A 57,671-nucleotide genomic window follows, 5' to 3' on the forward strand; every position below is an offset into this window, starting at 1 on the left:
GAGCGCAAAGGAATAACCCTGCGGCAGCTCCAGGTCATCAACACGTACGGAGAGCCTGCCGGTGGAGGTTTCTATATAATACCGCTCATGATGACGGCTGTTATAACCTACTTTCCATACGGGCAGGCGTTTGTCGGCAAAGTTGTATTCGTCGTTGAATTGGGTAACGTAGGATGTATCAGTGATAGCTGCTGCAGGGTTGTTGCTGAACTGCGTAGCCAGGTATTGTGCATACTGCGCATCGCCGTGTGGCAATACCACACCCGTGCCTGCTGCTACATATTGAATACCGTTTTTCGTATATACCTGCCAGTAATTACCATTCTGCAGGTGTACCATGCTTACATTATTAACAGGAGCTTTTACAGCCTGCGCTAATATACCAAAGGGAATGGTTACATCCGTGGCTGCAAAATGGCCGGTTACAAAATAGCGGTCGCGGGTATCTGTTTGCAGCTTGCTGAAAGCGTAATAGCTGCCGCTGAAGGTCCACATAAGGGTAAAGAGGGATGCTATTACGGCGGTGTAGCGGTGATAACGCCGGGCTTTTACCAGGCTGTTGCCGTTTGAGCTTTTACTTTTTGTGGTAAAGAAAATGTAGAGGCCCAGGATGGAGGTAATGAATGCCATTGCTGCAATACAGGCCAGCACAAAGTGTTTGGCTTTGCCTAAGAGGTTCAGCCAGTCCCAGGTATGCAGGTAGCGGAAAATGCGGTCAAATACGGCGCGGCGGTTATCCATGGCAAAGGCAAAGCGGTCGCGGGTAGTTTCCACGTAGATGCGGATACCATCCATCCGTTCAAAGGATACTTTGTACACCGGCAGTAAACGGTTGATCTCCTTGTATTCAGGATCGAAGGCGGTGAGCATGGAAGCGTCATGCACTTTAGCGCCTTTTACGTTGTTTAATACGCAGGAGGTAGCGGCATCGCAACAGTCGTGGGCGGTGCTGCCTGCTGCCGTTGGGGGTGGCGGGGCAGCAGCGCTGTCTGTTTTATCCGGGCCTTCCAGGAACTGGCGGGCCAGGTACTGTGCATAGAGCCAGTCGCCCGCAGTGAGGATCTTGCCGTTGATGGTGCTGAAATATAAGGGCTCTGTTTTGCCAGGCGCCTGCACCTGGTAAAACCAGGTAGTATCAATATGCACCAGGCGAAAGCTGCTGATGCTGTCAATATGGTGTTTTTGCAAGGCAGCCGTGAGCGTGGTTTGTATATGTGCGCTATCAATGGTGTGTGCCGGCAATACCTGCGTAGCTATCTGCGGGCGGATATTGGTCATTAACGGGTGCATGAAACCACTAATGGCCCATAACAGCACCGGCAGCGCTATGATAAGCGATAGTGTACGATGCAGCTTGTATATATTCTTCTTCATGACATCTTATTTTTTACCCATCCTGAAAGCCATACCTACATTCCACTCCCGTGGATCGCCCAGGTTGTAGCTGTAACCGTAAGCCGACTTACTGGCAAAGGTGGAGTAATACTTATTAAACAGGTTCAGGGCATTCACCCATACTTCGCAGCGGCCTACCGTATAACCGGTGCGCAGGTTCACCAGGTCGAAACCGCTGTAGGATTGCGTATTGGCATTATCCATCCAGTACTTACCCAGGTGCTGCCATTCCATGCCTATACGAAAACCTTTAATGAAAGCAGGATGGTACATCACTTCTGCATTGCTGATAAAATGCGGGGCGGCGCTCATTTCATTGCCGCTCACATCTGCGCCTTTTTCCACGTAATCTGTAAAGGTATGTTTGGCATTAGTGGCGCTTACCCGGAACATCCATTGCCGGGAGGGGCGGTACGTAATGCCATACTCCACGCCCCGGTGGCGGGTTTTGCCGGCATTCCGGTTCTGGAAAGTACCATCATCTTCACGTACGGAAATAATCTCGTTGGTGCCATTCATGAGGTACAGACTCCAGTCTGCATACAGCTTGTGCTCCAATAAAGAGAACCACCCTCCTGCTTCATAGTTGAAAAAAGTTTGCGGCTGCAGGTAAGGCACCTTTACACTGTTAAACAGCTCAGATACCTGTGGCGGCACATATCCCTGGCTGTAGTTGGCATATATGCCAATGCCTTTGTAGTTGTAGGTAAAACCTGCTTTGGGTGTAAAACGGGTAAAGTCCTGTTTGGTAGATGGCGCGCCGGTGGAGGCGGATGCGGGCAAATGATTATCAAAATCAAAGTGGTAAAAGTCATAGCGCAAAGCAGCTACCAGCTTTAATCCACGCAGCGGACTCATTTCATAATGTATATAAGATGCCAGGTTGCTGATGCCGGTGTTGTAGTTGCTGAGCGTAGAATCTGTTTGCTGGTAATTGGTGTAATTACCCTTACCATCCCGGTTAATTTGTATGTAACGGGCTATGTAGGTGCTGGGGCTCAGGTCTGCGCTGATGCCGCCGATCACTTTACTGCCCAGCCATTTGAATTGCTGCTGGTGCTGCGCTACCAGTAGGTAGCTGTTAAAGGAGCTGTTGTTCAGCTGCCCGTTGGCCAGCAAAACATTTGTGCGGTTATTAGTAATGTAATAGGATGGGTTCTGCTTTACGGAATTATCCCGGAACATAGCGGTTACCTGCGTTTGGCTGTTATCGTTCCATTGCTGGGTAATACCGCTGCGGATGCGTAAGGCCGTGGTTTTACGGTAGGTAAAGGAGTATGGCGTGGTATAATTCTTTTGCGCAAAATGGGCGCTGTCCAGGGAGCCGGTCATATCGCTGTAGTAGTCAATAAAGGTAATGCTGTTGCTCCAGGTGGTTTTATCGCTGGCTTTATAATCGGCCCGGAAGGTAAGGGCTGTTTTGTGAAAGTCGCTGTAGTCCACCGGCCCGTCGTGGCGGTTGGCGTAGTAACCGCTTACTACCAGGCCCCATTTACCATAGGTGCCGCCGGCCTGCAGATCTACCCGTTTGTAACCGTTGTTATTAGCCTGCAAACTCACCATTCCCGTGTTTACGGGTGGCGGCGTAAGCGTAATAATATTTACGGCACCGCCTACAGCTTCTGCACCGTATAAGGATGATGCCGGCCCGCGGATAATCTCAATCTGTTTGGCGGCGGCCATATTCATTTCCAGCAGTGCATTATGGTTGTATAAGCCGGTAGTGCGGATGGGAATCCCATCTTCCAGGTACAGGAACAGGCTTTTAGTGGTCATGGGCTGGCGGATGCTCATTTCATGCTGCTCATTGGAAAGACTTACCATAAATACTCCGCTTACTTTATTCAGCAGCTGGTCTAAGCGGTTGGCCTTTGTATCCTGTATGGTTTTAGTACTAATGGTGCTGATGGCAATAGGCGCATCGCTCCTTTTTTGCTGCGTGCGGCTGGCAGTTACAATCACCTGCTGCAGCTCTTTTATGTTAGTAGTATCCTGTGCAATAGCCATCACTACTATGCACATTAGTATAATAGACAATAATCCCTTTTTCATTACAATAAGTTCGGGTGAGGAAAAGCTTAAAGCTCAAAGCAGAAGGCATAAAGCATAAAGCATAAAGCTTAATGCCGCGGATGTGGAAAGCGGAAAGCAGAAGACGAAAAGCTAAGTGCATAGCACTAAAGACTAAAGTTAACGGCACGCACTAACAGCCGGTAAAAGCCGGATGCAGGGCATATCATCAAATGCAGCAATAATCAACAGTTAACGGTGCATGGCCAAACAATATCAGGCATTAAGCCTTCATCGTTAAGTATGCAGTGCGTAGTATTAAGCTTTGTGCCTTCTGCTTTCAGCTTTATGCTTTAAGCCTGTGGTGGATGGAAAGGGGCGGCAACAAACACAGTACAGGTATTTACCTGCAAATTGGGATATTGTATAGTACTAACAATCAAAGAGTGGTTCAGATGTGCGGGACTAAAAGCAGCGCAAATGATCTCCAGCTTATTCTCTGCACGGCGCTCGGGGTTTTCCTGCTCGCTTTTTTCTTCCTGCTTCATCTTACGCATCATATGGCATTTACCATTACAATGCATTTTAGGCTTGTTGCGGTTCACGCAAAGGTTTTTGGCAATGTAGTCCCTGTTCAGCTCATACTCCGCCACTATCAGCATTTTGCTGAAGGTTTGGCTTAGTACGCCTATCAGTAACAATATTGCGGCAACTTGTTTCAAGCTGCCGCAAAGATAGTAGTGAAAGCTGAATTTCCCAGTTAGTTCAGCAATTTTATTTCGTGTTCCAGCGGAACCATTTAATACCCAGTAAGGAGAACACAAAGGCGTATCCGATGGTTGCCAGCAGGGCCTGCGTACTTTGTATGGTCCAGTGCGCCGGCTGCAGGCTATCAGACACTATTCGTTTTACACTGCCAAAAGGGGACCATCTTACAATAGCTTGTACTTCTGTACCCAGCATGCCCAGCTCGCCAAACATACCGATCATAATAAAGGCAAAGTATACCAAACGGGTGGTAGCGCTTACAGTTTCCGGGTTCTTAATAAGGCCGGCTATCATCTGCCCCAAACCCAGGTACACGGCGCTGCCTACTAATCCCATGGTAAATCCGAACACATAACCTGCCGGGGTCAGAGATATTTTATCTACATAAAAACCTACAATAAATACGGCAATGATAAGCGCCAGGATCATTACTATCTGCACGGTTAAGCGGCTTACCATAATGGTCCAGGTGGAAAGGGGCGCTACACGCAGGCGCTGGAAAATACCTTTATCGCGGTCGCGGGCAATGGAATTGGTGTAGCCCATTAAGCCAATGGCGGTAAGGCCAATGGTGATACAGATGGATAATACAAAGGCGCCGCCTAATTTATCTACCAATCCTTTCCAGGACATCAGTATGATCAATGGCACCAGGAACACCAGCACAACGGAGCGGCGGTTGCGCCATTGCGTGGTAAAATCGGCGCGGAGCAATGCATTTAAAACAGTAGATGTTGCAGGAATGTTATTTCTCATAGCTCGTAATAGTTAAAGATTATGAACGGATGGCGCGGCCGGTAAGACCAATAAAAACATCTTCCAGTGTGATCTTTCCTTTGCGGGAAACGCTGATCACTTCCGGGTCGTGGCGGTAATGGTCTACCAATGCCTCCGGTGTATCAATGGCTACTACCCTGCCATGGTCAATGATGGCTATACGGTCGCACACAGCTTCTGCCTCTTCCATGGAGTGTGTAGTGAGTAATACGCCATGTCCTTTTTCACGGATGGCTTCCATACGTTCCCATAACTGCCGGCGCGATTGCGGATCCAGGCCCGTGGTTGGCTCATCCAGCAATACCAGGTGCGGATCGTGAATGGTGGCTATTACCAGTGATACGCGCTGCTGCTGGCCACCGGAGAGCTGCCCGAAACGCTTGCCCGCAGCATCTTCCAGCTTAATATCCCGCAGAATGGAAAGGATCTGCTCATGATTGATGGCAGCGCCGTAAATACCGGCATACAGGCCAATGATCTCTGAAATGGTAAGCTCCGGCTGAAAGCTGGTGGCCTGCAGCTGTACGCCCATGTTAGCGCGGGCATGTAAAGGCTGTTTGTGAATATCAAACCCTGCTACGGAAATATTGCCGGAGCGGGGTTTCAGCAGGCCTTCCACAGCGCTGAGCGTACTGGTTTTACCGGCGCCGTTAGGGCCCAGGAAACCAAAGATCTCACCGGCATTCACCGTAAAGGATACATCATTTACAGCGTGAAAGTTACCGTAGTACACATGCAGGCCGCTTACCTCAAGGATGGGCGTATGTGATTGATGGTTCATTAAAAAAGGATTTTGGTGTGGCAGATAACGCTGCAAACATACATTACCTGCAATGCCGCCATATGATAAAAAGGCGAAAACCTGCGTTCTGCCGGTAAAAAGCCCTGGAATGGCGGTGAAGTTTCCGTGTTTTACGGTTTAACCGTTTCCTGCACCGGTCATCCAGATAGGCATTGGGCCGATGCAAATTATTTATATCTTCATTGCTGTTAATTACTCAAAGCAAATCGTTCATGTTCCGTTACACGCTATTGTTGATGCTGGCCGTTGCCGGCTCTTTTTATGTGAATGCCCAAAGCCTTTATATGCCCCGGGATATTACACAGGCTTTTAAAAAAGGCACCCGCACTATGGATGGGCAGCCTGGTAAGAACTATTGGCAAAACCATGCCCGTTATAATATCAACGTTACAGCCCTTCCGCCCGACCGTACCATACGGGGCAAGGAAGAGATCACGTATGTGAACAACAGCCCTGACACGCTGGAGCATATGGTGATAAAGCTGCTGCTGAACATTCATAAACCCGGCGCGCCCCGCCTGGGCGGCGTTCCTGCTGATTACCTTACAGAGGGCGTGAAGATAGATGGCTTTAGTGTGAACGGGCAGGCCCGCAGGTGGAGGGAAAGCAATGCCTTCTTTACCTGGCAGCCCATACGGCTGCAGGAGCCCCTGCTGCCGCATGATTCCGTAAAACTTACATTCGACTGGCATTACCAGGTATCCAAGGTAAGCAACCGGGAAGGTATGATAGATTCCACCACTTATTTCCTGGCTTACTTTTATCCGCGTGTAGCCGTGTACGATGATTATAACGGCTGGGACCAGATGACCTTTAACGATGCTCTTGAATTTTACAACGACTTTAATGATTATACCGTTACCATCAATGTGCCCAAAAACTATATTGTAGGCGGCACCGGCACCTTACAGCAGCCGGAAAAGCTGCTGCAGCCTGCCTTTGCACAAAAGCTGCAGGCGTCCCAAACATCTGATGAGGTGATACATATTGCTACCCTGCAGGACCTGCAGGCGAAGAACGTAACTACTCAGAACGAGATGAACAGCTGGCAGTTCAAGGCCACCAACATACCGGATATGGCCTTTGGCATCAGCGATCATTTTGTGTGGGATGCTGCCAGCGTGGTGGTGGACGAAACTACCAAACGCCGCGCCAGCGTGCAGGCCATGTATAATGATACAGCGGCTGATTTTCATCACATGGTATCTTTTGAACAGCATGCGCTCAGCTGGTTATCACGCAAATGGCCGGGCATACCTTACCCATATGAAAAGATGACCGTGTTCCAGGGTTATGCGGATATGGAATACCCCATGATGGCCAACGACGGCGCTACCAACGACACTGCTTTTACCAAGTTTGTAGCAGAGCATGAGATTGCACATACCTATATGCCTTTTTATATGGGCATTAATGAAACCCGCTATGGTTTTATGGATGAAGGCTGGGCCACTACCTTTGAGCTGCTGATAGGGCGTGAGGACCAGGGCGTGGAAAAAGCAGAAGCACTGTACAAACAGTTCCGCGTTGATAACTGGATCCATGATGCCAGCTCAGAACAGGACCTGCCCATCATTACGCCCGGTGATATATTGGGTGGTGCAGGCTTAGGCAATAATGAATACGGCAAGCCCTCTCTTGGTTACCTTGCCATGAAGGATATGCTGGGCGATGACCTGTTTAAAAAATGCCTGCATGCCTTTATGGAGCGCTGGCATGGCAAACATCCCCTGCCATGGGACCTTTTTAACACGTTCAACAATGTATCCGGCAAAAACCTGAACTGGTTCTGGGCTAACTGGTTCTTCTCCAATTATTATATAGATCTGGCTGTAAAACAGCTGGCGGCTAACGCACAGGGTTACACGCTGCACATTAAGAATATTGGCGGTATGGCCACACCTTTTGATGTGAACATTACCTATACCGATGGCAGCACGGAAACCCTGCACCAAACGCCGCTGGTATGGGAGGCCAGCCAAAAGGAAACGCAGGTACGCATATCCACTAAAAAGAAGATCCAATCCCTGGTGCTGGACGGTGGCATTTTTATGGATGCCGATACGGACAACAATGTATGGCCCCTGCCTAAAGATTAGTGATAGTATACTGTTTATACAGGATGGTGGATTCATCTTCCGCCAGCCCTTCCTCATACACCTTTTTACCCAGCGTATGCGGGTCCAGCTGGTGAGAGGGGCGATTGGTGAACTGGAATTCATCCATCACGAACAGCTTGCCCTGGCAGCGTTTAATAAGCTCCTGCAGCAGCAGCTTGTTTGGCATAGTGGTTTTCCACTTTTCTGCAATGCGGTGGCGGTCCAGCGTGGCCATGGCAGCCAGCTCCTCGCTTTCCATCATGAGGATGCCTTTTTCCAGTGCAGTGCCGTTGTAGCTGAGGTGATGCCCTACCTTGTAGAACACAGTACGGTTCAGCAAACATTCCGTAAGATGTTTGCCATCTTTCCCCTTCTTGTCCCATTTCCTGATCTGGTGCCAGCTTTCCCAGCTGCCATACTCCGCATCACCGGGGAATAGTAATACCTTGCCGGTTTTTTCAAACTCAATGGCCATAGCCAGGCTGGTATTATTGATATGGCTATTGAGCCGCAGGGCCAGTGAGCCTGCGCTGGAAAGCCAGTCGTCGTTGATCTTGCGCCACTGGTTCCCGGAAGCATTATAAATGGCTTCCGGCGCTTCATCTGAGGCAATGTAATCGCTGATGAAAGGCACATCATTGCGCTCTGTATTATTAAGGGAAAGAAACGCGTTAACAGACAGGGCGCTGTCATTTAATGTAAGGTTCTTCTGGAAAACATCTTTCCCGCCTTTACCATCTTTAAAAATAAAGTCGCGGTTAGTGGGGGGCCCCAGTATATTGAACTTTATACCAGGGGCATTGGGCAGGCTCACAATATCGCCGGGGTTCAGGTAACGGATCTTTACCTTTTTTTCCGCCAGTATTTCTTTGATGATGCGCATACCGGGCAGGGGTTTGCCGCCGGTATCCTCTTCTCCGTCCAGGTTAATGGTGGCCAGGGTATCCAGCCCATTAATAAAGGCTGTGCTGTTATCCAGCATAATGCGGTTAAACTCGCTGTTATCCTCATCTCCCCCGGCGCCTATCTTCATATTCTCATGGCGGTCTTTAAAGGCCGTGATGGCGTTTTGCAAGGCAGCGCGCATTTTGGTGCGTTTGGTTAACAGCTCCTGTGCGTGGCCGTTGGGGTCTTTAGGATTCTCTGTCCAGGCAAACCAGGCTTCTTTAATTTCCAGCTCCCGGAAAATGGCAGGGTCTTTTGCAAAACCAGCTACATGGTCATTGTGCTCATGCGTTATCACCAGCAGGTCTACAGAATGGTTTACATACTCCAGCAGCTCCTGCAGGTAAGGTTTAAATTCTGCGGGAGTGCCTCTGCAGCTGCCGCAATCTATCATCATGGTAAAGCGGGTGGTTTTGCGGCTAAAGAACTTGATCACAAAACAATCACCGGTACCCAGGCAGTACATGCGGATGGAGACGCGGTCCAGCTTACCGGTAAGCGTTGCGCCGGGGCTGCGTTTGGTGCGGGCGGTTACTTTTTTAGGGACTTTTTTTATTTGGGTGGTCATGGGGTTTCAGTTAATGCTGGTGAAGAAATGCAAAAGGCTCTGTCATATGGTGGAAACCGTTGCCGAAGAACTGGAAATAATCATTAATGCAAAAATCTGCTTCGCCGTTCTGGTACATGTACTGCGCCCGGATCCTTTTCAGGTTCAGCGCAGGTATCTGTCCTGCATCCAGGCTGTGAAGGTCAACGATCGGTTTGGAGATGGCATACTTCAGCTCCTGGGTATCCAGGTCAAAGATGAGGGTGCAGCCGCCGCGGAACTCAAAACCACCTTCAGGAATAGGATCCCCGCTTTCCGTGGTGTTGGCCAGTGCGCTGGCATTGGGCCTGAAGTACCCGGTTATTTCTCCATCTTTATATATTACGCCGCTGCGCTGGGTAAGGGAAAAGATCACATTATTGACCTGCGTGCCATTGGGGCCTACGCGTGTTACCAGCCTTAGTTTTAAGATCTGGAAAGAGGCGCCCGGGTACTGGCTGGACTGGCGCAGGCCCAGGTCGGCAAAGTTATCCACGAAGGCCAGGCCGGTGAGCCGTGCAAAGTCGGCCGATTCTGCAAACTTTTCATTCAGCCGCCGGTGCAGGCCGGGTATATGCGGGCGGCCTTCCTCATACAAACCGGTAATGTACTCGCGTGTTTTATAATAGATCTTCCTGCGGTCGTTCACATACTTGATCTCATCCCCATAATCCCGTAAAAAGCCGTTCACTATGGCCAGCAGCTCTTTGGTGGTATCGTTCAGGCTATGATCATTTTTCTCATCATGCTTCTTCATCATAGTGCCATGCTTATCGGCCATGTAACCAATGTTCTGCAGGGGAAAACGCAGGCTTTCCACGCTCAGTGTTTTAATACCATCGGGGTAAATGCCCCGGCGGCGGAAGGCATCAATAAAAGCCAGGCGGTAGTCGCGGTTATCATCGGCCACAATATCCATATCTGCTGTGATGATGGCGCGCAGGTAATCGCCAAACGTGATATCAATGGGCGGGCAATAGTCAATAGCGCGTATGCACATGGTGAGCACATGGCCGGCTGCTTTGGCGGCTTCATTGGCCAGTCGGTCCACCAGGTCCGGTGGAATATCGCCCTGGCGCAGGATGCCGGTACCATTGGAGGCAATGCGCAGCAGGTCGGCAATACGGCTTTTGTAAATGCTCAGGAAAGCTTCAAACACGGCGGCTACCAGTATGCTGCCGCGTGCGTGGGGCTCCATTTCTGTGCGGTAGTCTTCCGGGTTAGGCTCTTTAGGCCTCCATTGTTTGGTTTCCTCATCTACCTCGCCAATGGCATCGCGCAGGCTGCCATAATCGCCTACGGCAGTACCAAATTCCTGGGCCAGCTGGCCTAAGAGGTTCTGTGCGCCCAGGTCGCCCCGGGTTTTACAGATCTGATGTTTCAGCACATCCGGGAAGCTAAAGTGCTGGAACAGGGCTACAATATCTGCAAAGGCTTCATGAAAGGCCAGCACATCGGGGTTGGTAGCCTCGTTATAAAAATTATGCACCCCATCCAGGATGGCGTGGGTAATTTCGTGCGCAATAATATCATGGCTCAGGGCTGTAAATACAACAGAGTTGGGCATGTGCAGCGTTTCATCTGCCGGGGTGGATGCAAAGTAACCGAACAGCAGCGATTTTTTTACCGGGCTGTAATAGGCATTGGCCTCGCGCATGGCATGGGGGTAAATGCGCAGGCGCTGTACATATTCATCCTCTACGGCTACATTCAGGCCGCGGCGCGATTCCCAGAGGACCTTGCGGCCCAGCGCCCTTTCAAAGTTTTTGATGGTGGTCATGGCTACTGCATATACCATTTGCTGGTGGAACTGCGGATCGCTTTCGCTGGGATCCAGGCCGTCCTGCGCCAGTATGTAATCATCATCCAGGTCTACGGCGCGGTAGAACTTACCTACGGTGGGGTCAAAGTCTATCACTTCCACGTATTCACCTACAGGACCGGGTTCCAGGGTTTCCCAGGCCACTTTGTATACGATATTATTAATGGCTACGGTATCTAATTTTAATGATAAGCTGGGATCAAAAGCATAACCGCGTAGTTTGCGGAACGGTGGTTTTTTCCCGATGTAGCTCTTGGGATTAATGGGGGACATATGTTCACTGTTTTAGTGAAAGTTATTTGGGGTACCTTAAATATTTCCGTGCTGATGTTTGGGGTAGTGGTGTCTTATCCGCTCAAAGGAACAGTTATCTGTTGCAAGGTGAGGTTTTTTTTTGAAATAATAAAGCGTAAAAATACCTGATTAGCAGGAGGCTGTGTCCGTTTATTCATCGGTGCTTTTGCCCTGCTCAACGGTACATCCCCTATTTCGTACATTTACTATTCGTTCCTTTATATATGTTCCGTAGCAATGTGTCCATCATTATTACCCATATAACAGGCTGGCTCATTTTCCTGAGCCTGCCTTTACTTTTTATAAACGGGCAGCCCCATTCGGATGCCAACTGGTGGGAGCTGCTGCTTTCCCGCCCCTACTGGCTGTTTGTGCTGGTGTACATGATGCTGTTCTACTGTAACACTACCTACCTGATACCGCAGCTGTTCTTTCAGAAAAAGTGGCTGGCCTATTTTGGTATTTTGCTGGCGGCGCTGGTGCTGGTGTATTACCTGCAGCCTTTTGACCGGCTGCTGGGGCATGGGGCGCAGCATGGTTTTAACCAGGGAGCTTTGAAGCCGCCGCCGGGAGGGCCATATGGTATGCCGCCGCCGGGTGGCAATGGGTTTCCACCACCAGGGGACGGCGGGGGGCCAGGCGGCAGAGGGCCGGGAGGCAATGGCGGGCATACGGATATGGTAAGCATATTCCTGTTCCTGGTAGTGGTAACGCTGGCCATTGCCGTGGAGCTTACCAAACGCTGGCGGCTTACAGAGCAACGCGCCATGCGCGCGGAGGCCGACCGTGCGCATGCAGAACTCTCTTTCCTGAAAGCGCAGATCATCCCGCACTTTTTGTTCAATACCCTTAACAACATTTATACGCTGGCCCTTACCGGCAATGAACATACGGCCAACAGCATCATGAAGCTGTCTAACATTATGCGGTATGTGACGGATGATGCTGCGGAGAATTTTGTATCACTGGAAAGCGAGGTGGATTGCATACGTGATTATATTGACCTGCAACGCCTGCGCCTGGGTAAAAAAACAAAGCTGGATTTTTCTGTGAGCGGCGACCTTTCCCGCAAAGAAATTGCACCGTTAATACTAATGACGTTCATTGAGAACGTGTTCAAATACGGGTTAAGCAATCATGCGGAATCTACGCTGATTATAAGGATATTTGCAGAAGTACGTACCATTACTTTTTTTAGCCAGAATCCTTTATTCAGCGACCGGCCGGCACAGGAGCGCACCGGCATCGGAATTATAAACACCAGGCAACGTTTAGACCATTTATACCGTAATAAGTATTTACTGAATATTACAGACAGTGACGGCCTATATACAGTTGAGCTAACATTACAGGTTTAATGGGGGACTATCTATACTTAATAAGTATAACTGAATATTACAGACAGTGACCGCCTGTATACCGTGAGCTAACATTACAGGTTTTATGAAAAAACAAGCTTTATGCAAATGAGATGTATTGCTATAGATGATGAACCGCTTTCCCTGGCGCTGATACAACAATATGTCTCTAAATTCCCCGCTCTGCGGCTGGTACAAACGTTTGACGACGCAATCTCCGCTGCGGAATTTCTCCGTAACAATCCTGTGGACCTGCTTTTTGTGGATATTAACATGCCGGACATTAACGGTATAGACCTGGTGCGTTCCCTGGCAGAAAAACCGGTGGTGATCTTTATTACCGCGCACCGCAAATTTGCCGTGGAAGGGTTTGAGCTGGAGGCGCTGGATTACCTGTTAAAGCCTATTGACTTTGACCGTTTCTCCCGCGCAGTGCAAAGGGCGCTGGACTATCACCAATACCGTAAACAGGGCCTGCCTGCACAGGAGGAAAGCATTTTTGTAAGGGCAGAGTACAAGCTGATCAAAATAACCTTACTTGAGATCCTGTACATTGAAGGGTTGCAGGATTATATTAAGATACACCTTACCCAGGGCAAACCAATAATGACGCTGATGACGCTGAAAGCCATGCAGGAAAAGCTGCCTGCCGACCGGTTCCGGCGTATACACCGCAGCTATATAGTGCCGGTAAATAAGATCACTGCTATTGTGAATAAAAAAGTGCGTATAGGTACCGGCCCGGAGCTGCCGATCGGGGATAGTTATGCCAGCTTTATAGAAGAATGGACCAGACAATGATAATTAATGGGGACAGTGAACAATGAGAGGAAAGAATGTAAAATGACAAATGTAAAATCTTAAATGTAAAAGGGCAATGCAGGGGATGTTGAGTGCTGCCGCCAACTTTTACATTTTACATTTAGCATTTTAGATTTTACATTCTTTCATCCTTGCCTAATAAACATGTATAAATGAGAAGGAGGAGATGATGAACTCCCCGCTCCCTTTGGCCACCAGGTACAGGTCGTGCGTACCATAGTGTTTTCCTACACTGGCCGGTACCTTCAGGGCATACGTCGTATCTCCTGTATACGGTATTTTAAGTGTGCCTATCACTTTTCCCTTAGGTTTATCTATACGGAACTCCAGCGTGGGTTCGCTTTTCTTGTCATTGGTCACTTCTACGCGGAAACCTATCTCGCCCATGCCCAGGTATACCTGTCCAAAGCCCAGGTAACTGCCGCGCTGCATCTTAAATTCTGTTTCATGTTTGGTCTTGGTAACGGGAGGTGCGGAGGGGGCGGTTGCCGGCTGAGTTGGAGGTGTAGCAGTCTGACCCTGTACCAGCATTGGTATCAGGAAGACAATTATACATTGCAACAACATCAGCATCAACCTCATAGGCATAGGATAGGCTTCACATCGCTCACTATTTGGCTGCCAGGCAGGTACATCCTACAAGCATCCGACAGGCAAAATAATAATATTTTTTATAATATTTAACACGGAGCGAAAAATAAAGCCTATCCTAACACTTTTTTCATCAGGGTCTAAGGAGGTTTACGGTGCCTTTCCGAACGGTTTCTTTGCCATCGGCCAGCTTTAACCGTATCGCATATACGTACACACCCATGGGCTGGCGCTTACCGTTGGAGGTACCGTCCCAGCCCCTGGAAAGCTCACTGGTGGCGAAGATCAGCTCTCCCCACTGGTTAAAGATCTTCATTTCCTGCCCGGTAATAATGTTGCCCTGCGCCCGGAAAACATCATTATGTCCATCGTTATTAGGTGTGAATGCATTGGGGATAAAAATATCCTGGTTCAGCAGCTTGGCGGTGGTATTTCCCGGTGCGCTGTTCTGGCAAATTTCCCCTCCCAAGGCAATAACGTTAATGGTAACCCCTTCTGCCAAGGATACGCCCGTTACCTGGTGCGTGGTGCCCGCAAGGCCGGAAGCAGGTGCTACATAAGCGGTTCCATTTACCGATACCTGGTAACCGGTGGCGCCGGCAACAGGCTGCCATACAAAAATTACGCTGTTTGGCGTGATCTGCGTTGCGGTTACCACGGGAACAGCCACCTGTGTAAGCCGGCTTACGGCTACGGATATACGCGGGCTGATGCAGCTGCCGTTTGCTGCCTCCACATAATATGTGGCATCCGTAGCAGCGCCGGGGGCCGTAAAAGTGTTGCCCGTGCCGGCCACAGTGCCGCCGGTAGCGGTGGTATACCAGTGGTAGGTATAGGGGACGGTAGCGTTTTGTACCGCTAAAATGGCGGTGCTGTCTGCACAGGCGGTAACAGCCCCTGCTTGCGGGGCTGCCGGAACAGGCGTTACCGTTACCTTAACGGTATCGGCTATAGTACAACCCAGGGTATCTACCGCGCTTACAATGTAGCTGGTAGTAACACCGGGCGATACGGTTACCGTATTGGCATTGCCACTACCCGGCTGCCAGCTGTAATTGCTTACCGGGCCGGTGGCGCTGGCGGTAAGTGTGGCGCTGCCGCCTGCGCACAGGGAATCCTTACTGGCCGTGGCGGTAAGCACTGCGGCTGTTTTCTTAGGCACCGTGCCCCGGTAGGTAGTAGCGCAGCCATAAACATCCAGGATGGTGCAGGAATAATTACCCGGTGCCAGGCCGGTGGCGGTATCTTTTACCTGTACCGGTGAGGAGGTCCATGCGTAGGATAAAGGCGGTGTGCCGCCCGTTACGCTCAGGGCAATGCTGCCGTTGGCATTGTTGCAGATGGCGGGCGTAATATCTGCGGTTATGCTTACCGGTACATAACTTACGCCGGCAACAGCCAGTATCACTGCGCGGGAGCTGGTATCGCCCCCGGATATATAATTCAGGCGGATGGAGTCCAGCAGCTTGGGCTGGTTCTTGCAGGCCATGGGTACATCAAACCGGTAAAAGCGGGGATTGTTGCCGCTCATACCATCTACCAGGTAAGGCGGGGCAGCTTTACGGGCTATACGCCCTACCCCGCTGACGATGGCATTAGCGCCATTAAACCAGTCGTCTACATGCACATTTCCGGCATCTGACCAGGTGCCGTCTGTAAAGTGCAGGGTAGCCCCAACCACGCTGCTGCCTTCTGTAGAGAACAGCAGCAGGCTTAATTTGCTGAAAGCCGCCGGGGTGGTTAATGCCAACGTGCCGGATGCCGTGGTATTGGGCACATGCCCTGCATCGGAAAGGTAAAGCCCATTCGGCGCATCATAAGGCGCCAGCTGGTAACTGCGGTTCCCGTTGGTAAGGAGGCCGTTATCCGGTATACCGCCGGAAATGCTGTTGGCGGTGGCAAAATTCACGGAATATAAAAGGTAAAAGCTGAGGTCCAGCGGGGTGGTGGTTACTGCCAGGCTGCTGGTGCCCGATTCCGCTACTATATCATTATTAAAGCCGGTAACGGCAACCGGGGTATAGGTTTGCGCTGCCAGCTGCTGTACGCCCGTGCATAACAGCAACAGGAGCAGAAGTTTGAGTACGTGTTGTTTCATCTGTTCGTTTTTAATTTTCAAGGGTCAGATGGAACCTCGCCTGTACATGTCCCGTGTGAGAAATGTTTACCGTGCTCGGTTTCATTTTTATTCTGGTTGATGTGATATGACGTGAATCAGCGGAGTAAAACTACCCACCCCGCATAGGGCTTGTCTTTCGGCTTTGCTTTGATCACATAGTAATACGTGGCCACGGGCATTTGCTGCCCATGCCAGGTGCCATCCCAGGGTTGCCGGTACCCGGTGCTCTCGAAAATGCGTTGCCCCCAGCGGTTGAAGATCTCCACATGGCAACCGGGAATACCGGCCAGGCCGGGTATTTCCCAAAAGTCATTTACACCGTCGCGGTTAGGACTAAAGGCATTGGGTATACGTAATACGGCATCCGGGATAACTTTCAGCCAGGCCTGGCTGGTACTGTCCATACAGCCAATGCTGTTGCTTACCAGCAGCGTTACCCGGTACTCGCCCGGAAGGGCGTACTGGTGGCTGGCTGTGGCTGTGGCAGCAGTAGTGCCGTCGCCAAAGTCCCAGGCGTAGGAGGTAGCATCTGTGGATTGATTGGTGAAGCTGAAAAGCGCTTCACTAAATTCCAGCGGCACATTTACACCGGGCAGCGTGGTGAACTTAGCTACCGGCGACGGTACTACGTTAATGAGCGCGGTTTGCACCAGCGTATCAAAACACTGCTGCTGCGCGCCGGCAATTAAGGTGACGGTATAAGTACCGGGTGTAGTAAAATTATGTACCGGGCTGGCTGCTGATGATACACCGCCATCCCCAAAGCGCCATAACCAGGTATCTGCATTTTGCGATTGTTCGGTAAAGGTAACCGGCAGGTCCGGGCAGCCGGTAATAACATCCTGGCTAAAAGCCGCTACAGGCAGCGGTACTACCGTTATCTGCCGCGGGCTGGCATTTACCGTACAGGCGCCGTTAGTAACGGTAAGGGATATACTGCCGCTGGAGCTGTACTTAACCTTGTATGGCCCAAACCCGCTGCCGCTTTGCACTGCGCCCCCACCCCAGCCCCAGGCAGGTACCGCGCCTGCACCTGCACTGCCGGTAAATGTAATGGTGGCAACATCACCTGCGCAGGGTGTAAGATCACTCACATCAAAGCTCACTACCGGCGCAGCGGTTACAGTAACCGGCTGTGTGGCGGGGGCCGATGTGCAGCCATTATCTGTTACCCGCAGCTGCAGCGTATAATTACCGGCTGTATTAAAAGCAATAGTATAAGGCCCTGCCCCGCTCCCACTCTGTATGCTGGCGCCGGAAAAATTGTTCCAGTTATAGGCAGCCGTAGCTGCTGCTGTGCCGGTGAACTGAATAGTTTGCGAAGTACCCAAACATACGGTAGCCGGCGTTACGGTAAAAGCGGCGGCAGGCATGGGTTTTATGGCTACCTCCACAGAGTCCGTCAGGCTGCAGCCAAATGCATCCTGTGCGGTTACCACGTACATGGTAGTAGCTGCCGGTGTTACGGTTATACTTTGTCCTGCAGCATTATTGGGCTGCCACTGGTAATTGCTTACTGTGCCGCCGCTGGCGCTGGCATTTAACGTTACTGCCGTACCGTTGCAAACCGTATCTGCGCTGGCCGTAACACTAAGTGTGGAAGCAGATTGCTGCGGAATGGTATCCTGGAAAAGAGTGGTGCAGCCATTGGCATCCAGGATGGTGCAGGTATAAGGGCCGCCCGGCTGGTTGGTGATACTGGCCTGCGACTGCGCCGGCACCGTGTTCCAGCTGTAGGATAAAGGCTGTGCGCCGCCTGTTACGGCCAGCTCAATACCACCGTTAGCAGTACCGCAAATAGCCGGTGTAATGGTGGGTGTTATGCTGAGCGGTGTGATGGACATGCCCGAAAGTGCCAGTATTACGGCCCTTGAAGGGAATGTGGTACCGCCGCCTAAAAAGTTAATGGTTATGGATTGCAGCTGTTTTACCTGGTTGGCGCAGGCCAGCGGAACATCGTACTTATAAAAGCGTGGGTTATTGGTGGCAATGCCATCTGCAACATACGGCGGCGCTGCAATGCGTGTAGTACGGCCAAAACCGGAGTACACAGCATTACCACCATCAAACCAGTCCAGCACCGTGGCGGTGCCGGCTACTGCGGTAGTGCCGTCTGCAAAATTCAGTGTAACGCGCAGCGTGCTGGAGCCTTCTGTTGAAAACAGCAGCAGGCTTATTTTACTAAAGGCCGCAGGTGTTACCAATGTAAGCGTACCGGCAGCAGCGCTGTTGGCCACTGCTCCGTTAAGCGACAGGAACAAACCATTACTGGTATCATAAGGCGCCAGCTGGTAAGTACGCACGCCGCTTACAATAGTGCCGGTATTAGGCAGGCCGCCGGGAAAAACGTTCTTTACGCCAAAGGCCGCGCTGTAAAGCACATTAAAGCTCAGGTCCAGCGGCGTAGTGGTAACAGCAACAGCGCTGGTGCCTGTATCTGCAACAACATCATTATTAAACCCCGTAATAGCTACGGGCGTGTATGTTTGTGCATATAACTTTCCCATGCCGGGGCATACCGCCAGCGTTAGCACAATAATAAATATGGTCTTCATGTTGTTAGCTCATCATTTTGGTTGGCGCCAAGGCAACTCGACGGAACGGCTATAGGGTTACCGTAGTTGTGTTACTGTTAATGGTTTAATGAATAAAGGGCTTTCAGGTTCATTCTAAATACAATCACTCCCGTTAAGCGGGGGGGTGGATGGAGAAAGTTTTTTTTAGCTGTTAGCTTTTAGCTGCCTGGTATTGCAGACATCATATAACATTATAAACTTGCAATACAGATGATTGTATATAGGAAGGCAGTTTTATACAAGTATTACACTAAGCGTAATAGTATTGTTCACCAATACATTGTGGGCATAATGTGGACTTGATGTGGACTTGATATGGACTTCAGGCAGGGAAAACCTGGAAAAGAGGTGAAATGGATCCCTTTCTATGCAATCGACTATCCAGCTTTTCCTTGCACTCCCCGTCACCGCGCTCCATGCAATGGACCATGGACTATGGACTATGGACCCCTAGCGTATATACCTCTCCGTTACCCGGCAGGCGTGCGCGGCACATGATCTTATCTTTATCATTTTCCGGACGATTTGCTAAAAAACACGGATGCATTTATCTTTGCCGCAAAGAGCTACACGGAAATATGCGCCTGCCAAAAACAGTGATCATCATATTAATATGCATTATTGCAGCCTTCCTGTTCATTCCTTTCCTGGGCCGTGTACATTTATTTGACTGGGATGAGATCAATTTTGCGGAATGCTCCCGGGAAATGATCAAACTGGATGATTACTCCCGCATTTACGTGAATTTTAAACCTTTCTGGGAAAAGCCGCCCATGTTCTTCTGGATGCAAACGGTGGCTATGAAATGTTTTGGCTACACAGAATTTGCAGCGCGCCTGCCCAATGCCATTTGCGGTATAGTTACGCTGGTGGTATTGTTCCTGTGCGGGCAGCAGGTGTACGACCGCAAATTTGGTACCTACTGGGCGCTGGCCTATGCGGGCTCCCTGTTCCCGAATATGTACTTTAAATCCGGGTTAATAGATCCCTGGTTTAACCTGTTTATTTTTCTTTCCCTATACTATTTCATTTTATACCATTGGAAAAGAAATGGCTTTGATCATGTACGCCTGGCCAAAGACCCGGTAACCTATGCTGCATGGGCAGGCATTTTCATGGGCCTGGCTGTTTTAACCAAAGGACAGGTAGCGCTGATGATCTTTTTACTGGTACTGGGAGTGTACTTTATTTACAACCGGTTTAAGCAATACTTTAACTGGTGGCATGCGCTGCTGTTCCTGGTGGTGGCTGCGCTCATCACCTGCTCCTGGTACGGGTATGAGACTATGAAGAACGGGCCCTGGTTTATTACAGAGTTCCTGAAATACCAGTACCGCCTGTTTTCCACGCACGATGCGGGGCAGAAAGGCTTTTTCGGTTATCACTACATCGTGATACTGATCGGCTGTTTTCCGGCTTCGGTATTTGCCATCCCGGCATTTTTCCGGATGCGTTACAGCAGCCGGTATGATAAGGACTTTAAGATGTGGATGGTAATGCTGTTCTGGGTAGTGACCGTGCTCTTTACCATTGTGCAATCGCGCATTATCCACTACTCTTCCATGGCTTGGTTCCCGGTAACTTTCCTGGCTGCCTATACTTTTTATAAATGGGAAAATAAAGAGGCTGCGTATAAAAAGTATGCCGGGGTAATAGCCGCCATACTGGGCATTTTAATTTCTATAGTGCTGATCTCCGTAACGGTGATTGCGCTGAACATTAAAAAGCTGATCCCCTATGTGCACGACCGGTTTGCGCAGGGCAATATGGAAGCAGATGTGCACTGGAACGGCTGGGAAGGTACTGCCGGCGTGCTTATGCTGGTAACCGTAATACTGGGGCTGTGGTGGCTGAAAAAGCGCGCTTTCAGCCGCGCTGCTTGGACCTTTTTTGGCGGCACTGCGCTGGTGATATTTTTTGCAGCAGCGCTTATTGTGCCTAAGGTAGAACGTTACTCCCAGGGCGCGGCCATTGACTTTTTAATACAACGGCGGGGCGAAGATTGTTATGTAACTACGTTGGGGTATTGGAGTTATGCGCCCTTCTTTTATGCACAGAAAGTAAAACCCACTAATCCCAACTCATATAATGAATGGTGGCTGCAAAGAGGCGATATTGATAAACCCGTTTATTTCATCAGTAAGGTAGACCGGGTGGAGGAATACACCAAAGATAATCCCAGCCTGAAAGAGTTATACCGGAAGAACGGGTTTGTGTTCCTGAAGCGGATGCCTGCCAAATAATCCTGTACTATTTCCTCGATGAGGATCCCCTGATAATAAGGGTTGTTTCCAGCGACTGCAGCACCGGCGAATAAGCACCGCCTTCTGTGATGGCATCCAGCAGTATATGCATGGCTGAACGGCCTATATCTGCCACCGGCTGCTGTACGGTTGTAAGGGCAGGCTCAATTACTTCCGAAATAGGATCATTGCTGAAACCCACAATGCCCATTTCTGAAGGGATCTTTATTTTCATTTTTTTGGCAGCCAGCATCAGCTGAATGGCTACGGGATCGTTCACACAAAAAACAGCATCGGGCCGGTGCTTTAGGTTCAGCAGCTTTTCAGCGCAATGAACGGCGTCTTTTTTTGAGAGGTTGCAATGCACCACCAGCTCTTTTTTAAAAGGCAGGCCGTGTTTTTCCAATGCATCCCGGTAGCCCTTTAAGCGGTTATGCGTGATGCGTAATGCCGGCGGGCCGCCGATATGCGCAATATTGCGGTAGCCGTTCTCAATCAAATGCTCCACCGCCTTAAGCGCGCCTTCATAATCATTTACCAGCACCTTTGAGGTATCCATTTCATCGCAGATGCGGTTAAAGAACACCACGGGAATGCCATGCCGTTCAAATGCCTTAAAGTGCTCAAACTTTTTAGTTTCCCTGGTCATGGAGATCAGAACACCATCCACCCGGTTGGCCAGTAATACACTGGCATTGGCCACTTCTGTTTTAAAGGATTCCTGCGACTGGCAGATGATCACATTATAGCCAGCCTGCTCTGCTACCTGCTGCGCGCCCATAATAATGGTAGGAAAAAAATAGGTCAGGAACTCCGGTACAATAATGCCAATGGTGTTGCTTTTACTTTTTACCAGGCTTTTGGCCAGCAGGTTAGGCTGATAGTCCAGCTGCCGGGCCATTTCCAGCACCGCGGCTCTTGTCTGCGGGTTAATATCACTATGTTCATGTAATGCCCTGGATACGGTAGACTTGGAGATGTTCAGCGCTTTTGCAATATCCACAATGGTGGCCATATGCTTTTTTTGCTGCCGCACCTCCACTGCTGCCTCCCCCGGCCGGGTGAAATGAATGTTACAATCCTTACAATAATAGCGTTGTTTCCCCCTTACAATACCTGATTTTGTGATCGCGTGCACATGACTGCACCGGATACATTTTATCATCTAAAACAAAAAGATTTTGATTGCTAATGCTAAAATAAAGCACGTTTTGTTAACGTGCGGCAATAAGATTTTTTCCTCCTGCTGCTATCGGTATCGTTTGCGGTTACGTTCCCGGTAGATTCTGTTTTCCAAAAGGCCGTGAATTTTTCCATTGTTTAACATTCTTCTATAACATTGCGGAACCACTTTATGACTAACTTTTTTAAAAGCTAAAGATGCTTTCGTTATGAAAAAAACAAGTCCCTTGTTTCAATTACCGGGCTGTGTCAGTATCCTGCTGCTTATGCTTTTTTCCTTCTTTGCGCTGCCGGCAAATGCACAATCCCTTTTACCATCTGTTACCGGGAAGGTGCTGGATGAGAACGGGCTGGCCTTGCCGGGCGCCACTGTTGCGGTAAAAGGTACATCAAAAGGAACTGTTACCAGCAGCACCGGCGTGTTTACATTGAAGGATGTAGCCTCCAATGCTACCATCACCATTACCTTCCAGGGTTATGAAAGCAGCGCGGTGGAAGTCCGTGGCCAATCGTCCCTCACCGTGTCCCTAAAGCCTGATATCAGTAAGCTGAACGATGTAGTGGTTGTTGGTTATGGTACGCAACGCAAAGCGGCATCTACCGGCTCCATAGCATCCGTTAAATCGGCGGATATTACGCAAACGCCTGTTACGAACGTGGCCCAGGGCCTTGCTGCCAGGGTGCCGGGCGTACAAATTACGCAAAATAATGCTGCCCCGGGAGGTAACATCAGCGTACGGATCCGCGGTACCAACTCCATCAACGGCTCTTCTGAACCGCTTTACATTATTGACGGGATCCAGATCTCCAACAGCGGCGGTGTGAGTGATGTAAGCCCTTTATCCACCATCAATCCAAATGATATTGAATCCGTGGAAATATTAAAGGATGCATCTTCTACTGCCATTTATGGTGCAAGAGGCGCCAACGGTGTTGTACTGATCAGCACCAAACGCGGAAAGAGCGGCGCTACACGGGTACAGCTGGACATGTACCGGGGCATACAAAACATTACCAAAGAACTATCCATGATGAACGCTGCGGACTTTGGAAAGCTGGAAAATGATATCTATAATTCGCAGATCTATCCTGATCCGGCATCCCTTGGACAGGGAACCAACTGGCAGGATATTGTGTACCGCCAGGCCAGTATACAAAACTACCAGGCCTCTGTAAGCGGTGGTTCTGATAAAACCCAGTTCTCCTTATCCGGCAACTTCTTCAATCAGGAAGGTATTATTATTTCTTCGGATTTCAAGCGCTATTCTTTAAGGGCCACACTGGATCACAACATCAGCAGCCGCTTTAAAGTGGGCACCAGTATTGTTAGCAGCTACACCATCAATAACAATATACCTACGGGCGTTAGCTCCATTGACGGCCCGCTGGTAACTCAAAGCATTGTGGGCGCCACGCTGGGCGCACCTCCTACCCTGGTGCCTTATAAGGATGATGGCAGTGTTTATCCTTTTGCGGACCAGTTTAACGGCCGTTACCGGGAAATTTCCAACCCGGTTGGGCTGGCCGATATTACTAACCGCAACACCATCAGACGTACGCTGGCCAATGTATATGCTGAAGCAAAGATCATTACCGGCTTAAGCTACCGCGCTTCTTTTAATGCGGATGTAAGCAACACGCTGAATGATTATTATTCGCCCATTTACATTCTTGGCAAGGCGGAAGTGAACGCCAACTCCGGCTCTGCATCCAAAGGGAATGTGAACACTACTTCCTGGCTGCATGAAAGCATTCTTACCTACGATCATGCTTTTGGCGACCATACCATTAAGTTCACAGGGGTGTATGCCATTCAAAGCAATTTGTATAATGATAATACCATCAATGCAAACGGTTTTCCGAATGATGCTACTACCAATGAAGCCGTGCAGCTGGCGGTGAACAGGACCGTGAGCAGCAATCGCAACAAAGACGCGCTTAACTCCTACATGGGCCGTATTAACTATGGTTATGCCAATAAATATTTCCTGGATATTACTGCCCGTTATGACGGCGCTTCCAAGTTCGGAGAAAATCACAAATGGGGTTTCTTCCCGGCTATAGCCGGCGCCTGGCGCATTATTGAAGAACCTTTTCTTCAAAACAGCAAAGTGTTCAGCGATCTGAAATTAAGGGCCAGCTACGGCCAAACCGGGAATGCAGGCGCTATTGCGCCGTACCAGTCACTGGCGCTGGAAGGTTCCGGCAGTAATTACCAGTTCAACCATATTTATACAGTGGGCATCAGCCCTACGGGTATTCCCAATGCAGACCTGCGCTGGGAGAAATCGACCCAGGCCAACGTTGGCCTTGATATAGGGCTGCTGCAGGACCGCCTGAACATTGTGGTGGATTATTATAATAAGAAAACAAAGGACCTGCTGTTTGTGAAGAACCTGCCGCTTTCTTCCGGTTATGCTTCTGTAACGGGCAACTTTGCCAGCATCCGGAACAAAGGCATAGAGGTGGCTGCAGATGCCAGGCTGCTTACCGGTAAATTCAAATGGAACGTGAACGCAAATATTTCCGTGAACCGCAACCAGCTTTTAAGCCTGGAGGGCGGCACCAATGAATATGTACTGAACCCCTACAGTGTGCTTAGGGTTGGGCAGCCGCTGGGCATTTTCAAAACTTATGTATTTAACGGTATTTACCAAACCGGCGAAACCGTGCTGGCAGGCAGCGGCAGCAGAACAGGCGGTGTAAAGGTGGCAGACCTGAATAAGGACAACCAGATCACCGGGGATGATCAAACGATCAGCGGCAATGCAAACCCCTCTTATATTTTTGGGTTCTCCTCCAACTTCAGCTATGGCCGTTTTGATCTTTCCTTCTTTCTTTCCGGTGTGCAGGGCAATAAGATCTTTAACCTGAGCCGCTACACTTTTGAAAATGGTTTAGGAGGCAGGAATGTGGTTTCCGGCGTGGTTAACCGCTGGTCGGCAACGAACCCTAATAATGAGTATGCCAGCGGGTTCCAGGGAGGCAGGATCCCGGTATCAGATCGTTTTGTAGAAGATGGCTCCTATATCAGGATGAAGAATATTACCCTTGGTTATAAGCTGCCTTCTATAAAATATATCACCAATGCAAGGCTTTATATCAGCAGCAACAATCTTTTCACCATCACCAAATACAGCGGCTACGATCCGGAAGTAAATTCCTTTGGCGGCTCAAACACACTGATCGGGGTTGATAACCTCGTATATCCCATGGCAAGGTCTTTCCTCGTTGGCTTACAGGTTGGACTCTAAAAAATGATGTATATGCAAACAAAGAAGAACATACAATACCTGCTGGGTGGTTTACTACTGCTGCTGCTTGTGCATACATCCTGCAACAAGCTCACAGAAAGCCCCTACTCTTCCATTTTCACGGACAATTTCTATAAAACTGCATCAGATGCAGAAGCGGCGCTAACAGCTGTTTACGGGCCTATGGTTAATGTATACTTTACCGCCGGCACCTTTGCATCTGACTTCAGCGCAGACCAGATCTATCCCCGCCCCGTAGTTGGCAGGGATACCTACACCTTATTCAGCTATGACCCTAACTACACTACGCAAAAAAGTTTTAGCAGGCAGAATGAATCACCGCAGCAAATATGGCAAGCCTGCTATCAGGGTATTGAAAAAGCAAACTGGGTTTTGCTGCGCGTACCGGCAACCAATATGGATACTGTCAGAAGAAGTGTTATTCTTGGAGAAGCGTATTATATGCGGGCCTTTTATTTTTGGATCCTTACCAAGAACTTCCGGGATATAGTGGTTAAAACTACTCCCAGCACCAGCATTGATACCGCCATCATTGGCAAAACCCTGCAGCCGGATGTTTTTAAACAGATCTTCCAGGACCTGGACCAGGCCATTGGCAAACTGCCTTCTTATTCGGCTAATATCCAGAAAGGCCGGCCTTCAAAAGAAGTAGCCATGGCGCTGTATGCAAAAACAGCATTGTATGCACAGGACTGGGCAACGGCGCTGGACAAAGCAAAACAGGTGCTAAGCTCCGGCAAATACAGCCTGATGCCGGATGTGCTGGATGTGTTTAATGTGGCTAAAGAAGATGCAGCAAGGCAGGAAAACATGTGGGCTTTTGAATGTGAAAGCACTTCGCCGGGCTTTTCTACACAGATCATTAGCTTATATGGCCCTAAGAACAGCGACGGGCCGAAATATGCAGCCACCTCTTTTGGCTCTGCATTTGCCTACCAGTCGTTCTTTAATTCATTTAACCCGGCAGACCGCAGGCGGATGCTGCTGGACACATTTTACATCAACAAGCTGGGGCAGATAGTGGCCCAGAAAGATATTACGCCTATTACGAAGCAGGGCGTGCTGGTAAAAAAATATATGGACCCTAATTCTGTTGGCGGAAGCGGAGCCATTAACATCCCCATCCTTCGCCTGGCAGATGTTTACCTGATTGCCGCAGAAGCTTCTGCACAGCAAAACGGCCCTTCAGCTGAAGCATATGACTATATTAATACAGTAAGGAACAGGGCAGGCCTTTCCGGCTTAACCGCCGGACTTGCAAAAGGCCCATTTGTTGATTCCGTATTACAGGAACGCAGCTGGGAATTTTTTGCAGAAGGCGGCCGCTGGTATGACCTTACCAGGACCAATACCTTTTTACAGGTAATTCCGAAAGCGGTGAATGATGTATTTCCTACCCGTGCGCCACAGCCAAAGAACCGCTACTTCCCTATTCCGCTGGATGAGATCAATGCTAACACGAAGCTGGAACAAAACCCTGAATGGAAATGAGGTGGATGTTATTGCTTACTTGCCTGCTTACTTTACAAAATACAATGGCGCAACATAAAACGCTGTTCCTGGCAGCCGGCCAAAGTAATGCCGTTGGCATGGGCGACAGTACTGCCGCTGTACATTGTATTGTGGGAACCGCCCTTGAATACAGATATTCAGGGGATACGCTGGTTCCTTTAAAAGACCCTGTTGGCTATTCTGAGCTGCAGTTTCAAAAGGCAAACAGCGGCAGCGCATGGCCGGCTTTTGCAAAAGCGTACCATGACCTTACGGGGAGCCAGGTAGTGATTGCAGCAGCAGCAAGAGGCGGCAGCTCCTGCCACTATAAAGCGGAATTAAGCAACTACGGCACCTGGGATAACAGGGGCAGGCTGCCTTTGTTTGACAGCGCTGTGATAAAGGCCAGGGCTGCTGCCCGCAAAACGGGCTTACGGGTTGCCGGCATTTTATGGAGCCAGGGAGAACGGGATGCCAATGCAGTGAATGCGCAACAGCTCACTGCAGAAGAATATGAACAGCAGCTAACATTGCTGATCGATCAATTCAGGGCAGCGCTGGGCAGCGAGGTGAATTTTTATATTATACAAACCGGCTATTACCTGAACCATGCCACCCAGGGTTTTGATGCCATCCGCAAAGCACAGGAAAATGTTGCCGGGAAAATGAAACATGTTTTCATTGTGTACCGGGAAACAGGCAGCTTTAAGGAAAAGGGATGGATGAAAGATGAGATACACTATAACCAAACTGCATTGAACGATATTGGATCAGCCGTTGCAAAACAGGTTGTACTTAAAGAAAAAAAGTAAACATGAAGAGAACATTATTCTGTTTGTTATTCAACATTCCACTCTTAGTCTTTGGACAGCGCCACACTGATAACAGCTTAAACAGTGAATGGACGTTTGCCACAGACCCGGTAAAGGTAGGAGAACAAGAACACTGGAACGACACATCATTTGCAAGCGGCAATTTTGATAAAGTAAAAGTGCCGCATTGTTTTTCCACAGATGCCCGGTACTTTTTTTATACCGGCACAGCATGGTACTTCAAACAATTTGAGGCTGCTACGCCCGGCGATGATCATGTGTTCCTGAAATTTGATGCTGTTTTCTATAAATCAAAAATTTGGCTGAACGGCGTATTAGTAGGCACCCACGAAGGCGGCTACACGCCGTTTGAATTTGACGTTACCGCCTTGCTTAAAAGCAAAAATACGTTGGCGCTGGAAGTGGATAATTCCTGGGATACCACTACCATACCCGGCGCTAAAACCAAGGTTCCTTATTCAGGCGCCAATCAGCGCCAGGTATACCCATGGATCAATTATGGAGGTATTACCCGGCAGGTACATCTTATTACCCGGCCCGCAGCATATATCAGCAACAGTAAGATCATTGCCATGCCTGATCTGAAAAAGGGAGATGCAAGTATCAGCATAAAAGCATTTATCCGGAACAGTGGCACAACAGCTATTACATCCACTGTTAACACAGGTATTTACCGCAATGGCGTAAAGAGCAGCATCCGTTTTAAGCCCCAACCCGTGAAGGTAGAACCGGGCGGTGTTGTGCCTGTGGAGCTGACCGCTACCATGCCTGCATCTGAAGTAAGCTTATGGCACCCGGATGCGCCTGCATTGTATAGCGCAGCCATTACCTGCGGCAGGGATACTATTGAAACCACCTTTGGCATCCGGAAAGTTGAAGTAAGCGGCACCCGGCTTTTGCTGAACGGGGAACCCATAAAAATGGGCGGCTGCAACCGGCCGCTGGACTATCCCGGTTATGGTTCCATGGACCCGGAGGAAGTATTGGAAAAAGACCTTACGCTGATCAAAAGCGGTGGCATGGAGCTTTCCCGCATTAACCATTACCCGGTAGCGGAAGGCCTGCTTGACTGGGCGGATAAACACGGCCTGCTGATCATTGAGGAAGCGGGCAACTGGCAAATGACCGGCAAACAAATGAGTGATAGCGGGATGCGTGATAAATTCCGCTCACAGATGCGGGAAATGATGGAGCGCGACTGGAACCACCCCTGCGTGATCGCTTACAGTGTGGGCAACGAATTTCAGTCGCAAACAGAAGAAGGCAAAGCCTGGGTACGTGATATGAGCAGCTATGTAAGATCGCTGGACAACTCACGCCTGATCACCTTTGCCAGCATGATCCTATCGCATAACAGCATCAAAAAACCGGAAGATGAAGCTTCCCGGTACGTTGACTTTGTAAGCGCCAATATTTACGGGAATCACCTAAAGACCCTGCAGCATATTCATGAGCTGTATCCTTCAAAACCTGTTTATGTAAGTGAATTTGGCATCAGAACAGATGCAGTTAAGTCTGAAGAAGAGCGGATAGCCTATCTTAAAAAAGCTATGCAGGATTTCAGGCAATGCGATTTCGTGGTAGGCGCTTCTGTGTGGACCTTCAATGATTATTTCAGCCGCTTCCCCGGCACCAATGCAAACGGCTACCGGCCCTGGGGCCTGGTAGAACCTGACCGGAGCCCAAGGGGCATGTACATCGCATGGCAGGAGGAATTTGCACCTGCCACCATTGAGCTGGTGAATAAAACTGCGGGCCATGCAAGCATCCGCATTACTGCAAGAAAAGATTTTCCGTCGTATACCCTGAAGGGTTACCAGTTAAAATACAACGGCGCCTATATGCCTGTAAAAACATTACACCCCGGTGAAAGCGTGCTGCTGGATATTGCCCTGGCCGGGGGCGCAGCGGATATTGCGCTGATAAAACCAGGCGGTTTTACCATCATCCAAAAAACCCTTAAATAGCCATGATAAGATCAGAAAGCATAGAAAAACGTTCGTTCCCGCTGGTAAAACTGGAGGCTGACCTGGTTGTAACAGGCGGCGGGCTCTCAGGCATCTGCTGTGCGGTCACTGCTGCCAGGCATGGCCTGAAAGTAGTGCTGGTGCAGGACCGGAGCGTGCTGGGAGGCAATGCAAGCAGCGAGATACGTTTATGGATACTGGGCGCTACTTCCCACATGGGCAATAACAACCGCTGGGCAAGAGAAGGCGGCCTTGTAGATGAGATACTGGTAGAGAACATGTACCGGAACCCGGAAGGCAACCCGGTGATACTGGATACGATATTGCTTGACAAGGTAGTAGGCGAGCCTAATATCACCTTATTGCTGAACACCACTGTTTACCATGCAGAGAAGCAGGACAGCACCACCATTGCATCTTTAAAAGCATACTGCAGCCAGAACCAGACCGAATACGAATTAAAGGCGCCGCTGTTCTGTGACGCCTCCGGCGATGGTGTGGTAGGCTTTCTTTCTGGTGCAGCATTCAGGATGGGCGCAGAAAGCATGGAAGAATTCAACGAGCTGTTTGCGCCCACAGAAACCTATGGCGAGCTGCTGGGCCATTCCCTTTACTTTTACTCAAAAGATACGGGCAGGCCTGTACGTTTTACGCCTCCCTCCTTTGCGCTCACGGATATTACACAGATACCGAAGTTCCGCAGCTTTAACTCCCAGGAATACGGCTGTAAGCTTTGGTGGATAGAATACGGCGGCCGTATGGATACCGTACATGATACAGAGAAAATAAAATGGGAGCTGTGGAAAATAGTATATGGCGTATGGAACTATATTAAGAACTCCGGTAATTTTCCTGAAGCAGAAACCCTGACCCTTGAATGGGTAGGCATGATACCCGGCAAAAGGGAAAGCCGCCGGTTTGAAGGCGACTATATGTTAAAGCAGCAGGATGTTGTTGAACAACGCCTGCATGATGATGCCGTAGCCTTTGGCGGCTGGAGCCTTGACCTGCACCCTTCAGATGGTATTTATGCCTCCGGGCCGGGCTGCACCCAGTGGCACAGCAAGGGCATTTATCAAATACCTTTCCGCAGCCTGTATTCCAGGAACGTCAATAATCTTTTACTGGCAGGGCGTATTATCAGCGCATCGCATGTGGCATTTGGATCATGCCGCGTAATGGCTACCAGCGCCTATGTTTCGCAGGCATCGGCCATGGCTGCGGTACTTTGTAAAACATTGGGCTGTAACCCCGCAGCGCTTAATAATAACGGCAATATAGCTACGCTGCAGCAATTGCTGCTGCGCAGCGGGCAACATATTCCCGGTGTAGCGGCAAAAGATAACGATGATCTTGTACAGCAGGCAGCTATTACTGCCAGCAGTGAGCTGCTGCTTTCCGGGCTGGAAGAAGACAGCGTACCACAGCCGCTTGATATTGCAGTGGCGCAAATGGTACCCCTAAATGCAGGAAAGCTACCCGCCATTCAGCTGCATGCGTACAGCGAAACGCCCACTACGCTGCGTGCTGAAATAAGAACCAGCTCACGTACCGGCAGCTATACGCCGGATACTACTATTGCCACCTTTGAGTTTGCCATTGAACCCGGCAAAAATTGCGTGCAGCTGGCATCCGATGCTGCTATTGAGCAAATGCAATATGTATTTATTGTGCTGCATAAGAACCCACTGGTAAAGATCAGCCGCTCAGATAAAAGGATCACGGGTATCCTGTCTGTTTTCAGCACTACTAACCCGGCTGTATCCAACTATGGCAAACAGGAGGCCCCTGAAGGCATTGGCATAGACAGCTTTGAGTTCTGGTGCCCCCAGCGCAGGCCGGCAGGACAAAACATTGCCCTGCAGTTTGACACGCCTTTAAAGGCATTTGCAGCCGCTAATATCAGCAACGGCTTTGCAAGGCCTACCACGCAGCCCAATGCATGGGTAGCTGATCTGAACGATGCTGCCCCTACCCTTACGCTGCAGTGGACCGCGCCAAAGCGCATTAAAAAGCTTATTTTATCCTTTGATACTGATCTTGACCACCCGATGGAATCCGTGCTGATGTCGCACCCGGAAAATGTGATGCCGTTCTGCGTGCGTAATTATACCATCTTTGATGAGAATGGGAACAAGGTGTATGAAAAAAAGGAGAATTACCAGACCAGGAACGAGATTGAGCTTCCCAACGCGGTGGTTACTTCCCGCCTTATCATCCAAACGGAACATCCATCTGCCGGCACACCGGCTGCTATTTTTGAAATACGCTGCTTTGACCAGGGCGTTAATTAATAAAGAGCTTATGCGAAAGATCTGCCTGCTTATTGTAAGTATCCAAATACTTTTATCTGTAACCATACAAGCACAGAACCTGTCACTTGCCAATAAACAGCTGCGCATTCAGTGGCAGCAAACAAAAGAGGGATGGAAAATAAACGGCCTGCGTTTTTTTATTAACGGCCAATGGCAGCAGGTAGCGCACCCCTCCGGTGAATATACCTTGCTGTACACGGCTGAAAAACCTGCAGACAGCGATGGCGCCATCTTTAAGACCGTTAACGGAAAAGCCTGGCCTGATACGGCTTACAAATACCAGATCAATGCCTGGAAACAGGCTTCCTCGCCAGTGGCTTTAAATACTGCCGGGCAGGCTTTTCATTTTTATCCTTCCGGCGCCAAACAGGTATCAGCCACCGAAATTGTTTTTACCTATACATCCGCCCTGGCAACTATTACAGCCACATGGCAGCTGGACCCGCAATTTGCCGGCGACATTACTGTAAAGATGGAAATGCAATGTAAAAAGGATGGTTATTATTCCCTTTCAAGCCCTTCTGCAATAACAGTTGACCGGCAGGATATGGCATGGGCGGTAATGCCCGGTTATTTCCAGGGTAAAGAGATGCAGCAAAATATGGTGCTCAGCTATGCATATGGCCAGGGCGTACCGGAGCTGCCGGTGCTTTACCGTGAGCGCTGCGCCAGCACTTTCTGCCCTATCATCACCACAAAAGAAAATATATCCTTTGCCGTGATACCTAACCCGGGGCTTGGCAGGGATCCCTGGGAAAGCGACAAGAATACGCATCAGAAATGGCAGCTTGCGCTTTCACATAAGAATAGAAGATCACAGCTTTCACCCACTGTTTATTATCCCGTGCTGGGCGAGCCTGCATCACTGAAAAAACAGGGTGATAATATCAGCTATGGATTCCGTTACAGCTTTAACAAAGGTGAATGGTATCATTTGCTGACCCATGCTGTGAATGATGTGTATGATTTTAAGCAGGCGCTTGCCTTACGGAAAAATACCCAATCGCTTACCAGCAGGGTTGAACATATGCAGCATTACCTGCGCGACCGGCATACTTCCCTCTGGAATACAGAACAATATAAGGGGCTTACTATTGGCGGGCAATCTTACCTGGGCGGTGTGGTAGGCTCAAACCGTGATGCTATAAAAAATGCAGATTACGGGGCTATGTGGATGCTTGCCAACACCAGCGATGATAAATATCTTAAAGACAGTGTGCTGCCTTTTGCCTTAAACTTTAAACTTGCACAACAGCAAACAGGCCCCGGCTTTTTCCAGGGCGCAGCTACTGGGCAGTATTATCTTGCCAAAAGCAAAACATTTACGGAAGAATGGGGCGACTTTGTAGAACCGGTAAGCCTTACCTATTATGTAATGCTGGACATCGGCAATATACTGTTATTTGAACCGGGCAATGATACGCTGAAGCAAAGGCTGGCACTGGGCGCCGCGCTGTTAATGAACTGGCAAAAGCCCGATGGCAGCTGGGAAGTAGCGTATGACCGCCACACGCAGCAACCGCTTTTCACGGATATTAAAGACCTGCGGCCAACGTTCTACGGGCTTTTGGTTGCTTACCGGGTGCTGAAAGATGAAAAATATTTAAGCGCAGCTAAAAAAGGCGCTGACTGGTTTATTCAAAATGCGGTGAACAAAGGCCACTTCATAGGCGTGTGCGGGGATGCCCGTTATGCGCCGGATTTTGCAACCGCCCAATCTGCACAGGCATTACTGGACCTGTACGATCTTACAAAGGATAAAAAATACCAGGACGCCGCTATCAGCACCGCCCGCATGTACCTGACCTCTATTTACACGCAGCCGGTACCATCTGAAAAGATGAAGCAGGTGAATGGCATAACACGCCAGGACTGGCAAATATCGCAGGCAGGCCTGAGCTTTGAGCACGGCGGCATTATTGGCTCTGCCAACGGTGCAGGCCCCATTATGCTTTGCAGTCATGCAGGTATGTTTGTACGTATGTTCCAGCTGACCGGCGACAGCCTTTTTATTGAGATGGCAAGAGCCGCCGCCATTGGAAGGGATGCATTTGTAGATGCTAAAACAAGCGTTGCATCCTATTACTGGAACGCTATGAATAAAGGTGCAGGCCCTTACCCGCACCATGCATGGTGGCAAATAGGATGGATCACGGATTACCTGCTGTCTGAAGCGCAGCTGCGCTCCGGCAACCAGGTTATTTTTCCCAGGGGTTTTGTTACACCCAAGGTTGGGCCGCATGAGTCGTATGGTTTTGCACCGGGCAGGATCTATGGAAATGAGGCCAGCCTGATTAACCACCAGGGCATTGTTGAATGCAGCAATCCAAATACAGAGTATATTCTTGCCCGTAGCAGCGATAAAAAAAATATGTTTGTAATACTGATGAACGACATTGGTGAACCTTTGAACAGTCATGTGAAACTGAACATTGATAAGATCAACGCAATAACGGACCTGACAGCCAACAAACAGCTGCAGGCAGCTGGTGAGCTGGATGTAGCGCTGGAAGGCTACGGTATAAAAGTATTGATGATAAACTAACAACCTAAATCATTAGAATGGGGCAACTGGATTTTATAGTAATGGCAGTTTTTGCTTTGTTGATCCTGGGCATTGGCATGATGTTCACCCGCATAGGCAGCAAGAACTCATCGGCTTTTTTTGAGGCAGGCGGCGCTACGCCGTGGTGGATCAATAGTATTTCTTTATTCATCAGCTATTTTTCTGCCGGCACCTTTGTGGTGTGGGGCTCTATTGCCTATAAAAGCGGCTTTGTAGCCAACGGCATACAGCTTACCATGGTATTTGGGGGCATGCTGGTAGCGCTGTTCATTGCCGCTAAATGGAAGCGCACCGGCGCTGTAACAGCAGCGGAATATATTGGCAAAAGGCTGGGAACAGGCACGCAAAAATTCTACACCTTTCTTATTATGCTGCATGGCCTTTTTACTACGGCCTCTGTGTTATATCCTGTTGGTAAAATGGTGAGTGTAGCTACTCCCCTTTCCTTAAACACCTGTATCCTCATTATCGGCGGCATTATTGTGCTGTATACTTCTGCAGGCGGCTTATGGGCGGTGCTGGTAACAGACGTTGTGCAGTTTGTGATCCTTACCGCAGCAGTAATGATCGTGATTCCGATGGCCTTCAAGGAAGCAGGCGGCGTACATTCTTTTGTAAATAAAGCGCCGGACGGTTTTTTCAACTTCTTTAATTCAGAATATTCCTTTGGTTTCTTCCTCGCCTTTCTTGCCTATCAGACCGTGTACATTGGCGGCAACTGGGCATATGTGCAACGCTACACCAGCGTTTCCACTGAAAGAAATTCAAAAAAAGTGGCCTGGTTGTTCACCATCCTTTACCTGGTAAGCCCTTTTATATGGATGCTGCCGCCCATGTTATACCGGGTTATTAACCCCAGCCTCAGCGGCCTGCAGCCGGAAGGCGCTTATATGATGCTTTGCCAGCAGGTATTGCCCGCCGGGCTTATAGGCCTGGTTTTATCCGGCATGATCTCTGCCAGCGCAAGCAAGGCCAATACCACTATTAATATAATGGCTGTAGTGTTTGCACATGATGTATATAAGAAAGCATTTAACCAGCAGGCCACGGAAAAAACACTGGTACGGGCTGCAAGGTTCTTTACCGTATTGTTTGGGTTTATTACTATTGCCATTGCCATGATGGTGCCTATGATAGGCGGTATTGTTGAAATGGTATTAAGCACCGCCTCCATAGCAGGCGGCGCCTTGTTTGCCCCTATTATCTGGACCCTATATTCCAGGCGGCAAACAGGTACTTCGGTGATCAGCGCATCATTATGCGGCCTGGTGATAAGCCTTGCCTTAAAACTTTTTGGCACTGAGCTGATAGGCCACAAGCTGGACCGCATGTGGGAAACAATTTTGGGTGTAGGCATCCCCGTGTTTGTGCTGTTATGCTGGGAAATTTATTACCTGCTTGCCCAAAAAGAAGCTGCGCCTTATTTGCTGCAAACTTTGGAGGTAAAGGCCAACCATTCACCGGCACAGGATATGGATGCCAGGAGCCAGAATATTTTTGGAATGAAAGTGATTGCCTCCGCTATTGCTGTAGTGGGCGCAGGTATAGCCATCCTGGGCCTTGTGGCTACCGGCGGCAGCGTGGCTTTTTTTACAGGGCTTATTATAGCGCTTTGCTCACTGCCCTTGTTCCGTTCCGCAAGAGCTAATTAAAAGAATGTAAAATGTAAAATTTTAAATCATAAATGTAAAAGTAGAATGCCTGGAATCATAACATTCTACTTTTACATTTTAAATTTTACATTTATGATTTTACATTCTTTACTGATTATTTTTCAGATAGCCGAAGAGGCCATGCTCTTCCCCATCGGGTCCTGCAGTAAAGAACAGCTGCGCAGGATCTGCCGTAGGCACGTTATTTTCCAATGCCCATAATCCGTTAATAACAAGGGGCTGCCATCCTTTTTTCAAAGGCCCCAGGAAGATGCCGGTAGTAGTGTACATATTGATCCTTCCATCACCGAAGTTCCCGATCAGGATCACATCTTTTGTGGCGCAGAAACCTGGCGCTGCTACTGCCATACCCCAGGGCGAATTTAAAGGCCCTCTTGTTGCAAAACGTTTCACCAGCATTCCATTGGGCCAGAAAATATCTATATATCCATTGCCGGATCCTGCCTGGTCATCTTCCTTTTCAGGCAGCTGCTGTTTAGCATAGGTTACATACAAATACCCGCCAATGCTCCTGATGTTGAATGGCGCATAACCCTGCGGAATGCCGCTGCTATGAAATGGTTTGCCGGTTACAATCTTGTAATCTTTATCAAAAACATCAACCTTGCCATTACGGAAATCCGTAGCGTACAGATAGTTATTGCCTCCGTCTTTTGCCAGGGCCAATCCTTTATACACTGAATGCCATGCCGACCGGTCTACGACAATAGTGGCGGTATTTCCGCCACCCCAGGCAGCCAGTGTACCATCTTCCGTGGCAAAGATGAAGCGGCTTGCGGTAGCCTGCTTATCTTTCCAAAAAGCAAAATCTGTGGTATTGTTAAATACAATACCGGTAGGAGCTCCGCCAACTGAATCAGTAGGTGTGGGAATAGCAACCGCAGGCCTTAAGGTGGCGCCGGTTTTGTCATAGATAGGGCTGAGGCCTGTTTCAGCAGCAGAGATCCAGATAGGGCCACTGGGCGCTACTGCAATGCCCCAGGCATTTACCAGGCCGGAATCGATGTGCGCTGCGCCAAAGCCCGGCACATCCGCTACCAGATTAACCTGATCGTAATCATTGGGGATAAAATGCTGCGCAATTTTCTTACAACCTGTGCCAAGCAGCAGGCATAAACAGAGCGCACCCATTTTTAAATGGGAAAGGTTTTTGAATAACATTGGTTTCATTTTACAGGTTTAAATGATGAACAAATAAAACTCCATAAACCATCGGGGAAGGCCAGCTATCCATTCATATGGTACAATCTAAAGGATTAAGAATTTTTCATTGATGCAACTCATTCACTGGAACAGCATAGGATGCACTATGCAAGGCGATAGGTACTTTGGGGTAAAAGGGACTTATAAAGCCGTGATTGGGGCGGCACGGGATAATACGAGGTTTTTCCAAAAAAGGTTGCCTGCCTGGTATATTTTAAGCGGCATTAAAAACCCTTTGCATCAGCCGGGTATTATGCTGCTGCAAAGGGTTATGTTATTAACGAAGCCGGGGATATTATGCCGGCAACAAAGTTGCTGCTGGCTGGATCTGTAAACGCTCGCACCATCCTTTAAAATCATTGTGGATCTGCTGCAGGATCTGTTTTTGTTCCGGCGTTAGCTCCAGCGCGTGTGCGCGGCTAATGGTGCGCACGGGAATACCCCGCTGCTGCAGGAAATATTTTGCGCTCAGCGGGTAAGCTACATGGATCAGCGGATCTACCCTTTGCAGCTCAGACTGGATCCAGCGCACATCATCCTGCCGGCTTTCATCATTCACATGATTGCACAGCCATACCAGAATTTCGGGATAAAAGTTCCCGGAGATAGAAGACATGCCCGCGGCTCCCATTTGCATAGAAGCAACTGCATTGGGCGTATGCGCATCATAGAACTCCAGCCGGCTGCCGGCAGTAACGGCCAGCTTAGCCCGCACCTGCTCCACGCTGCAGGAGGTATCCTTGTGGTAAATAAGCCGGTTGGTGGCCAGCAGGGTTTTCAGTATTTCCGGTGTAATGATGCGTTTATACGGCGCGGGGCATTCATATAATCCCAGCGGAATATTGCCGGTGAGGGAGAACAGCTCCTCAAAATGCTGCAGCAGCGTGCTGTCCGGCTCATCTATATTGGCAAAATGCCCTGTGATCATGATCACGGAATCCACTCCTGTATCATAGATCTTTTGTGTGAACAGCGCTTTATCTTTTATGGTAAGGCCAAAGGAACCGGTAGCCACCACAGGTACCCGGCCATTTACATAACGTACCACATGGCTGGTGAGCGCCAGGCGCTCGTCTTCGCTGATGCTGTACATTTCGGACGACAAACAATTGGCAAAAAAACCTTTCACACCGGCAGCCAGGTAGAAATCTATTAAGTGTTCCACCATCTCAAGATCGATCTGCGCTTTCAGGTTAAAGGGGGTGATCATCACCGGGACAAATTTCTTTTGCATAAGAAACGGTTTTATACTCAGGAAGTTTTAATACGTTGCAGGCGCGTGAGCACCATACCTGCCAGGAATATAGACAGGGTACCCACCACTATAACCATGTTTGCATGTAAATGGCTGCGCATATGCACCCAATCTGCAGGCAGGTATTTGGACAAAGACATCCAGATAATGACCAGGATGCCGATGATAGTGGCTGTTGCTGCCGCTGCATTTTTGATCCCGGATACCATACCCAGGAGAAATAATCCCAGCATGCCCCCGGCAAAGATGCCGGACAGCTCCCACCACATATCCAGGATGCTGCCTACGCCTATCATTGAAATACCGGCTGCTATGGACAGCACGCCGGCCAGTGTAGAGGCGGCATACAGCACGTTCATTTCCTTTTTGGGCGTAACGCCCGGATTAATATAACGCTGGTAAATATCTTTCAGGAAAACAGTAGCGGTGCTGTTCATACCACTGCTAACGGTGCTCATGGCTGCAGATAAAATAGCTGCAATGATCAGCCCCATCAGCCCTGACGGCACTTTATTAACCATAAACCAGGGTAATACCTTATCGCCATAATCCGCCGGCTGCAGCGAAGCTACCGGCACATGCCGCTCTGCCGCTGCCTGCTGCTTTACGGCCAGCAATACTTCCGGGTGCTGCTGTGCATAGGCATACAATGCAGTGCCAATAAAAAAGAACACCATGCTCACCGGCACATACCAGTACACGCATAACCAGATACTGCGGGAAGCTTCTTTCTCTGACCGGGCAGTATGGTAACGCTGCACATAGTTCTGATCCATTCCGAAATTATTCAGGTTAATAAAGAACCCGTAAAGCAATACCACCCAGAAAGTGGAATGGCTGAAATCACTGAGGTTGAAACTGCCTGGCGAAAATTTTCCATCAGCTATGCCGATCCGGAAAATATCCCCGGCCCCGTTATTCATGCCGCTAATCACCAGGCACAGGATCACAATTGCGCCGGTTGTTTTAACGATGCCCTGCAGCACCTCTGTCCAGATCACTGCTTCCATGCCGCCCAATACCGTGTATATAATAATACAAATGCCTGCCACACAAATGATGGTACGCATATCCAGCCCGGTGAGCGCCTGCAGGGCCAGCGCTGCTCCAAAAAAAATGGAGCCCATCCGCGCCAGCTGCATCAGGATAAAACACGCAGTAGCATAGGTTCTGGCCCAGGGGCCAAAGCGGTGCTCCAGGTGTGTGTATGCGCTTACTACCCCGCTTCTGCGGTAGAACGGTACAAAATATTTTGCTGCAATAAAGGCTGCCAGCGGCATGGACAAGCTGAAAACAAACGCATTCCAGTTGCTGCCAAAGGCCTTACCCGGCACTCCCAGGAAAGTATTGCTGCTTAAAAAAGTAGCATATAAAGAAAGCCCCAGCGCCCAGCCGGGAATAGTTCCCGATGCAGTGGTGAACTGTGCCGCGCTCCTATTCTTCCGCGAAAACCGCACTCCAATAAGGATCATTCCCAACAGGTAAATAGCAATTACGGCCAGGTCAATTAATGGCAATTGGTGCATATCAGTTCTCAGGTTTCATTACGTGGACAGGTTAATCAACAAGAATGTAAAATTTCAAATCATAAATGTAAAAGTTAACTGCACTTTGACCGTGGTGTATTTAACCTTTACATTAAACATTTTACATTAATGATTTTACATTCTTTTTGGTTCCCTCTGCGAAGGTTGCCAATTTTTACGGGCCAAACAATGTTTTCAATTATGAAAAGGATGGCTTAAATTACTCCCACATGAATCAACTGGCTATCAGCGCTCCCATTACGCGGATCTTACCGGATCACCTGAAACGTAAGCTGGAAAAGCATCCGCTTGGGAAGAACCTTTTTATAACAGCGATGGGGTTCTATCCGGAGCATGTTGCAAAAGAGATCAGCGAGCTCAAAGGCGCTCCGGCATACACCCTGGTATATGCTGCGCAGGGAAAGGGCTGGCTGGAAGCGGGCAAAAAAAAGAGCAGGGTGCATTCCAGTCAGTACCTGGTGATCCCGAAAAATACGCACTTCCGCTGCTGGCCTGATCTACAGACACCCTGGCGCATTTATACCGTACAATTTTCCGGCAAGCTGGCAGATGATATTTTCAGCTATCTGGGCAATGGCATGAAACCGCGTACCATTCCGCCGCTGGTGGGCCGTAATGCGCAATTTGATGATATACTGCATCACCTTGACCTGATGAACAATATTGAAAACCTGCTGTACGCCAACTTCCGTTTCTACAGCTTCCTGGGCACTTTCCGGCTTACGGTATTCAATTACATGAAAAAAGGGGCTGATAATATTATAGAGCAATGCATACAGCTGATGAAACAGCGGTTGGATCAGCCGCTGACACTGGCGGACCTGTCGAAGGAAATGCACCTCTCCCCTTCCTACCTGTCGGCCCTGTTCAAGGAGAAAACGCGGTATTCCCCCATACAGCTGTTCACCTCCCTGCGTATGCAGCAAGCCAGCCAGCTGTTGAAGGAAACGCAGCTTACTGTAAAAGAGATTGCCGGGGAAATGGGTTACGCTGACGCCTATACTTTTTCAAGGGCATTTAAGCTGGTGATGGGTGTTGCTCCGAAGAATTTCAGGGATAAGTTATAAAATCGCGTCATTGCGAGGAGCCGCGAGGCTGCAGTGGGAAGGGCGACGAAGCAATGACGCGATTGATCATTAATTATTTTTTCCTCGAAAGGAACCGCAGTATGCTGCTCACTATCTTATCATTCGATCCCAGCCAGCCTTTGATCTCCGTGTACGTGGCTACCATGGCGTTATCCAGCTTTACCATGAATTTCTTTTTGCCTTCGCCGGGGCGGGCCATATAATGTGTAGCCCTGCGGAAAGGTTTGTCTTCCACAGAATAATAGTATAAGGCTATGGAACGGCGGAACTGATCTTCCGGGCAGGTCATAGGTTCCGGGTGGCCGTGGTAGGAATCTGCATCTGTATTAAAGATCACGCAGCGGTTAAAAACGGGCAGTACCTTTTTTTCGCAGGCCTTCATTTCCGTATCCCACAGCTCCAGCTTACCGCCCCACTCCTCCTGCCAGTCTTTATTCAGGTATACCAGCACATTTACCCGGCGCTGCCAGTTGCGGTGGTGCGGGTGCACAGTAAAATCCGCATGAATATTCAGGTAACCGCCCCGGCCGGACTGGTGAATGCCGCCGCCTTCCAGGTGATCATCCTTTTGCAGGTTATCAATGCCGGTAAGGGTGCTTAAGAACTGCAGGAACGCCGGTGAGTTCAGCTCATTAATAGTATGTTTGATGTTGGCCGGCAGCATATCCAGCTTATTCAGCCCTTTCTTTTTCTCGTTGTAATGTACATAGTTGATCCAGCCATCTGCTTTATTCAGCTCATTAAATTCCCTGATGCAGGCATCCAGCACAACCGGGTTCAGAAAATTTTCCAGCACTATATGCGGGTAAGGGCTGGCTTCCTGGTATTGTTTACCCAGGATGGGTAATTCACTGTTCCATTTTTGCAGATCTATTACTTCCTTAGAATCAATGTAAGTCGTTTGCAAGGTTCGAACATTTTAATTATATAACAAATATAGCCGCTGCGGCTATGCGGGCAAAAAAAGTTTAACCCCAAGATATAGAAAGAAATTATTAGGTGTAAGTTGTCTTTATGTTAAGAAAAACGCTGGTGCAAGCAATTGTGGTATAATAATTTCTGTTTTATTTTAAACCCCCGTTATGCGTAAAATATCTCTACTACTGCTGGGCTGGATGTTAGCATCATTTCCTGTTTTTGCCCAACATGAACATCATATGACGGATAGTGATACGAGTATGCAGGATATGCCTGGTATGCATGACGGCCCGCCTATGAGCCATGCCTTTTCCCTGCAGCTGCCCATGAACCGCAATGGGTCCGGTACAGGCTGGCTGCCGGATGCGTCGCCCATGTATGGTTATATGGTGCATAACGATAAGTGGATGTATATGATCCACGGCAATATTTTTCTCCGTTATACCAAACAAGACCTCACTAATAAAGGCAGCCGGGGCGGTGACCAGTTTGATGCGCCTAACTGGCTGATGTTAATGGCGCAAAGAAAAGTGGGTAAGAACGGCTTATTCCATTACGAGGTAATGCTGTCGCTGGACCGGATCACGGAAAACGGTAACGGCTACCCGCTGTTATTTCAGTCAGGTGAAAGCTGGCAGGGTAAAGCATTGGTAGACCGGCAGCACCCGCACGACCTGTTCTCCGGTTTATCCGTAGGGTATACGCAGGCATTATCCAAAAGGTCTGATGTGTTTATTTATGTGGGATACCCCGGCGAGCCTTCCATAGGTTCCGTAGCTTTTATGCACCGCCCTTCTTCCCTGAATGGGCCGGATGCGCCTATTACCCACCATTGGAATGATGGTACGCATATTACTTTTGGCGTAGTAACGATAGGTTACCGCTATGATAATTTTAAGCTGGAAGCCTCTTCCTTTAACGGCCGGGAGCCTAATGAAAACCGTTACAGCTTTGATAAACCGCGGTTTGATTCCTGGAGCGGGCGTTTCTCTTATAACCCTACTGCCAACTGGGCCTTACAAGTATCACATGCTTATGTAAAAAGCCCGGAAGCGCTGCACCCGGGTGAAAATGTGCACCGTACTACTGCATCGGCCATAACCAGCTATCCTTTAAATAAGCACAGCACTTTTAATGCTACTGCCTTATGGGGTTTAAACAAAAGTGAAGGGCATGGCGGTGAAAATGCTGTGCTGGCAGAAGCATCCATTAACTGCAAGCGGGCCGCCTTTTATATGCGTTATGAATGGGTACAGAAATCTGTTGAGGAATTAGATCTTGACAAAGGCATATACGGGGAGCATACTTTGTTCCCGGTGAATGAAATAGTTGCCGGAGTAAGCTACGACCTGCTGCATGTAAAACCGGTAAATGTGGCTGTTGGCGGTCAGTTCAGCATGTACCATGCAGATGAGCGCCTGAATAGCTTGTATGGTAAAAGCCCTTTGGCACTGGAAGTGTTCTTACGCATTTATCCGGCGAGGATGGTGATGGGGGGAATGTAAGCGGTTCTTTATTACTTCAATGAATCTACGAAGCTTTCAGGAGGAAAATGCCCCTGGCTGATAAGGTCTGTAAAGTTCTTTCTCCGGGTGTCGGCAAGACTAGCGCTCTTATCATCGCTTACAATGCTTTCAAAAATAATATCTTCCAGGCCGCCGAGCTTTTTCATGGGATGTTGTGGATCGCTTAGTGCTGTTTTCGCATTCTGGGTAGATACGATCTTATAGGCCAGCCTGCCGGGATATTTCTCCATTAAGGCTTTCAGCTTTATAGCCTCTTCTTTCATAAGTGCCGGGTTGTTGGCCTTATAAAGATTTTCGAGGTATAACTGTATTTCAAGTCCGGGATACTTGGATAACAACGTATCAAATATACCCTGACACTGTTTTGAGCAGGGCGATTTTGAAATATGCAGATACAGGACCACCTTTTTATTCGTTGCGAATGCATCTCCTAATCCGTGTGCATTCTGAGCTACCTGGTCTTCAAAAGCGGCAATCTGCTGCTCCTCTGCATGCATTTTCACTACGGGACCACCACCAAACTTTTCGCCGCTCTTTGAGCCTGCAAGTAAATGAGCGTTGCCTCCCTCAACAGCATAAGCGCCTATACTGTAGGTACCATTCCCCTCCACATGTGTATACTTGGTAACATTGTCGCCGCCATGAGAGAAGACCGGTGCATGTAACATCCCTTCTGCTACCGAAAACTCACGCGTTAACCTCATTTTTACCCGTCTGGGTACACCGGTAGCTTCTCCGGCAACCGGCTTGGGGTTATACTGTTTACGCTTTTTGCCGGTTATAGACCCCACCCGGGGTTTATATTCATAATTTTTACGAATAGCCTTAATATTTGTTCTTAACCAGTTTATAAGCGGGTCCACCAGGTTAGCTCCTTTGTTGCCCAGGGAAATAGCTTTGGTGCCGTTAAATGCATCTGTAAATATGCGCTGTAAATCAGCTTCACGGATATTCTCCAGGTCCAGCAGCTTTTCGTTAGCATAGGTCAGGAATTTTTTCTGAAATCCCTTTTTGGTAAGCGCCCTCATGCCATCGGCATTTTCGTTATCATTATCATCCACAACTTCGTGGGGATGATCAGCCCAATAAAAAACGCCTTGCACGGGCGCTATCCCGGGTTTAATATTATACAGCAGCTGACGGGGCATCACCGCTGGCTTTGATACTCCGCCCGGGGAAACATGATGTGCTGCAGCACGGTGCTGTTGGGGACTGGCAGTCACATGACGATATTGGGACATGGTGTCAGGATTATGGTTACTCAAGGTGCATTCTCATACTGAATATACAAAAAATTAGTGATGAAAACATTTTACAATCCCGGCGTATGGGCAGCATGTAGTTATTCTGTTTTCAGGCTTTGCACAGGATCCATGAGCGCGGCCTTAATGCTTTGATAGCTTACGGTTAAGATGGTAATAAGCAAAGCCCCGGCAGCTGCTGCAAAAAAGATCCACCATGAAAGATCTGCACGGTACTGGTAACGCTGCAGCCAGCTATGCATAAAATAATAAGCAAGCGGCGTTGCAATAAGCAGGGCTGCCAGCACAAGCATTACAAACTCCCTGGATAACAATCCCCATACATTCAATACAGAGGCGCCCAGTACTTTGCGTATGCCGATCTCTTTTGTGCATTGCTCCGCCATAAAAGATGCCATACCAAACAAACCCAGGCAGGAAATGAAAATGGCCAGGATGGAAAAGAAGGTTGTCAGCTTTCCCACACGCTCCTCCACATCAAATTTCCGGGCATATTCATCACTGGCAAACTTGTATTCAAAAGGCTGGCCGGGATTATATTGTTTGTATACCTGCTCAATTTTTTTCAGCGCATCAGCAGCATTGGCTGCGGGGTTTATTCTTATATTCAATACATTCACCTTCCAGGGGGCCATATAAAAAATAGTAGGTAACGCAGGATCAAACGGCGACTGCATGACCATATCTTTTGCTACGCCGATAATATGAAAAGTATAACCCATCCAGCGTACCGTTTCACCAACAGGGTTTTTAAATCCCATGAGCTTTGCGGCTGATTCGTTCACTACAAAAGCCAGCGCATCTGCCCCCTCGGGGCCTGTCTGGTAATCCCTGCCATCCACAAAATGCCAGCCAATTGTTTTCCCATATTCTTTGGATACGCCTACGGTTGCAAAACCCTGGTTATTACTGTTTACATCCCTGCCCTGCCAGTCGAAATTTGATTGTTCATTATTTGATTCCGTTACCGGTGCGGAAGATTCTGCGGCTTCGGTTACAGCGCCGGTCCTGATAAGGTCTTCCCGGAATGCGGCAAAATGCTGGTATATATCCGGGGTCAGGTTCTTTATGTTGATCAATCCATCCCGGCTATAACCAACCGGCCGGCTCCTGGCATACTGGATCTGGCGGAAAACAACAATGGTACCAATGATCAGTATAACAGATACTGCAAACTGCAGCACTACCAGCACCCTGCGCGGAACAGCGGCCAGGCGGCCGGCTTTGAAAGTACCCTTTAATACTTTAACCGGCTGAAAACCGGAAAGATAAAGGGCCGGGTAACTGCCTGCAATGATGCCTGAAATAAGGCTAAAACCGATCCCTGTTATCCAGAAAACCGGGTTGGCCCACAGGATGAACAATTTTTTTCCTGCTACCTCATTAAAGAAGGGTAGTAATAAAAATACCAGCAACAAAGAGAAAATAAATGAGATGAAAGCAACCAGCAATGATTCACTGAAGAATTGATAGATCAGCTGCGTGCGCAGTGATCCGATCGCTTTCCGTATGCCTACCTCCTTTGCGCGTTTTTCGCTGCGGGCAGTGCTCAGGATCATAAAATTAATGCAAGCCAGCAGCAATACAAAAAGGCCAATAATACCAAACAGCCAAACATACTGGATCCTTCCGCCTGTGTTCACACCATTCTTAAATTCTGAATATAAATGCCAGCGGCTCATGGGATGCAGGAAAATGGCGGGTTTAAACCTTTCTTCACTGTTATCCTTATTAAGTTTGGCATCCCTGATCTTTAGAGAGGCCTTATCCACGTCAACATTATCCGCCATCTGCACATAGATCTGCCACCCGTTATTGCCCCAGTTCTGAAGATTCTTTTCTAATTTTGGCATCAGCTTCCAGGGTACAATAAATAAAAGATTATTCAGGGTGGTATTACGCGGCAGGTCTTCGTAAATGCCGGTAACGGTGAGGCTTTGCTCATCATCAAATTTCAGCGTTTTGTTTATGGGGTCTGTATTGCCAAACAGCAGCGCTGCGGTGGATTGGGAAAGTAATATGGATGCAGGATCATTCAGGCTCTTCCCGGTGCCCTTCAGCATCTTTAATGCAAAAAGGTCCGGCGCGCCGGCCTCCATATAATTCCCGGTTTTTACGAATTTATTCTCCCCTGCTGCCAGGATATGGCTTTCCGTAACAGATGACATTACCACCCTTTTAAATTCACTTCCATAGGTCATCCGCAGCTCCTCCCCTAATGGTATGGGCACCTGCACCTGCGATCTTACTTCGTCATTGATCGTTTGGCTCTGCATTACCTGCGCAATGGTGTTATAGTGCTGATGGTATTTATCAAATGAGAGCTCATCCCAGATCCACAGGCCTATAAGCATTGTAATGGCCATACCGGCAGACAGCCCTGTGATGTTGATGAATGAATGCGCCTTGTTCCTGATCAGGTTACGCAGTGCGATCTTAAGATGATTTCTGAGCATTGTTTGGTATTAAATGGGGGGAATACCGGCGTGAGCACCAAAAAAATGCCAGAAAAGAATACCATTGTTTGTCAATGATTTATATGAAGGATAAGCGCTTGAAATGTCCGGTTATAGTACATGGCTGTCCGGTTTCAAAAAATTTCACCGGCACATGGAAAGCTGCCTTAAAATTTTACTTTTAAGACAGCTTTTGTATAGAACAGCGGAAGGAGAAAATTAAAATTTGAGCATAAAATGGTGGGCCGATAATTTATAACCTTTATTCAGGTACAAACGGTGCGCATCATTTAACTGGAACCCGCTATCCAGCACCACGCCTGTTTTATTGGTTTCCTTAGCCAATGCCTTTATATAATCCAGCAGCGCGCCTGCATGACCTTTACCACGGTATTCCGGCAGCGTGCACAGGTCATCCACATAAATAAAGCGGCCAAAAATCAGGTTATACAGGTTGCGGTAACCGGCAAAGGCAGCTACCTTATCTTTCTCTGTTATGTATAACATATGGTACCCTTCCTGCTGCATTTCCTTTACCTGCTGCAGGTAATGATCCTGGTTAAGATGAGGGCGCAGGGTTTGCACTACTTCCCAGCAGGCAATGATCTCTTTTTCGCTTTGTGCAAATTTTACCTGGTGCATATCCGGTGGTTTAAATTTGAGGGTGCATATTCAGGGATACGCCGATGCGGTTCCATGCATTGATGGTAATAACCGCCATGATGATCTCCGCGGTTTTTGCTTCGCCAAACGCAGCCATTGACTTATTGTACAGCTCATCGCTTAAGCCATGATTGTGAATGAGGGTTATTTCTTCAGTGATTTCCAGCACCAGCTGCTCCTGTTCGTCAAACACGTTGGTAGCTTCGCGCCAAACACCTACCAGGTATAGCTTTTGCGGATTCTCGCCCAGCTTCAGCGCTTCTTTGGTATGGGCGTTTACGCAATAGGCGCAGCCATTGATCTGGGAGGCCCTTATTTTAATGAGCTCGTAGTGATTTTTATTAATGCTGCTCTGCTCCATGAATTTGTCCAGTGCATGCATAGCAGTGTATGCAGCGGGTTGCACTTTTCCCATTAAGAATCTTGACATCGTCTTACTGTTTTAATTTTATCAGATATTGTTGGTTTGATACGTTGTTTTTTCCCGGCTGCGCATTGCATCCAGGCTCCACTTATACGCCGGTAAGCAGGCCAGCAGCAAGCTGGCAGCGCTGGCGGTGAACACGGAATAGTTAAGCGGCGACTGTATGCCAAAGGCCTGGGTCATACCCAGCGCAAAGGTGAAGAGTAATACCCCGCTGCCAATGGCGGCCCAGCGGGTCCATAAGCCCATGATGAGCAAGGCGCCAAAAATAATTTCTGCAGCGGAAGCTATAGCGGCAAATACTTCAGCCAGCTTAGAGGGTAAAAAGGACAGCAGCTGGCCGGCGTATTGCATGAAATGGCTCCAGTCGCCCCAGCTGATGCGGGCGCCGCCCGGCGGGCCCCATACGCCAAAGCGATCCAGCCCGGCTACCAGGTAACTGGCGCCTATGGCTAAACGAAGATAGAGCTGTACGTATGTGTAATTGCTTTTCATATACTGCTTTTTGAAATCGACCTTACAAAAGTATCACCTCGTTGGGCTATCTTTATAGTCCAGGTATAATAAACCAGGTAGTCCAGATGCTCCCATTCTCCACCCTGCTTCCTATTAATAAAGAATCGGCTATGCCGGTGTATCAGCAAATTGCCAATGGCCTGGTAGGCCTGATCCGCGAGGGGGTTATTAAACCCGGCGCAGCGCTGCCCGGCAGCCGGGAAATGGCCCTGCTGCTGCAGGTGCACCGTAAAACTATTATTGCCGCCTACCAGGAGCTGTTTACGCAGGACTGGATAGAGACCATTCCCCGCAAGGGCGTGATCGTATCCCAGCGCCTGCCGGAAATAAAACCGCGCACCTTTAAAGCAACGGCTAAAATACCTGCCTATGCGGGTAATACCGGTTTCACCTTTAACAAGATAGGCGCCTACCCAGCAACTGCCGGGCGCTCCGGCGAGCACCGCCTGGTTATCAATGATGGTTTCCCGGACCACCGTATAGGGCCTATAGACCTGCTGATGCGGGAATACCGGAGCCTGTTCCACAGCCCGGGAATAAAACGTTATGCCACCTATGGCAACATGGCCGGCCCGGTAAGCCTGCGTAATGAGCTGACCCAGTTCTTAACAGAAACACGGGGACTGAACATTGGCCCTAATAATGTTTTGCTTACCCATGGCGCACAAATGGCTATTTATGTTGCTGCCAGGCTGATACTGAAACCCGGGTCCACGGTGCTGGTGGGACAGCCTAATTATTTTATGGCGGATATGATCTTCCAGCAATTCGGGGCTAAGCTGGTACGTATACCGCTGGATGAGAACGGGATGGATATTGATGTTATTGCCCGTATCTGCAAACAGAAAAAACCGGACCTGCTGTATATTATACCACACCACCACCACCCTACTACGGTAACCTTAAGCGCAGAGCGGCGTATGAAGCTGCTGGAGCTGATACGCCAGTACCAGCTGCCGGTGATTGAAGATGATTACGATTATGATTACCATTACAGCGGCAGCCCTATACTGCCCCTGGCCAGCGCTGACCATGACGGTAACGTGATATACATAGGCTCCCTTACCAAAACGCTGGCTACGTTCATACGTGCGGGTTATATGGTAGCGCCGGAGAATTTTATCACCGAAGCTGCACTGATGAGAAGGATGATCGATATACGCGGCGATAACCTGCTGGACGAGGCCCTGGCCCTGCTGTTCAAAAACGGGGATATGCAGCGGCACCTGAAAAAATCCGTAAAGCTTTACCATGAGCGGCGCGACTACCTGTGCAAGCTGCTGCAGCAGGAGCTGCCGGATGTAGTTACCTTTCAGCAGCCGGCCGGTGGCATGGCCGTATGGGCGCAGTTCCAGAAAAAATATCCTTTACCGGCCATTGCGGCCCGCGCATCGGCCCAAGGGCTGTTTATGAGCGACGGCAGCGCGTACAGCTATGGTACGGTGAACCACAATGCGCTGCGCATGGGCTTTGCATCGCTGAATGAAAAGGAATTGAGCGAGGTGGTGGAGATATTGAAGAAGGTGGTGTAAAAATAAAAAGATTAAATTAGTAGCAGCAAACGCTATGAAAACATTCATCCCTCAAATACAGCCTAAGCCCAGCCGCGTTATTGACCCATCAGTAAATGGCGCAAGCAGGCCCGCAGTACCGGTTTCCTTTACGGCTCCTGTTGTGCAAACGGTAACATCCCCCTTACGCCAGGTAAAACCCTTTCATGCAAACCCACCCGCAAATGCGCCGGTACAACGTACTATATCGGAGGCCAGGGATTGGGTTAAGGTTAACAGTGATAAATCAGGTTACCCTACCGGTTGGAATGTTATGCCCCGCGCCGCCGAAATAAAAGCTTATATAAAAGATAAAAAAGATGGCTGGCAGGATCTGGAAGCAGAGCTGGATGGTCCTAAACGGAAGAAGACCGCGCCTAAAAAAACTACCGGCGCTACCACCACAACCGGCGGCCCTAGCGCTGCTGCTATAAACTGGCAGATCCGGAAACAAAAGCTGGATGATAGTGTAGATATTGCCAATGATAAAATACAAAAGGCCAGCGGCGCCCTGCAGGCTTTCTTTGAAAAGCTGACCTCTTTACCGGCCAACATCCGGGTAAAGATCAGCGGGCTGGCAAATTCAGTAGGCGTAAAGCTGAACGAGGAACATTCCAGGCTGGCATTTTTCAGCACCTCCCTGCTTGAATACACAAAACAAGAGCTCAGTACCAATAAACGCACACCGGAAATACAAACCGCTATTGTAGAAGACCAGAACACCAAGGGATTAAGCGTGCATATTTCCGGGAATAACAGCAGTGCCAATCAATTGCTGCAGCAACAATTAGGTAAAAAAACACTGGAAAAGGGTTATAAAGACACCATAAGGCCTTTTCATATTAAACGGAAAGCCGCCACGCTGGAACAAACTGTTAAGAAAAAGAGAACAGACGATGTAAAACGGCTGAAGTTAGACACCAAACATACGATAAGGGACTATAAAAAAGTCAAGAAGAAAGACGAGTTTGTTTTAAGGGACGGAAGCGGCATCCCCATTTCGGAGCAGGAATTAAGAGAAAACCTGGCAAAAGCCCTGGCCGTTTCCGTACATAAGGAAACCAAGACCGGTTCGCAAAACCGCCAGCGAAAAGGCGCCCGGCACTTTGTAAAAAAACAGCGTAACCAAAAGCTAAAAAATGTACAAGTGAAGGTGCCTGCAAATAACAAGGATATACATGCAGAATCAGCCATCCTGGAAAGCTTAAAGAACCAGGCAGACCAGATAATAGTGGCGGTTGGCGGCACCAAAGTGGCCTGTACTGCCTGCCAGGCCTATTATACAAAATTAAAGCAGGAAGCATTATTGGGCGATAATACCAGCTTTGCCTGGTTATCTGAATCTTCCATTACCCAGCTGGGTTTTGATGCAGATAAAGTAACAGAATACCTGCTGGAAATTAAAACCATACTGGATAGCCGTATCAATGATCTGCGGTTCTATGAAGGCAAGTCCGGTACCTTTAATGATGACGACATGACGCTGGAAACTGACCTCGATACTGATTCTGAAGATGAAGCAGCCATGGAGGAAGTAAGCACCACTACCAGTTTGATTGAGGTGGTTGATGAAGTAATGAAGGAGCTGTTCTAACGATCTTTGCACATTACTTCATCAGGATTGAAATATGCCGGATATAATTAAAAGAACAGGCAATGGAAATAACAAGAATAGTTACAGATGAGCAGTATAAGGGCAAAACCTCCTGACATGGCAAGGATCTTTATCACCGGCTCAGCAGACGGGCTGGGGCATTTGGCAGCAAAATCATTGATCGATCTGGGGCACCAGGTAGTGCTGCATGCACGCAATGCAGAGCGGGGAAAACAGGCATTAGAAAAAGTACCGGGTGCAGAAGATGTGTTAATTGCAGACCTTTCCAGTATAGCGGAAACCAGGGCACTGGCTGCAAACGCCAATGCTTCAGGCGCCTTTGATGTAGTGATCCACAATGCCGGCGTGTACCGGGTATCCGGGAAAAGCGCTGATGGCTGGCCGTTAATATTTGCGGTGAACAGTCTTGCGCCTTATATACTCACCTGTTTGATGCATAAACCGGAACGGCTTATTTACCTGAGCTCCGGCATGCATTTACATGGTAATCCAAACGTAGATGATCTTTCAGCGGACACACCTATTACTTACTCCGATACCAAGCTGCATGACTTAATGTTGTCTATGGCGGTAACCCGTAAATGGGCCGGCGTATACTCAAATGCAGTTGATCCCGGCTGGGTACCAACAAAGATGGGCGGTGCAGGCGCACCGGACAATCTTAAAGAAGGTTTTGCCACACAGGTTTGGCTGGCCGTGAGTAATGATGCGGAAGCCACTGTAAGCGGTGAGTATTTCCATCATAAAAAACAGGCGCATTACCTGGCAGCTGCTAAGGATGCGGCTTTGCAGGAGAAGTTCCTTTCCGTTTGTGAAGGAATTACCGGGGTAAGGTTTGGTGATTGACATTACGCCTGAGGCCCGGCCAATTCATACTGCTGCACTTGTCCTGGATTATATCCAAAATGCTTTTTAAAGGCAAAGGAGAAATGCGACAGGTTTTCAAAGCCGGCATCGATAAATATTTCGGTAGGTTTCCGTTTGTTAACAGCAATCTGGTAATGAGCGTGCTCCAGGCGCTTACGGGTAAGCCAGCGGCGGGGCGTGGTTTTGAACACCTTTTCAAAATCTTTTTTAAAAGTGCTAAGACTGCGCCCACTGAGGTAGGCAAGCTTTTCGAGCGGGAGATTGTACAGGAAATGCTGTTCCATAAAATCGGCCAGGTTTACCTTACCCGGTTCATGAAAAGCGCTGAGCAGCCTTTGTACATGCGGGTTACAGGTATCCAGCACAGTAAGGCATTCAGCGATCTTAATTTCCGCCAGCTCAGGCGGCAATTCATCCCGCATCCCAAAATAAGGCAGCAGTGAGCTAAACAGGCTTTCCAGCAATGGGTGTTTTTCTAAGGCCAGATGCCCCTTCCATTTGCCTTCGGCAGGATTTTCCGTTCGTGCAGCATAAAACTTTTTGAGTAAGGCTTCCGGGAACAGGATGGACAGCGAACGGAAAGGAATATCATCTGCAGGCAGCTTGACCAGCCGGCCCAGCTGGTTGCGCGGGATGAGCAAAGTGGTTCCCCGGGTAAAACGATGTACCTGGTCGGCATACGACAACTCCAGCGTTCCGGCAAAAACATAAACCAATGCATGCTGATCAAGGATCAGCTCCCGGCTGTAATGCTTTTCCCTTTTACAGGATACAAAGATCCGCCCCTTTACATTTGCGCCTGTTTGTTCCATAACATAAAGCTAACAAATTCACTTCAGCAAGCCCAGTCTGATCAAACTTTCAGCAGTTGCGGTCACTGCTTCCCGATTGCTTCGCGGATGCCAGTTCAGCAAAAGGGTAGCTTTCTTGTGGCTGGCCTCTTTTACCATACCCAGCAGCGGAACAACGAGCTTTACCTTTGGGTTAAAAAGCGCGGTGAGCCGCATAAGCCAGCTGGGAATTTCCTTGCGGGGAACTTTTATTGCCTTATCGCCAAATGCGCTATGCAATATATTTGCGATGTCCAGCATAGAGATCGCTTCACCGGCTACGGCAAGAAAACGCTCACCGCCAGCCGCTGGATCAACCATTGCTTTTACGTGCAGATCCGCCACATCCCGTACATCAACATAACCAAAACGTATCCTGGGCAAACCTTTTAAGCGCCCTCTGAGCATCTGACAGATCATTTGTATTGAATGAGAATAATCCGCGCCCAACACCGGCCCTAATACGCCCACGGGGTTCACTACAGCCAGTTCCAGGCCTTTGCCTTCACCGTTCACATAATCCCATGCCGCTTTTTCCGACAGGGTTTTGGATTTCTGGTATGCCGGTACATCCTGGCTAAGGTCAGACCAATCTTCTTCAGTATAAGGTGTTTTTTTATTGGTTCCCATACCAACAGCGCCAAACGCAGAAGTTAGCACCACCCGTTGTACACCGGCGGCTTTTGCGGCACGCAGCACAAACAGTACGCCATTAACCGCAGGCAAAATAAATTCGTCCTCATGCTTTGCGTTAAAGTTGGGTGTAGGCGAAGCGGGATGGATAACATAAGTACAGCCTTGTGCTGCTTCTTTCCATCTGTTTTCCTGCGACAGATCTGCTTCAACAAAAGACAGGTTATCAAAATTGGATATGCCGCCAGTACTCAGCATTTGCTTTACATCAGGTATACGGTTAAGCGACCGCAGGCTGGCCTTCACTTTATAACCCTTATTCAACAAAGCTATTATACAATAGCTGGCAATGAACCCCGAACCACCGGTTACCAGCACCCTTTTGCCATTACTTGTAATCTCCATTTTTTTTATGCAAAAGTAAATACCCGGAAGTTCCGGGGTTTTGTTCAAACGTTGTATTTACTTTGTTGAAAAGGTTATTATTGCCGTCCGCTATTCACTGCGTAAACTTTTCATAGGATCCATTAACGCAGCTTTGATACTTTGAAAACTTACTGTCAGCAAAGCAATCCCAATTGCCAGCAATCCTGCCAGCGCAAAGATCCACCAGTCAATGGTAACCCTATAGGCAAATCCCTTCAGCCATTGATCCATGCCCCACCAGGCAATAGGCGTAGCCAGCACCAGCGCTATCAGAATAAGTTTGAGAAAGTCTTTGGAGAGTAAGGCCACCACACTGCTACCGGAGGCACCCAGCACTTTGTGCACGCCACTCTCTTTGGTGCGTGGTGCGGCAGTGTAGGTAGCCAATCCGAATAATCCTAAACAGGCAATGAAGATGGTAAGGCTTGAGAACAGGGTTAATACCTGTTCTATTTTTTGCTCGCTGAGATAAACCTGCGCAAAGCGGTCATCTAAGAACGAATAGGAAAAAGGAGCTGCGGGCGAAAATGATTCCCACTGCTGCTTCAATGAAGCGAGGAGCTGCGGCAGCTTATCCGTATGGGTTTTAACCAGGATATTGCCGGAGTTCCTGCCCAGGAACATGACTAATGGCCCGATCTTCTGCCGCAGGGATTCAAAATGAAAGTCGCTTACAACACCAATAACCCGGTAATATGTTTTTACCCCATTATCATCAATATTGCCGACCAGCTCTCTTCCTATAGGATCCTTTTGCCAGCCTAAGGCCCGTACAGCCGTTTCGTTCAGAATAACAGCAAAGGAATCGGTAGAAAAACTTTTTGAAAAATTACGCCCCTGTACCACATGCATTCCCAATGTAGGAACATACGCATCATCCACATAATAGAACCGGCTCATGACACCTTTATCAGGGTTTTCTTTCGCCATTACAGTGGTGTTGTCATTATTTGTTTTTCCAACAGGTACCTGCCCTGAAATACTTCCCGTGATAACTTGCGGAGATTGAATGATCCGGTCGCGGAATACAGATTCGTTATTGCGCAGCATATGCGTATCATGAATAACCAGCACCTGTTCACGGTTAAAACCAAGACTCTGCGTCCGCATGTAACGCAATTGCCGGTCGGCCGTAACAGTGGCAATAATCATTGAAATGGTGATAAAAAATTGAAACACTACCAAACCGCTTCGCAGGTTAAAGCTTCCGCGTCCGGTTGTAACCCGCCCTTTCAATACTGCAACCGGCTTAAAGGAAGCCAGGTAAAAAGCAGGGTAACTACCTGCCAGCAGCCCCACCAGCACAGCTCCCGCTACCAGGCCAACCGCTACAAATGGATTGATCAATAAGCTCATTGTAAGGGCCTTGCCTGTGAGCTGATTAAAGAAGGGCAAACCCAGGCCTACCATCAGCAATCCAACTACCAGCGCCGCTATTGCCAGCAGCACCGATTCCATCAGGAACTGCAGCTGCAATTGCCCTTTTACAGAGCCCAGCACCTTACGCACACCTACCTCACGGGAACGCCGTACAGCCGTGGCCGTAGACAGGTTCATAAAGTTCACACAGGCTATTATCAACATAAAAAAAGCAATGGCCGTAAGCACGTATACGTATAGAATGTTACCTCCCGGGCTTAGCTCTGTTCCTCCGAAGGGGGAATACAAATGAATACTGGTCAGCGGCTGTAGAAATATCCCGAAATCATCCCCCTTCTCACGAAACTGTTTCAGGCTGATTGACAGGAACTGCTGCAATTCAACACCCACCTCTTTTTCAGCGAGCCGGGAGATCTTAGCTTCCAATTGTTTGTAATCGTATTTCTCCGGCAGCAGCAGGTAGGTATAATAGTTCATGTTATAAAGCCATCCCATATGCCGCTCTTTATAAGTGGCTAACGAAGCCAGCATGTTGAAGTGGAAATGGGAGTTCACCGGTAGATCCCTGACCACGCCCGTAATCCTGTAGGGCGTTTTATCACTTCCAAATAACAAGACTTTCCCGGTTGCCTCCTGGTTGCCGAAGTATTTCCGGGCGGTTTCCTCCGTCACTACCAGGGTGTTTGGCTCGGTCAGCGCCCGCTTTGGATCTCCTTCCAGGAACGGAATGGTGAATACATCAAAAAAGGCTGAGTCGGCATACAGCAGATGATCTTCTTTAAATGAGGTTGTTCCATAACTAACAAACTCACCGCTCTGATTCTGTATATGCGTTACTTTTAATACTTCCGGAAATTCCTGCTGCAAGTCCCCGGCAGCACTCGAACCTAAGACTGGTCCGCTGGCATCCTCACCGTTTAACCGCAACTTGAGTGCAACCCGGAAGATCCGGTCAGCTTTCTCGTTATAGCGGTCGTAGGATAATTCATCCTGCACATACAGC

General features: G+C 48.8%; 39 protein-coding genes (2 of these 39 running past the window's edge). 16 read left to right on the forward strand and 23 right to left on the reverse strand.

Going from position 1 to position 57,671, the window contains the following annotated elements; translation table 11 throughout:
• From KVT36_RS09565 to KVT36_RS09585, 5 genes are all read right to left on the reverse strand, one after another.
• On the reverse strand, positions 1–1,374 hold the 5' portion of the coding sequence (locus KVT36_RS09565) for a PepSY-associated TM helix domain-containing protein (RefSeq protein WP_217603273.1). The gene continues 162 nt to the left of window position 1, outside the view; 1,374 of the gene's 1,536 nt are visible here — the first part of the coding sequence; it begins with the start codon at positions 1,372–1,374; its stop codon lies beyond the left edge, outside the window.
• Between the two features lie 6 nt (positions 1,375–1,380).
• The gene (locus KVT36_RS09570; RefSeq protein ID WP_217603274.1) at positions 1,381–3,447 is read right to left on the reverse strand and encodes a TonB-dependent receptor; all 2,067 of its coding nucleotides are present in this window, start codon (positions 3,445–3,447) and stop codon (positions 1,381–1,383) included.
• Between the two features lie 311 nt (positions 3,448–3,758).
• A complete protein-coding gene (locus KVT36_RS09575) occupies positions 3,759–4,127 on the reverse strand; it encodes a hypothetical protein (RefSeq protein ID WP_217603275.1) in 369 nt (122 codons plus the stop codon).
• A gap of 52 nt (positions 4,128–4,179) precedes the next feature.
• Positions 4,180–4,929 carry an ABC transporter permease gene (locus KVT36_RS09580; protein WP_217603276.1) on the reverse strand — a complete coding sequence of 250 codons (750 nt, stop codon included), beginning with the start codon at positions 4,927–4,929 and terminating at the stop codon, positions 4,180–4,182.
• 19 nt (positions 4,930–4,948) lie between these two features.
• Positions 4,949–5,731 carry an ABC transporter ATP-binding protein gene (locus tag KVT36_RS09585; protein ID WP_217603277.1) on the reverse strand — a complete coding sequence of 261 codons (783 nt, stop codon included), beginning with the start codon at positions 5,729–5,731 and terminating at the stop codon, positions 4,949–4,951.
• A gap of 233 nt (positions 5,732–5,964) precedes the next feature.
• Here KVT36_RS09585 and KVT36_RS09590 point away from each other — a divergent pair, with 233 nt between their 5' ends.
• Positions 5,965–7,851 (forward strand): M1 family metallopeptidase, encoded by a 1,887-nt coding sequence (locus tag KVT36_RS09590; protein WP_217603278.1) that lies wholly within the window; start codon positions 5,965–5,967, stop codon positions 7,849–7,851.
• On the opposite strand, the gene KVT36_RS09595 is transcribed toward KVT36_RS09590, so the two are convergent.
• Both KVT36_RS09595 and KVT36_RS09600 read right to left on the reverse strand, forming a co-directional pair.
• Positions 7,841–9,364: an MBL fold metallo-hydrolase gene (locus KVT36_RS09595; RefSeq protein ID WP_217603279.1), complete on the reverse strand. Its 1,524-nt coding sequence runs from the start codon at positions 9,362–9,364 to the stop codon at positions 7,841–7,843. The two genes, KVT36_RS09590 and KVT36_RS09595, sit on opposite strands and share 11 nt — an antisense overlap.
• 10 nt (positions 9,365–9,374) lie before the next feature.
• Entirely contained in the window at positions 9,375–11,477 is a 2,103-nt protein-coding gene (locus KVT36_RS09600; protein ID WP_217603280.1) for a hypothetical protein, read from the reverse strand.
• A 245-nt stretch (positions 11,478–11,722) separates the two neighbouring features.
• On the opposite strand from KVT36_RS09600, the gene KVT36_RS09605 reads away from it, so the two are divergent.
• Positions 11,723–12,856, forward strand: coding sequence for a sensor histidine kinase (locus tag KVT36_RS09605; RefSeq protein ID WP_217603281.1), 1,134 nt, complete (start codon positions 11,723–11,725; stop codon positions 12,854–12,856).
• 102 nt (positions 12,857–12,958) lie between these two features.
• Positions 12,959–13,657 carry a LytTR family DNA-binding domain-containing protein gene (locus tag KVT36_RS09610; RefSeq protein WP_217603282.1) on the forward strand — a complete coding sequence of 233 codons (699 nt, stop codon included), beginning with the start codon at positions 12,959–12,961 and terminating at the stop codon, positions 13,655–13,657.
• A gap of 156 nt (positions 13,658–13,813) precedes the next feature.
• On the opposite strand, the gene KVT36_RS09615 is transcribed toward KVT36_RS09610, so the two are convergent.
• From KVT36_RS09615 to KVT36_RS09625, 3 genes are all read right to left on the reverse strand, one after another.
• Positions 13,814–14,209 (reverse strand): carbohydrate-binding protein, encoded by a 396-nt coding sequence (locus KVT36_RS09615; RefSeq protein WP_217603283.1) that lies wholly within the window; start codon positions 14,207–14,209, stop codon positions 13,814–13,816.
• 193 nt (positions 14,210–14,402) lie between these two features.
• Positions 14,403–16,367, reverse strand: coding sequence for a gliding motility-associated C-terminal domain-containing protein (locus tag KVT36_RS09620; protein ID WP_217603284.1), 1,965 nt, complete (start codon positions 16,365–16,367; stop codon positions 14,403–14,405).
• 116 nt (positions 16,368–16,483) lie between these two features.
• The gene (locus tag KVT36_RS09625; protein ID WP_217603285.1) at positions 16,484–18,943 is read right to left on the reverse strand and encodes a PKD domain-containing protein; all 2,460 of its coding nucleotides are present in this window, start codon (positions 18,941–18,943) and stop codon (positions 16,484–16,486) included.
• A 599-nt stretch (positions 18,944–19,542) separates the two neighbouring features.
• Here KVT36_RS09625 and KVT36_RS09630 point away from each other — a divergent pair.
• Positions 19,543–21,207, forward strand: coding sequence for a glycosyltransferase family 39 protein (locus tag KVT36_RS09630; RefSeq protein ID WP_217603286.1), 1,665 nt, complete (start codon positions 19,543–19,545; stop codon positions 21,205–21,207).
• Between the two features lie 7 nt (positions 21,208–21,214).
• Here KVT36_RS09630 and KVT36_RS09635 read toward each other — a convergent pair whose 3' ends face one another.
• Positions 21,215–22,345 carry a LacI family DNA-binding transcriptional regulator gene (locus tag KVT36_RS09635; RefSeq protein ID WP_368670014.1) on the reverse strand — a complete coding sequence of 377 codons (1,131 nt, stop codon included), beginning with the start codon at positions 22,343–22,345 and terminating at the stop codon, positions 21,215–21,217.
• A gap of 253 nt (positions 22,346–22,598) precedes the next feature.
• On the opposite strand from KVT36_RS09635, the gene KVT36_RS09640 reads away from it, so the two are divergent.
• Genes KVT36_RS09640 through KVT36_RS09670 form a run of 7 tightly spaced genes read left to right on the forward strand, consistent with a single transcriptional unit; the run spans position 22,599 to position 36,488 of the window.
• Complete coding sequence (locus tag KVT36_RS09640; RefSeq protein ID WP_217603288.1) at positions 22,599–25,643, forward strand: TonB-dependent receptor; 3,045 nt, start codon at positions 22,599–22,601, stop codon at positions 25,641–25,643.
• Positions 25,644–25,655: 12 nt separating this feature from the next.
• Positions 25,656–27,155, forward strand: a complete 1,500-nt coding sequence (locus KVT36_RS09645; RefSeq protein ID WP_254639924.1) for a RagB/SusD family nutrient uptake outer membrane protein — start codon at positions 25,656–25,658, stop codon at positions 27,153–27,155.
• A 44-nt stretch (positions 27,156–27,199) separates the two neighbouring features.
• Entirely contained in the window at positions 27,200–27,967 is a 768-nt protein-coding gene (locus KVT36_RS09650; RefSeq protein ID WP_217603290.1) for a sialate O-acetylesterase, read from the forward strand.
• A gap of 2 nt (positions 27,968–27,969) precedes the next feature.
• Entirely contained in the window at positions 27,970–29,955 is a 1,986-nt protein-coding gene (locus tag KVT36_RS09655) for a glycoside hydrolase family 2 protein (protein WP_217603291.1), read from the forward strand.
• 2 nt (positions 29,956–29,957) lie between these two features.
• Positions 29,958–32,249 carry an FAD-dependent oxidoreductase gene (locus KVT36_RS09660; RefSeq protein WP_217603292.1) on the forward strand — a complete coding sequence of 764 codons (2,292 nt, stop codon included), beginning with the start codon at positions 29,958–29,960 and terminating at the stop codon, positions 32,247–32,249.
• Between the two features lie 10 nt (positions 32,250–32,259).
• Positions 32,260–34,815 (forward strand): glycerophosphoryl diester phosphodiesterase, encoded by a 2,556-nt coding sequence (locus KVT36_RS09665; RefSeq protein ID WP_217603293.1) that lies wholly within the window; start codon positions 32,260–32,262, stop codon positions 34,813–34,815.
• Between the two features lie 17 nt (positions 34,816–34,832).
• Entirely contained in the window at positions 34,833–36,488 is a 1,656-nt protein-coding gene (locus tag KVT36_RS09670; RefSeq protein ID WP_217603294.1) for a sodium:solute symporter family protein, read from the forward strand.
• 108 nt (positions 36,489–36,596) lie between these two features.
• Here KVT36_RS09670 and KVT36_RS09675 read toward each other — a convergent pair whose 3' ends face one another.
• From KVT36_RS09675 to KVT36_RS09685, 3 genes are all read right to left on the reverse strand, one after another.
• On the reverse strand, positions 36,597–37,679 hold the full coding sequence (locus KVT36_RS09675) for a TIGR03118 family protein (protein ID WP_217603295.1): 1,083 nt from the start codon (positions 37,677–37,679) through the stop codon (positions 36,597–36,599).
• A 328-nt stretch (positions 37,680–38,007) separates the two neighbouring features.
• Positions 38,008–38,946: a dihydrodipicolinate synthase family protein gene (locus tag KVT36_RS09680; protein ID WP_217603296.1), complete on the reverse strand. Its 939-nt coding sequence runs from the start codon at positions 38,944–38,946 to the stop codon at positions 38,008–38,010.
• 17 nt (positions 38,947–38,963) lie between these two features.
• A complete protein-coding gene (locus KVT36_RS09685; RefSeq protein ID WP_217603297.1) occupies positions 38,964–40,493 on the reverse strand; it encodes a sodium:solute symporter in 1,530 nt (509 codons plus the stop codon).
• 230 nt (positions 40,494–40,723) lie between these two features.
• On the opposite strand from KVT36_RS09685, the gene KVT36_RS09690 reads away from it, so the two are divergent.
• A complete protein-coding gene (locus KVT36_RS09690; protein ID WP_217603298.1) occupies positions 40,724–41,581 on the forward strand; it encodes an AraC family transcriptional regulator in 858 nt (285 codons plus the stop codon).
• A gap of 73 nt (positions 41,582–41,654) precedes the next feature.
• Here the strand turns inward: KVT36_RS09690 and KVT36_RS09695 are convergent, their stop codons facing one another.
• Positions 41,655–42,509 carry a 2OG-Fe(II) oxygenase gene (locus tag KVT36_RS09695; RefSeq protein ID WP_254639925.1) on the reverse strand — a complete coding sequence of 285 codons (855 nt, stop codon included), beginning with the start codon at positions 42,507–42,509 and terminating at the stop codon, positions 41,655–41,657.
• 175 nt (positions 42,510–42,684) lie between these two features.
• Here KVT36_RS09695 and KVT36_RS09700 point away from each other — a divergent pair, with 175 nt between their 5' ends.
• Positions 42,685–44,025, forward strand: a complete 1,341-nt coding sequence (locus KVT36_RS09700; protein WP_217603299.1) for a hypothetical protein — start codon at positions 42,685–42,687, stop codon at positions 44,023–44,025.
• An 11-nt stretch (positions 44,026–44,036) separates the two neighbouring features.
• Here KVT36_RS09700 and KVT36_RS09705 read toward each other — a convergent pair whose 3' ends face one another.
• The 5 genes from KVT36_RS09705 to KVT36_RS09725 form a co-directional block, all read right to left on the reverse strand.
• Complete coding sequence (locus KVT36_RS09705) at positions 44,037–45,287, reverse strand: hypothetical protein (RefSeq protein WP_217603300.1); 1,251 nt, start codon at positions 45,285–45,287, stop codon at positions 44,037–44,039.
• Positions 45,288–45,388: 101 nt separating this feature from the next.
• Positions 45,389–47,764 carry an ABC transporter permease gene (locus KVT36_RS09710; protein WP_217603301.1) on the reverse strand — a complete coding sequence of 792 codons (2,376 nt, stop codon included), beginning with the start codon at positions 47,762–47,764 and terminating at the stop codon, positions 45,389–45,391.
• 219 nt (positions 47,765–47,983) lie between these two features.
• Positions 47,984–48,406, reverse strand: a complete 423-nt coding sequence (locus tag KVT36_RS09715; protein WP_217603302.1) for a GNAT family N-acetyltransferase — start codon at positions 48,404–48,406, stop codon at positions 47,984–47,986.
• 10 nt (positions 48,407–48,416) lie between these two features.
• The gene (locus KVT36_RS09720; protein ID WP_217603303.1) at positions 48,417–48,857 is read right to left on the reverse strand and encodes a carboxymuconolactone decarboxylase family protein; all 441 of its coding nucleotides are present in this window, start codon (positions 48,855–48,857) and stop codon (positions 48,417–48,419) included.
• Between the two features lie 21 nt (positions 48,858–48,878).
• Positions 48,879–49,346: a DoxX family protein gene (locus tag KVT36_RS09725; protein ID WP_217603304.1), complete on the reverse strand. Its 468-nt coding sequence runs from the start codon at positions 49,344–49,346 to the stop codon at positions 48,879–48,881.
• 86 nt (positions 49,347–49,432) lie between these two features.
• Here KVT36_RS09725 and KVT36_RS09730 point away from each other — a divergent pair, with 86 nt between their 5' ends.
• The 3 genes from KVT36_RS09730 (at position 49,433) to KVT36_RS09740 (ending at position 53,378) form a co-directional block, all read left to right on the forward strand.
• The gene (locus KVT36_RS09730; protein ID WP_217603305.1) at positions 49,433–50,899 is read left to right on the forward strand and encodes a PLP-dependent aminotransferase family protein; all 1,467 of its coding nucleotides are present in this window, start codon (positions 49,433–49,435) and stop codon (positions 50,897–50,899) included.
• Between the two features lie 34 nt (positions 50,900–50,933).
• Positions 50,934–52,511, forward strand: coding sequence for a hypothetical protein (locus KVT36_RS09735; protein WP_217603306.1), 1,578 nt, complete (start codon positions 50,934–50,936; stop codon positions 52,509–52,511).
• A gap of 117 nt (positions 52,512–52,628) precedes the next feature.
• A complete protein-coding gene (locus KVT36_RS09740) occupies positions 52,629–53,378 on the forward strand; it encodes an SDR family NAD(P)-dependent oxidoreductase (protein ID WP_217603307.1) in 750 nt (249 codons plus the stop codon).
• 2 nt (positions 53,379–53,380) lie between these two features.
• Here the strand turns inward: KVT36_RS09740 and KVT36_RS09745 are convergent, their stop codons facing one another.
• The 3 genes from KVT36_RS09745 to KVT36_RS09755 form a co-directional block, all read right to left on the reverse strand.
• Positions 53,381–54,211: an AraC family transcriptional regulator gene (locus tag KVT36_RS09745; protein WP_217603308.1), complete on the reverse strand. Its 831-nt coding sequence runs from the start codon at positions 54,209–54,211 to the stop codon at positions 53,381–53,383.
• A gap of 18 nt (positions 54,212–54,229) precedes the next feature.
• Positions 54,230–55,267, reverse strand: a complete 1,038-nt coding sequence (locus tag KVT36_RS09750) for an aldehyde reductase (RefSeq protein ID WP_217603309.1) — start codon at positions 55,265–55,267, stop codon at positions 54,230–54,232.
• Positions 55,268–55,357: 90 nt separating this feature from the next.
• Positions 55,358–57,671: the 3' portion of an ABC transporter permease gene (locus KVT36_RS09755; protein WP_217603310.1), read on the reverse strand. 356 nt of this gene lie beyond the right edge of the window; the window shows 2,314 of its 2,670 coding nt (coding positions 357–2,670); its start codon lies off the right edge, out of view; it ends in the stop codon at positions 55,358–55,360.

Source organism: Chitinophaga sp. GbtcB8, assembly GCF_019091455.1.
Lineage (GTDB): Bacteria > Bacteroidota > Bacteroidia > Chitinophagales > Chitinophagaceae > Chitinophaga.

Coding starts and splice junctions, on each gene's coding strand:
- KVT36_RS09710 (WP_217603301.1), bottom strand. CDS start 47,764: ATGCTCAGAAATCATCTTAAGATCGCACTGCGTAACCTGATCAGGAAC.
- KVT36_RS09750 (WP_217603309.1), bottom strand. CDS start 55,267: ATGGAGATTACAAGTAATGGCAAAAGGGTGCTGGTAACCGGTGGTTCG.
- KVT36_RS09700 (WP_217603299.1), top strand. CDS start 42,685: ATGCGTAAAATATCTCTACTACTGCTGGGCTGGATGTTAGCATCATTT.
- KVT36_RS09595 (WP_217603279.1), bottom strand. CDS start 9,364: ATGACCACCCAAATAAAAAAAGTCCCTAAAAAAGTAACCGCCCGCACC.
- KVT36_RS09690 (WP_217603298.1), top strand. CDS start 40,724: ATGAATCAACTGGCTATCAGCGCTCCCATTACGCGGATCTTACCGGAT.
- KVT36_RS09725 (WP_217603304.1), bottom strand. CDS start 49,346: ATGAAAAGCAATTACACATACGTACAGCTCTATCTTCGTTTAGCCATA.
- KVT36_RS09675 (WP_217603295.1), bottom strand. CDS start 37,679: ATGAAACCAATGTTATTCAAAAACCTTTCCCATTTAAAAATGGGTGCG.
- KVT36_RS09745 (WP_217603308.1), bottom strand. CDS start 54,211: ATGGAACAAACAGGCGCAAATGTAAAGGGGCGGATCTTTGTATCCTGT.
- KVT36_RS09655 (WP_217603291.1), top strand. CDS start 27,970: ATGAAGAGAACATTATTCTGTTTGTTATTCAACATTCCACTCTTAGTC.
- KVT36_RS09740 (WP_217603307.1), top strand. CDS start 52,629: ATGGCAAGGATCTTTATCACCGGCTCAGCAGACGGGCTGGGGCATTTG.
- KVT36_RS09620 (WP_217603284.1), bottom strand. CDS start 16,367: ATGAAACAACACGTACTCAAACTTCTGCTCCTGTTGCTGTTATGCACG.
- KVT36_RS09580 (WP_217603276.1), bottom strand. CDS start 4,929: ATGAGAAATAACATTCCTGCAACATCTACTGTTTTAAATGCATTGCTC.
- KVT36_RS09730 (WP_217603305.1), top strand. CDS start 49,433: ATGCTCCCATTCTCCACCCTGCTTCCTATTAATAAAGAATCGGCTATG.
- KVT36_RS09585 (WP_217603277.1), bottom strand. CDS start 5,731: ATGAACCATCAATCACATACGCCCATCCTTGAGGTAAGCGGCCTGCAT.
- KVT36_RS09715 (WP_217603302.1), bottom strand. CDS start 48,406: ATGCACCAGGTAAAATTTGCACAAAGCGAAAAAGAGATCATTGCCTGC.
- KVT36_RS09640 (WP_217603288.1), top strand. CDS start 22,599: ATGAAAAAAACAAGTCCCTTGTTTCAATTACCGGGCTGTGTCAGTATC.
- KVT36_RS09650 (WP_217603290.1), top strand. CDS start 27,200: ATGGCGCAACATAAAACGCTGTTCCTGGCAGCCGGCCAAAGTAATGCC.
- KVT36_RS09660 (WP_217603292.1), top strand. CDS start 29,958: ATGATAAGATCAGAAAGCATAGAAAAACGTTCGTTCCCGCTGGTAAAA.
- KVT36_RS09720 (WP_217603303.1), bottom strand. CDS start 48,857: ATGTCAAGATTCTTAATGGGAAAAGTGCAACCCGCTGCATACACTGCT.
- KVT36_RS09615 (WP_217603283.1), bottom strand. CDS start 14,209: ATGCTGGTACAGGGTCAGACTGCTACACCTCCAACTCAGCCGGCAACC.
- KVT36_RS09680 (WP_217603296.1), bottom strand. CDS start 38,946: ATGCAAAAGAAATTTGTCCCGGTGATGATCACCCCCTTTAACCTGAAA.
- KVT36_RS09570 (WP_217603274.1), bottom strand. CDS start 3,447: ATGAAAAAGGGATTATTGTCTATTATACTAATGTGCATAGTAGTGATG.
- KVT36_RS09645 (WP_254639924.1), top strand. CDS start 25,656: ATGCAAACAAAGAAGAACATACAATACCTGCTGGGTGGTTTACTACTG.
- KVT36_RS09590 (WP_217603278.1), top strand. CDS start 5,965: ATGTTCCGTTACACGCTATTGTTGATGCTGGCCGTTGCCGGCTCTTTT.
- KVT36_RS09735 (WP_217603306.1), top strand. CDS start 50,934: ATGAAAACATTCATCCCTCAAATACAGCCTAAGCCCAGCCGCGTTATT.
- KVT36_RS09685 (WP_217603297.1), bottom strand. CDS start 40,493: ATGCACCAATTGCCATTAATTGACCTGGCCGTAATTGCTATTTACCTG.
- KVT36_RS09605 (WP_217603281.1), top strand. CDS start 11,723: ATGTTCCGTAGCAATGTGTCCATCATTATTACCCATATAACAGGCTGG.
- KVT36_RS09705 (WP_217603300.1), bottom strand. CDS start 45,287: ATGTCCCAATATCGTCATGTGACTGCCAGTCCCCAACAGCACCGTGCT.
- KVT36_RS09610 (WP_217603282.1), top strand. CDS start 12,959: ATGCAAATGAGATGTATTGCTATAGATGATGAACCGCTTTCCCTGGCG.
- KVT36_RS09630 (WP_217603286.1), top strand. CDS start 19,543: ATGCGCCTGCCAAAAACAGTGATCATCATATTAATATGCATTATTGCA.
- KVT36_RS09665 (WP_217603293.1), top strand. CDS start 32,260: ATGCGAAAGATCTGCCTGCTTATTGTAAGTATCCAAATACTTTTATCT.
- KVT36_RS09625 (WP_217603285.1), bottom strand. CDS start 18,943: ATGAAGACCATATTTATTATTGTGCTAACGCTGGCGGTATGCCCCGGC.
- KVT36_RS09670 (WP_217603294.1), top strand. CDS start 34,833: ATGGGGCAACTGGATTTTATAGTAATGGCAGTTTTTGCTTTGTTGATC.
- KVT36_RS09600 (WP_217603280.1), bottom strand. CDS start 11,477: ATGTCCCCCATTAATCCCAAGAGCTACATCGGGAAAAAACCACCGTTC.